Source organism: Parerythrobacter aurantius, assembly GCF_045291475.1.
Taxonomy (GTDB): Bacteria; Pseudomonadota; Alphaproteobacteria; order Sphingomonadales; family Sphingomonadaceae; genus Parerythrobacter; species Parerythrobacter aurantius.
The window spans coordinates 2,738,482-2,796,152 of sequence record NZ_CP147985.1; the positions used below are offsets into that span (position 1 = coordinate 2,738,482).

47 protein-coding genes and 1 tRNA gene (2 of these 48 only partly in view) are annotated in these 57,671 nt (G+C 61.5%); 11 read left to right on the forward strand and 37 right to left on the reverse strand.

Annotated elements, in window-relative coordinates; genetic code table 11:
• The 3 genes in view from WAB17_RS13610 to WAB17_RS13620 are tightly spaced (at most 33 nt apart) and all read right to left on the reverse strand, a layout consistent with a single transcriptional unit that may run on beyond the window.
• Positions 1-907, reverse strand: partial view of a TolC family protein gene (locus tag WAB17_RS13610; RefSeq protein WP_435417882.1) — the 5' portion only. 494 nt of this gene lie to the left of the window's left edge; the window shows 907 of its 1,401 coding nt (coding positions 1-907); its start codon is at positions 905-907; its stop codon lies off the left edge, out of view.
• Positions 908-925: 18 nt separating this feature from the next.
• Positions 926-1,645: an OmpA family protein gene (locus tag WAB17_RS13615; protein WP_435417883.1), complete on the reverse strand. Its 720-nt coding sequence runs from the start codon at positions 1,643-1,645 to the stop codon at positions 926-928.
• 33 nt (positions 1,646-1,678) lie between these two features.
• The gene (locus WAB17_RS13620; RefSeq protein WP_435417884.1) at positions 1,679-12,622 is read right to left on the reverse strand and encodes a DUF5801 repeats-in-toxin domain-containing protein; all 10,944 of its coding nucleotides are present in this window, start codon (positions 12,620-12,622) and stop codon (positions 1,679-1,681) included.
• A 475-nt stretch (positions 12,623-13,097) separates the two neighbouring features.
• Between WAB17_RS13620 and WAB17_RS13625 the strand changes: the two genes are divergently transcribed.
• Entirely contained in the window at positions 13,098-13,691 is a 594-nt protein-coding gene (locus WAB17_RS13625; protein ID WP_435417885.1) for a hypothetical protein, read from the forward strand.
• A 15-nt stretch (positions 13,692-13,706) separates the two neighbouring features.
• Here the strand turns inward: WAB17_RS13625 and WAB17_RS13630 are convergent, their stop codons facing one another.
• The 15 genes from WAB17_RS13630 to WAB17_RS13700 form a co-directional block, all read right to left on the reverse strand.
• Positions 13,707-14,126, reverse strand: coding sequence for a prepilin peptidase (locus WAB17_RS13630; RefSeq protein WP_435417886.1), 420 nt, complete (start codon positions 14,124-14,126; stop codon positions 13,707-13,709).
• A 37-nt stretch (positions 14,127-14,163) separates the two neighbouring features.
• Positions 14,164-14,868 carry a tetratricopeptide repeat protein gene (locus tag WAB17_RS13635; protein ID WP_435417887.1) on the reverse strand — a complete coding sequence of 235 codons (705 nt, stop codon included), beginning with the start codon at positions 14,866-14,868 and terminating at the stop codon, positions 14,164-14,166.
• Between the two features lie 2 nt (positions 14,869-14,870).
• Positions 14,871-15,845, reverse strand: a complete 975-nt coding sequence (locus WAB17_RS13640) for a type II secretion system F family protein (RefSeq protein ID WP_435417888.1) — start codon at positions 15,843-15,845, stop codon at positions 14,871-14,873.
• Positions 15,846-15,847: 2 nt separating this feature from the next.
• The gene (locus tag WAB17_RS13645) at positions 15,848-16,849 is read right to left on the reverse strand and encodes a type II secretion system F family protein (RefSeq protein WP_435417889.1); all 1,002 of its coding nucleotides are present in this window, start codon (positions 16,847-16,849) and stop codon (positions 15,848-15,850) included.
• Positions 16,846-18,081 carry a CpaF family protein gene (locus WAB17_RS13650; protein WP_435419395.1) on the reverse strand — a complete coding sequence of 412 codons (1,236 nt, stop codon included), beginning with the start codon at positions 18,079-18,081 and terminating at the stop codon, positions 16,846-16,848. The genes WAB17_RS13645 and WAB17_RS13650 overlap by 4 nt, the downstream gene beginning before the upstream one ends.
• Before the next feature lie 134 nt (positions 18,082-18,215).
• On the reverse strand, positions 18,216-19,430 hold the full coding sequence (locus WAB17_RS13655; protein WP_435417890.1) for an AAA family ATPase: 1,215 nt from the start codon (positions 19,428-19,430) through the stop codon (positions 18,216-18,218).
• A 22-nt stretch (positions 19,431-19,452) separates the two neighbouring features.
• Complete coding sequence (locus WAB17_RS13660; protein ID WP_435417891.1) at positions 19,453-20,103, reverse strand: TadE/TadG family type IV pilus assembly protein; 651 nt, start codon at positions 20,101-20,103, stop codon at positions 19,453-19,455.
• On the reverse strand, positions 20,103-20,633 hold the full coding sequence (locus WAB17_RS13665) for a TadE/TadG family type IV pilus assembly protein (RefSeq protein WP_435417892.1): 531 nt from the start codon (positions 20,631-20,633) through the stop codon (positions 20,103-20,105). The genes WAB17_RS13660 and WAB17_RS13665 overlap by 1 nt, the downstream gene beginning before the upstream one ends.
• Complete coding sequence (locus tag WAB17_RS13670) at positions 20,630-22,243, reverse strand: pilus assembly protein TadG-related protein (protein WP_435417893.1); 1,614 nt, start codon at positions 22,241-22,243, stop codon at positions 20,630-20,632. The genes WAB17_RS13665 and WAB17_RS13670 overlap by 4 nt, the downstream gene beginning before the upstream one ends.
• A 14-nt stretch (positions 22,244-22,257) precedes the next feature.
• Entirely contained in the window at positions 22,258-22,551 is a 294-nt protein-coding gene (locus WAB17_RS13675) for a hypothetical protein (protein ID WP_435417894.1), read from the reverse strand.
• On the reverse strand, positions 22,541-23,965 hold the full coding sequence (locus WAB17_RS13680; protein WP_435417895.1) for a type II and III secretion system protein family protein: 1,425 nt from the start codon (positions 23,963-23,965) through the stop codon (positions 22,541-22,543). Before WAB17_RS13680 ends, WAB17_RS13675 begins: the two co-directional genes overlap by 11 nt.
• Positions 23,949-24,866, reverse strand: a complete 918-nt coding sequence (gene cpaB, locus WAB17_RS13685) for a Flp pilus assembly protein CpaB (protein WP_435417896.1) — start codon at positions 24,864-24,866, stop codon at positions 23,949-23,951. Before cpaB ends, WAB17_RS13680 begins: the two co-directional genes overlap by 17 nt.
• Before the next feature lie 71 nt (positions 24,867-24,937).
• Positions 24,938-25,108, reverse strand: coding sequence for a Flp family type IVb pilin (locus WAB17_RS13690; protein WP_435417897.1), 171 nt, complete (start codon positions 25,106-25,108; stop codon positions 24,938-24,940).
• Between the two features lie 69 nt (positions 25,109-25,177).
• Positions 25,178-25,348, reverse strand: coding sequence for a Flp family type IVb pilin (locus WAB17_RS13695; protein ID WP_435417898.1), 171 nt, complete (start codon positions 25,346-25,348; stop codon positions 25,178-25,180).
• A gap of 462 nt (positions 25,349-25,810) precedes the next feature.
• Positions 25,811-26,452 (reverse strand): M23 family metallopeptidase, encoded by a 642-nt coding sequence (locus WAB17_RS13700; protein WP_435417899.1) that lies wholly within the window; start codon positions 26,450-26,452, stop codon positions 25,811-25,813.
• Between the two features lie 484 nt (positions 26,453-26,936).
• On the opposite strand from WAB17_RS13700, the gene WAB17_RS13705 reads away from it, so the two are divergent.
• The gene (locus WAB17_RS13705; protein ID WP_435417900.1) at positions 26,937-27,542 is read left to right on the forward strand and encodes a tyrosine-type recombinase/integrase; all 606 of its coding nucleotides are present in this window, start codon (positions 26,937-26,939) and stop codon (positions 27,540-27,542) included.
• Positions 27,543-27,663: 121 nt separating this feature from the next.
• On the opposite strand, the gene WAB17_RS13710 is transcribed toward WAB17_RS13705, so the two are convergent.
• Positions 27,664-28,224, reverse strand: coding sequence for a hypothetical protein (locus WAB17_RS13710; protein WP_435417901.1), 561 nt, complete (start codon positions 28,222-28,224; stop codon positions 27,664-27,666).
• A gap of 233 nt (positions 28,225-28,457) precedes the next feature.
• Here WAB17_RS13710 and WAB17_RS13715 point away from each other — a divergent pair, with 233 nt between their 5' ends.
• Positions 28,458-29,357 (forward strand): sterol desaturase family protein, encoded by a 900-nt coding sequence (locus WAB17_RS13715; protein WP_435417902.1) that lies wholly within the window; start codon positions 28,458-28,460, stop codon positions 29,355-29,357.
• A gap of 82 nt (positions 29,358-29,439) precedes the next feature.
• Here WAB17_RS13715 and WAB17_RS13720 read toward each other — a convergent pair whose 3' ends face one another.
• From WAB17_RS13720 to WAB17_RS13730, 3 genes are all read right to left on the reverse strand, one after another.
• A complete protein-coding gene (locus WAB17_RS13720) occupies positions 29,440-29,787 on the reverse strand; it encodes a VOC family protein (RefSeq protein ID WP_435417903.1) in 348 nt (115 codons plus the stop codon).
• 602 nt (positions 29,788-30,389) lie between these two features.
• Positions 30,390-31,778: a sensor histidine kinase gene (locus WAB17_RS13725; RefSeq protein ID WP_435417904.1), complete on the reverse strand. Its 1,389-nt coding sequence runs from the start codon at positions 31,776-31,778 to the stop codon at positions 30,390-30,392.
• Positions 31,775-32,479 carry a response regulator transcription factor gene (locus WAB17_RS13730; protein ID WP_435417905.1) on the reverse strand — a complete coding sequence of 235 codons (705 nt, stop codon included), beginning with the start codon at positions 32,477-32,479 and terminating at the stop codon, positions 31,775-31,777. The genes WAB17_RS13725 and WAB17_RS13730 overlap by 4 nt, the downstream gene beginning before the upstream one ends.
• On the opposite strand from WAB17_RS13730, the gene WAB17_RS13735 reads away from it, so the two are divergent.
• From WAB17_RS13735 to WAB17_RS13745, 3 genes are all read left to right on the forward strand, one after another.
• Entirely contained in the window at positions 32,478-32,618 is a 141-nt protein-coding gene (locus tag WAB17_RS13735) for a hypothetical protein (RefSeq protein WP_435417906.1), read from the forward strand. The genes WAB17_RS13730 and WAB17_RS13735 overlap by 2 nt on opposite strands.
• A 582-nt stretch (positions 32,619-33,200) precedes the next feature.
• Positions 33,201-33,911: a hypothetical protein gene (locus WAB17_RS13740; protein WP_435417907.1), complete on the forward strand. Its 711-nt coding sequence runs from the start codon at positions 33,201-33,203 to the stop codon at positions 33,909-33,911.
• A 37-nt stretch (positions 33,912-33,948) separates the two neighbouring features.
• Positions 33,949-35,403 (forward strand): hypothetical protein, encoded by a 1,455-nt coding sequence (locus WAB17_RS13745; RefSeq protein WP_435417908.1) that lies wholly within the window; start codon positions 33,949-33,951, stop codon positions 35,401-35,403.
• Between the two features lie 82 nt (positions 35,404-35,485).
• Here the strand turns inward: WAB17_RS13745 and WAB17_RS13750 are convergent, their stop codons facing one another.
• From WAB17_RS13750 to WAB17_RS13760, 3 genes are read right to left on the reverse strand one after another with little or no spacing between them, the layout of a single operon-like run.
• Positions 35,486-36,439, reverse strand: a complete 954-nt coding sequence (locus WAB17_RS13750) for an alpha/beta fold hydrolase (RefSeq protein WP_435417909.1) — start codon at positions 36,437-36,439, stop codon at positions 35,486-35,488.
• Between the two features lie 2 nt (positions 36,440-36,441).
• A complete protein-coding gene (locus WAB17_RS13755) occupies positions 36,442-37,266 on the reverse strand; it encodes a DUF6544 family protein (protein ID WP_435417910.1) in 825 nt (274 codons plus the stop codon).
• Positions 37,267-37,294: 28 nt separating this feature from the next.
• Positions 37,295-38,491, reverse strand: coding sequence for an Acg family FMN-binding oxidoreductase (locus WAB17_RS13760; RefSeq protein WP_435417911.1), 1,197 nt, complete (start codon positions 38,489-38,491; stop codon positions 37,295-37,297).
• A gap of 486 nt (positions 38,492-38,977) precedes the next feature.
• Here WAB17_RS13760 and WAB17_RS13765 point away from each other — a divergent pair, with 486 nt between their 5' ends.
• From WAB17_RS13765 to WAB17_RS13775, 3 genes are all read left to right on the forward strand, one after another.
• Positions 38,978-40,747, forward strand: coding sequence for a hypothetical protein (locus tag WAB17_RS13765; RefSeq protein ID WP_435417912.1), 1,770 nt, complete (start codon positions 38,978-38,980; stop codon positions 40,745-40,747).
• 12 nt (positions 40,748-40,759) lie between these two features.
• Positions 40,760-41,260: a hypothetical protein gene (locus tag WAB17_RS13770; protein ID WP_435417913.1), complete on the forward strand. Its 501-nt coding sequence runs from the start codon at positions 40,760-40,762 to the stop codon at positions 41,258-41,260.
• Between the two features lie 114 nt (positions 41,261-41,374).
• A complete protein-coding gene (locus tag WAB17_RS13775; RefSeq protein ID WP_435417914.1) occupies positions 41,375-41,806 on the forward strand; it encodes a hypothetical protein in 432 nt (143 codons plus the stop codon).
• Positions 41,807-41,851: 45 nt separating this feature from the next.
• Here the strand turns inward: WAB17_RS13775 and WAB17_RS13780 are convergent, their stop codons facing one another.
• The 6 genes from WAB17_RS13780 to WAB17_RS13805 all read right to left on the reverse strand — a co-directional run bounded on the left by WAB17_RS13780 (position 41,852) and on the right by WAB17_RS13805 (position 50,523).
• Positions 41,852-44,317: a TonB-dependent receptor gene (locus WAB17_RS13780; RefSeq protein WP_435417915.1), complete on the reverse strand. Its 2,466-nt coding sequence runs from the start codon at positions 44,315-44,317 to the stop codon at positions 41,852-41,854.
• Positions 44,318-44,473: 156 nt separating this feature from the next.
• Entirely contained in the window at positions 44,474-45,412 is a 939-nt protein-coding gene (locus WAB17_RS13785; protein WP_435417916.1) for a fumarylacetoacetate hydrolase family protein, read from the reverse strand.
• Positions 45,413-45,422: 10 nt separating this feature from the next.
• On the reverse strand, positions 45,423-46,559 hold the full coding sequence (locus WAB17_RS13790; RefSeq protein ID WP_435417917.1) for a VOC family protein: 1,137 nt from the start codon (positions 46,557-46,559) through the stop codon (positions 45,423-45,425).
• A gap of 3 nt (positions 46,560-46,562) precedes the next feature.
• The gene (locus WAB17_RS13795; protein WP_435417918.1) at positions 46,563-48,146 is read right to left on the reverse strand and encodes a sulfatase-like hydrolase/transferase; all 1,584 of its coding nucleotides are present in this window, start codon (positions 48,144-48,146) and stop codon (positions 46,563-46,565) included.
• Between the two features lie 125 nt (positions 48,147-48,271).
• Positions 48,272-49,822 carry a zinc-binding dehydrogenase gene (locus tag WAB17_RS13800; RefSeq protein WP_435417919.1) on the reverse strand — a complete coding sequence of 517 codons (1,551 nt, stop codon included), beginning with the start codon at positions 49,820-49,822 and terminating at the stop codon, positions 48,272-48,274.
• Positions 49,823-49,914: 92 nt separating this feature from the next.
• The gene (locus WAB17_RS13805; RefSeq protein ID WP_435417920.1) at positions 49,915-50,523 is read right to left on the reverse strand and encodes a TetR/AcrR family transcriptional regulator; all 609 of its coding nucleotides are present in this window, start codon (positions 50,521-50,523) and stop codon (positions 49,915-49,917) included.
• A gap of 74 nt (positions 50,524-50,597) precedes the next feature.
• Between WAB17_RS13805 and WAB17_RS13810 the strand changes: the two genes are divergently transcribed.
• Positions 50,598-51,509 (forward strand): haloalkane dehalogenase, encoded by a 912-nt coding sequence (locus WAB17_RS13810; RefSeq protein WP_435417921.1) that lies wholly within the window; start codon positions 50,598-50,600, stop codon positions 51,507-51,509.
• Between the two features lie 486 nt (positions 51,510-51,995).
• Here the strand turns inward: WAB17_RS13810 and WAB17_RS13815 are convergent.
• The 6 genes from WAB17_RS13815 to aspS form a co-directional block, all read right to left on the reverse strand.
• Positions 51,996-52,072, reverse strand: a tRNA-Met gene (locus WAB17_RS13815).
• A gap of 79 nt (positions 52,073-52,151) precedes the next feature.
• Positions 52,152-52,688, reverse strand: a complete 537-nt coding sequence (locus WAB17_RS13820) for a 2'-5' RNA ligase family protein (protein ID WP_435417922.1) — start codon at positions 52,686-52,688, stop codon at positions 52,152-52,154.
• On the reverse strand, positions 52,685-53,647 hold the full coding sequence (mltG, locus tag WAB17_RS13825; RefSeq protein WP_435417923.1) for an endolytic transglycosylase MltG: 963 nt from the start codon (positions 53,645-53,647) through the stop codon (positions 52,685-52,687). The genes WAB17_RS13820 and mltG overlap by 4 nt, the downstream gene beginning before the upstream one ends.
• Positions 53,648-53,652: 5 nt before the next feature.
• Positions 53,653-54,912: a beta-ketoacyl-ACP synthase II gene (gene fabF, locus WAB17_RS13830; RefSeq protein WP_435417924.1), complete on the reverse strand. Its 1,260-nt coding sequence runs from the start codon at positions 54,910-54,912 to the stop codon at positions 53,653-53,655.
• A gap of 108 nt (positions 54,913-55,020) precedes the next feature.
• Positions 55,021-55,257 carry an acyl carrier protein gene (locus WAB17_RS13835; RefSeq protein ID WP_120717626.1) on the reverse strand — a complete coding sequence of 79 codons (237 nt, stop codon included), beginning with the start codon at positions 55,255-55,257 and terminating at the stop codon, positions 55,021-55,023.
• A gap of 93 nt (positions 55,258-55,350) precedes the next feature.
• Positions 55,351-57,138 carry an aspartate--tRNA ligase gene (gene aspS, locus WAB17_RS13840; protein ID WP_435417925.1) on the reverse strand — a complete coding sequence of 596 codons (1,788 nt, stop codon included), beginning with the start codon at positions 57,136-57,138 and terminating at the stop codon, positions 55,351-55,353.
• 186 nt (positions 57,139-57,324) lie between these two features.
• Between aspS and rnd the strand changes: the two genes are divergently transcribed.
• Positions 57,325-57,671: the beginning of a ribonuclease D gene (gene rnd, locus WAB17_RS13845; protein WP_435417926.1), read on the forward strand. It continues 850 nt past the right edge of the window; 347 of the gene's 1,197 nt are visible here — the first part of the coding sequence; the start codon lies at positions 57,325-57,327; its stop codon lies beyond the right edge, outside the window.

The following is a 57,671-nucleotide window of genomic DNA, read 5'->3' on the forward strand; positions in this document are numbered from 1 at the left end:
CGTTGGTTTCGCCCGCGAAGCCATCGATATCCTCACCCACGCGGCCGCGTAGTTCCAGCCCGACAGTCGGGTAGAGGTCGCCGGTCGCCTTCTTCACCAGCGCATTGGCCGCATCGACGTCGGCCTGGGCCTCGCGCACCAGCGGATTGCGCAAACGGGCCATGCCGATCGCCTGGTCGAGGCTAGGCGGGACGGCCACAGCGAGGTCAGGCGGCAGGACGACACCGTCGATATCGAGCCCGGTCAGGCTGCGCAGGCTGATGCGTGCATCTTCTAGCGCCTTGCGCGCTTCTTCCTCGCGCACGCGCGATGCCTGCAGCCGTTCTTCGGCCTGCTGCCGGTCGGCTACGCTGATCGAGCCTTCGTCGACGCCCTTGCCGAGGTCGCTGACGAGCAGCTCGTGGAATCGGCGATTGTCCTCTGCAGCAGCGACGATACGCTGTTGCAGCAGCAGGTCGAGATATTGCCGCGAAACCTGCAGGGCGACAAATTCGGACCGTTCGACGATGCGGAGCGAGGCCCCGTCGACGCGGGCCGCCTGCCGCAGCAGTTCGCCCTTGCGCCGCCCGAAATCGAGCATGGTCCATTCGGCGGAGACACCAGCCTCGATGGGATAGAGTTCGTTATCGGCAATGCCGAGATTGCGGCGGGTCGTGTTTTCGAGCCGACGGATACCTGCCGAAGCCTCGATATCGAGCCGCGGTGCATAGAGGCCCTGGGCCTGCCGTCGTTCGAACTCTATGCCTTCCTTGTTGTATTGGGCCTGCAGGATTTCCGGGTTGGTCCGGACTGCGACATCGATCGCTTCCTGCATGGTGACGGTATCAGTGGCTTCCTGAGCCATTGCCATCGGCGATACCCCGGCGAGAAGCACTGCCGCAGCGACGGGAAGAATGAAATTGCGCATGGGAACTCCTCTCGATCCTTACTGCGAAACCGTGATTTCGACCCGGCGGTTTTGCGGATTGCGAACCCCGTCCTCGGTCGGAACCCGGGGGTTTGCTTCACCCTGAGAGCTGACATCGAGGCGGCTGCGATCGATGCCGAGGCTTGCCATCAGGGATGCAACCGCATCGGCACGGCGGCGGGAAAGGCCGTCGTTATAGGCATCGCTGCCCGACTTGTCGGTGTGTCCCACGACCTTGAACGAACGCCAGCCGCAAGGTTCGGCATTGGCTGCGACGATGCGGATAGTCTGGGCCGCATCGGCGCCCGGCACATCGGAATCGAATTCGAAGAAGATGATGCCGGGCGCAGGGTTGTCGCACAGGGCCGGCCGCTCGATCGGCTGGACCGGCTGCGGCACAGGGCGAGCGGGCGCCATGCGGCGGCGGTTCATCTGGTCGTAGGCGTAACCACACTTGGAAATGCTGACTTCGTCGCGGGTATTGGACTTTAGATATCCGAGCGCAATTGCGCACTGGACCTTGGCTTCGGAAGCCCAGGTATAGCGGGCATCGTTGGCGGAGATGACCTGGTCATCGAGCGTTGCCGCGAGCGCGGCGTCATACCGCATCTGGAGCGCATTACGCAGGGTGTCCCGGTCAGTCGAGGCGAGATCGGACGCCGATTCCTGCGCCGAAACCCCAACTGGCACGGCCGCCAAAATGGCGGCCGATGCGATGAGCATGTACCTTTTCTTCATGTCCTACCCCCTTCGGAAGATCTGCTCCGGCAATTACGATTGGCTGGCCGCAACGGCAGCGGCATCGAGGTGATCGAGATCGAGCGGCCCCGCTGCGAAACGCGGACTTTCGTTGACGAGCTGCTGATCGAGCAGGCCGGCGTGAAGCGGCTCGCCGCCGATGACCCATTCGCCATTGCCGACCGGCTGGATCATTTTGTCGAGGACCGCGTCGAGCGCGGCCTCGGCAGCGATTTCGGCCAGCACACTGACGGCGGGTTCCGCTGCCAGCATGGACGGCGCGCCATCGGGTGTCCCGCCGAGCGCCAACAGGGCGTCCATGGCCTGGTCGACCGCCAAGGTGTTGCCCTGGCCGAACGAGAATGCCGATACATCGCCCGGCCCTGCCCCCAACTCTGCCATCGCTTCGTAGGTGTCCGGCTGCACGTCGAGCAGCTGCTGGATGCCGGTGCTGCGTCCGTCGTCGCCTTCGCCGCTCCTGGTCGTTGTGGACATGGCATTGCCGTCGAACCGGTAATCATTGCCAAGCCCAAGCGTAGGCAGCTCGAATGCCGATGTGTCGGTAAGTGTCCATCCCGCTTCGGCCTGCGCCGCGAAAGTGCCGGGCAGGTCGGCAAGGTCCGCCACCGGTGCGAGGGGCTGGTTCCAGCCCTGTGCCGCCAAGGGTGCATCGAACAGCAAGGCGCCCGACATTGCCGCGATCGTACCGGTTCCACCGACGCGCATGCCAGCCCGCATTTCCTGCTGGGAAAGACTTGCCGCGAAGGCACCCGATCCGGGCGCGCTTCCGTTGTCGTTAGCCGAGGCTACGCTGAGCGATCCTTCTTCGAGCAGCGCCAAGGTGCTGGCAATGGCCTGAGTGCCCAGCGCCGCAGCCCCAGCGACAGGTGCATTAAGCACGATGTCGATATCCTCGGAAGCGATCAGGTCGCCGTCATTGTCGACAATCGAAATCGGCACGCTGAACGGCACGGGATCGTCAGTGATCGTGGTCGTTCCGAAACCGGTCAGCGCAAAATCGTCGCCGCTCAGGTGCTGGATTTCCAGCGCCTGGTAATTGGTCGTCGCAAAAGTCGCGATCTTGACGTTGACATCGTAGATGCCGAGCACCGTCGCATAGCGCCCGCCGCCCGAGTTGATGAAGTTGACCGTGTAGCTCCTGTCCGCGAGCCCGCCCGGGTTACCGACGGTCACCGTGATCGGATAGGTCTGCAGGGGGTCGAAAATGACTTCCTGCTTCTCGCCATCGTACTCGATGACGATCTTGTTCACGATCGCCAGCGTGCCGGTTCCCAGCACCGGATCGGCCACCGGCCCGTCGTCCGGCGCGTCGGTTACGACGAACGCCTTGAAGCTGGCGAGCGTGTTCGACTGGCCATCGCCGAAGCGGACGACCGCGCCGTTCACATCGTAGTGCTCCACGAAGCTATGGTCGCGCTGCGTCAGATCACCGTCATAGTCGGCTCCGCCACCTCCAGCCTTGGCAGGGTCGTTTTCGAGGTCGAGGACGAAATCGAGGCGGATGCCCTCGTTCTCTCCCACGTTCTGCCCGCCCCCACCGCCGGTAACACCTGCGGAGTTGGCATTGCCGTTGATCGCATCGCCACGGCCATTGGGACTGAACGGCGTGAGCAAGAGATCCTGGCTCAAGTCATCGACATAGGTGCCACCGCCAGGACCGAAGGGATTCTGCCCGTTGGGCACGAAGCCGGCCCACGGCGTGTTGCCGCCAAGGAACTGGTAGGTGCCATCGTTGAAGTTGATGTTCGAAGTCGCATCGAGCGGCAGCGAAACTTGCAGCACATAGTTGTCCTGCGAGCTGGCCGGATCAAGGGTCAGGCGGAACACCTCGGTGGTGGTACCCTGCTTGACGGCGACCAGCGTCGTGCCGTTGTCGATAATCTGGTAGCTCAGCGGCGAAAGCCCCGAAGTCAGGTTCTGCGCCACCAGCGCATCGATCGACGCCTGGGTAAAGATCACCCGGCCGCCGTCGCCGCCGAAGTTGTTGTCGACATCGTTGTCGGTGTCGAGCGACGCGGTGTAGGTCCCTGCGCCGTTGGTCGCGGTCATGTCCGCAGCGGAGACAGCAACCGGTCTGTCATCCTCAATCGTAAGGGCGATGCCGGCAGGAACCAGCGTCGTGGCGCTACCGTCAGACACCGTGATCGGAATGTTGAAGGACAGGATATCCTCGGCCGATGTGTTCGAATGGTCGATGGGCCGGACGAGGTCCACCGTCCAGTTGCCGCCATCGTCGATGGCGACAAGGAGCACCGTCCCCGCGGTGGTGCTGCCCACCAGCGTCTTGCCGTCAGGGCTGGCCTGCCAGGTGACGGGAAGCCCGCCCGAGGTGAGGCCGGGCGTCGTCGGGGCAACCAGCTTCACGACGAAAGTCGTATTGTCGACGTCGGTGATGGTGATTTTGCCCGAAGCTTCGAAGCTGTCGGTCGTGTCGGTCGGCGTCCCGACATTGTCAGGGAGACCGCCGGTCAGCCCCTCGTCGGATACGGCGGTGATGCTGCCGGTCACCATAGGCGCATCGTTCGCGCCGAAGATGCTGATCTTCAGAGTCGAACCGTTCGAGGCCAAGCCATCCGAAGCGGTATAATTGAACGTGTCGACCAGCGGCGTGCTGCTGGCATTGAGAGCCTGCACAGCGTTGTACGCCGTCGGGTTCTGCGCCTGCGTGTAGAGGCTGTAGCTATATGTTCCATTGCTGTTCAGCGTCAGGATACCGTAGGTGCCGTTGAAGGTGCCAACCGTGGTGACGCTCAGCGGCTCCACATCGACGTCGGTATCGGCCACGTCGGCAAAGGTGCCGCTCGGCGCGCCCGGATGCAGGACGTTGGCGAGCACATTGCCGGTAATCGGCGCGCCCGCATCCTCGATGGTCCAGTTCGTGTCGGGATTGGCCACAGGCGCATCGTTCACGCCGTCGATGCGGATAATGAGCGTCGTGCTGACTGCGTCGCCATCCTTGTCTTCGATCGTGTATGTGAAGGTATCGGTCCGGCTTTCGCCCGTATCGAGGACCTGCAGGGCGGCGTTGTTCGGCGTGTAGGTGTAGGAGCCGTCACTGTTCATGACGAGCGTGCCCCATTCCCCGGTGGTGTTACCGCCCAGCGTGCCCGCTGCACCGCCGAAACCGGTGATGGCCTTGACCACCGGGCTCGCAAGCCCGTCGGCACCACCCTCGTCCTTTCCGGCAAGACCGGAGTCCGTGCCGGTCCCTTCGACGACGTTGCCTATCGTGTTGACCGCGTCTTCGGTCAGCGAGTCGGTGTCCGGATTGGCGCGAGGGGTGTCATCGTCGATGCGGATGATGAAGCCCTTGGTGTTGTGGATCGTGTCGCCATCGACGTCGGTGGCCGTGATCAGCGGGCCGAAATTGATGTCGATGTCGGTGACGTTCTCGCTATCGTTCGCATCGGCGTGATCGACCGGGCCTTGCAGCGTGAAGATGAACTGCCCGGTGGTCGCATTGAGCGTGACCGTGAAGATCGGCTTCGTGCCCGCAGTCGCGACGATCGAATTCGCGGTCACGACATAGGATACGGCAACCCCGCCCGAAGTCAGGGCAGGCAGCAGGTTCGCAAGCGCCGTATCGAAGGCGTAGGTGAGCGGATCGTCGGCCCCGGCTAGGAAATCACCCGTTACCGAAGTGGTGACGCCAAGAGCTTCTCCCGTAGCGTCGTTCGTTCCGTTATTGGCGATACCTCCGGAAAGACCGTCTTCATCGACTGTCAGGATGCGGCTCACCTGTCCGCCGCTTATCGCTGGCGTGTCGTCGTCGACCACGATGGTCAGCGAAGTGGTGGCCGTATCGTTGTCGCCATCCGTCAGCGTCGCGCCGAGCGTGAAGGTGACCTCGTTTTCGTTGTCCAGCCCGTTGTCGATATGCCAGACATTGTTCTGCTGGCTGACGGTGTAGGCTCCGGTCGCACCGTTGAGCGTTACGGTGACGACAGTGACCCAGTTGCCCGCGCCCTGCTCCTGCTGGATCAGGACACCGTCGCTTGCCGGATCGTCGGCCAGGCGGAAGCCGGCGGGCAGAGTGCTGCCGAGGTCGAAGGCGACCGTACCGCCGTCGTTGCCGAAGCCTTCAGCCGGATCAACGAGCGTGCCGGTCAGGTTCAGCGTATCCGGCGACTGGTCTCCCGGCCCGTTCGCATTTCCGCCGAGCGCATCGTCGTCGAGATAGACAACGAGCGTCGGCTCGGATGTCGGGACATCGTCGGCGAACAGAAGGTCGCTACCGATATTCAGCGTGGCGCTGTCGGTATCGCCGTCGCGGTCGGTGATCGTTGCGGTCAGGCGGACAAGGTTGTCTGCCGACAGCGTCGCATTGGCGCCGTCGAGCGTCGAGGCCGAATGATCGACGGCCCGCAACTGGTCGAGCTTGACGTTGCCGCTGCCATCGACCGAGACGGTGAAGACCTTCTCCCCCGTCGCCGCAGCGCCAGCATCGGCGCCTTCGCGCCCTACGACCACGCCCGCTTCGAGGAACAGGAAGACCGCATTGCCGGTCAGCGTGTCGACGATGCCTGACGGCTGGCCGCCGGTCACGGCCAGCGCGTAGCTCGTCCCGGCCGAACCGTCATTGCCTCCGGCAAAGGTGAATGCGCCGGCGAACGACAGGGTTGCATCAGTCGCCAGGGCGGCATCGGATACCTGCAGGTCGGGATTCGTCCCGCTCAGCACCACGGATGGACCGTCGTCGTAGAATACCAGCGCGCCGCCGATCTGCACGGATGCGCTGTCGGTATCGTTATCCCCGTCCTTGATCGTCACGTTGGCGCTGATCTTGCCGGCAAGGTTGAGCGTGTCGTCATGCGCCGGGCCTTCGGGGCCGTCGACCAGATGCTCCAGCGCCACGTTCTGCGTCAGCGTGACCGTGCCGTCGCCATTGATGACCACGGTGAAGGCAGTCTTGGTGCCCGTACCGTCGTTATAGGTACCGGTAATGGTGGTGGCATTGGTCTGGACGAGCGTGATGGGGAAATCGCCCGCCGCTGTCGCGAGACCACTCGCCGCATTGGTCACCGACAAGGCGAACGTCGTCCCGTTGTTGCCATCGGCACCGAAGTTCGCCGTGTAGGAAATCACCGGAGCCAGAGACGTGTCGCTTGTCGGGAAGCCATTGCTTTCGTCGACATCGACGCCCGTGCCGAGCGCCACGTTGCTGAGCGCCGGGCCATCGTCGAGGAAGGTCATGCTGCCGGCGATGTTGGCGATGGCGGTCGCCGTGTCGCCGTCGCTGTCGGTGACTGTTGCCGACAGCGTGATGAGGTTGGCGGCAGCGAACCCGACCGGCTCGTTATCGTTTGCCGTGTCGGCGTGCTTCACGGCGCGCTGCTGGTCGAGGGTGACCGATCCGGCTGCATCGACGGTCACCGTGAAGACGAGCAGGTTGCTGCCCGCGGTCCGACCTTCGATGACGGCGCCGTTCTTCACCAGCACCACCGCCTGGCCGCTCGCGGTGTCGACCAGGCCGGTCGCACCGGCATTGATGCCGAGGCTGTAACCGCCGATGGTGCCGGGATTGTCGGCGTTGTAATCCGGCGTGAACAGGCCGGAGAAATCAGCGACTGCGTCAGTTGCGAAATCGCTCTCGTCAACCGTCAGGGCGCCTGCGACCGGCGTGCCGGCCGTAACGGTCGGAAGGTCGTCGGAAACCGAGATGCTGACCGTCGAGCGAGCCTCGTCCCCGTCGATGTCGGTGGCGACAACATCCACATCGCCGAGGTCGACCAGGTCGTCGACATCGATGGTCGGATGGCTGTCGTAATTGTCGTTGAGGGTAGCAGTCACGGTCGCCGTGTTGCCGACCAGCGTCAGGTTGAGCGTGACTACCAGCCTGCCGCCGTCCGAACCTGTAATCTGGCTGTCGCTGACACGCACCCAGGTAAGGCCGCCGCCCAAGCCGGCGGTGCCGCCGAAAACGATCGACGCGATGGCATCCGAACCGGGGGTAAAGACAATCGTATCGCTATCGCCATCGGGCGCAGCAGGCGACGAACCGTCGGCAAGGTTCTGGTCGTCGAGAGCCAGCGCGATATCGGGCCCGGCGGACGGGTCGCGTCCATCGGTGATGAAAATCGGCTGAGCCGCAGTGTCGAAATCGCCGTCCCCGTCGGTCAGCGTGTAGGTGAAGCCGGCTGAAATATTGCCGCCACTCTGGTTCTGGTTGGGATTGGGATCGAAGGTCCAGTTCCCGTCCCGATCGATGGTATAGGTGCCCTTGGCCGTCACCACGGTGGCCGTGCTGCCGTTCTGCGGCACCGCGGTTGTGACGCCGTCGATGGTGATCGCCGTGACGCTGGCGCCGTCGGCGCCCTCGGTGTCATCGACGCCGTCGAGCATGACATTGCCGCCGATCGTGCCGACCGCATCCTCCGCCACGACCACAGCCGCCTGGTCGGTGGCATTGGGAATGTCATCGACGATGTTGACGGCAATGCTGCCGGACCCGATCAGGTTGCCGAGCGTATCGCGCACCTCGTAGGCGAAGCTCTCGGCCCCGTTGACGACATTGGCCCCGTTTTCGTTGACTGCATCGGTGAAGGGCGTGTCGAGAGTATAGGTGTAGGCCCCCGTCGCGCTATCGAGCACAAGCGTGCCATAGGTTCCGTTTGCAGGGCTCAGGAGCGTGTACACCAGGGTCCCGGATGCACCGGCGACAGTGATCTGGCCGTCGGCATCCACCTCGCTGCTCGAGCTTGCATCGCTGCCTGAAGGAAGCCCGGCCTCGTTCACCAGAACGTCGTTGTCGCTCACTTGGCCAGCGACATTGTTGATGTCGATGGTCAGGGTCGCCGTCGAGGTATCTCCGTCGCCGTCGATGATTGTGTAGGTAAAGATGTCCTGCGCATCGGTGTTCGTCGAATTGGGATTCGATTCGTAGCTGTAAACACCGGTGGCGGGATCCACCGTCAGGGTGCCGAACTGGCCGGCGAGAACAAGCTTGCCCGAGGCATCGACAGTATCTTGCGTCGTGCCTTGGTTGGAGCTGGCGACGGCAATGACAGCCCCGCCGAGCCCGTAACCATCCGCACCAGGGACATCGATGCCGGCACCGTCGTCATCCGACAGCAGGTTGCCGCCTATCGAGCCACCTTCCGTGACGGTATTGCTGTTGTCCGTCGCCGTCGGCGCATCGTCGACGATCCGGATATCGAGCGATGCAGTGTCGGTCGAGCCGTCGGTGTCGGTTGCGACAACGGCGAAGCTGTCGACGAAGGATCCGTTGTTGCCGCCTGTGTGAAGCAGCGAATTATCGTCGAGGACATAACGATAGCTGACCGTGGCAGCCACGACGTCGCCATTGGCATCAGTCGTGGAGGTCACGCCGGTAATGGTGAGGATGCCATAGACAGGATCCGCAACGGTAACCGGATAGGTCGTGGTCGCGCTTGCCGAAAACACTACGACACCGCCGACCGTGAGTGTGGCAAGGCCATCCTGGCTGGTGATCGTGAACGAACCCGTCTGGACCAGCGCCGCCGCATCGGGCGACGAGCCATCGGCCAGGTCGTTTTCGAACAGGGTCTCTTCCGCGCCCTCGCCGTCCAGACCGGTGATGACGACCGGATCGTCCGTCCCGTTGATGGTGACGGTCACGGTGGTGGTGGTGGTGTCGCCGTCGCCGTCGGTGACGGTATAGCTGAAGACATCCGTCAGCGTCTCGGTTCCGTCCAGCCCCTGCACCAGCGCGTTCGCATTATCGAGCACATAGCTGTAGTCGCCATTCGAACCGATGGTAAGCGAACCGTAGTCGCCGGCGACGCCAGCACCTACGGATCCGGCCACCGGGCCTGCCGGAGTGCCGGCCGCAACGCCGGTGACAGAGGCACCGTCCGCTCCGAGAACATCGCCTGCTCCGTCCGTGGCATTTGCATCGGCACCGCCGCTACCGGTCAGGACGTTCCCGTCCGCAACCAGCGGGCCATCCTCGGTGACGGAATCGACATCGGCAGCCGCCGAAGGCCGATCGTCGACGATCGCGATCCTGAGCGTATCCTGGCTGAAATCGCCATCCTTGTCCGTCACGCGGACGACGAAGGCGTCCTGCGTGGCATCGCCGCTGGTGTTGTCCTGCAGCTCGTAGATGTAGCTGATGGATCCGGCCGCAATCGCGGTAACCGTCAACGTACCATGCGCGCCAACAAACGTCTGGCCGACCGCCGTGACGGCGACGCCGCCGATCGTGACCGTTGCAGGCCCGTCAGGCGCCGTGAAGGTGAACACGCCGCTGGTGAACTCGCTGTCCGACGCCGCGTCCGAGCCTGCCGGCGGACCGGCAAGCCCGGCCTCTGCAACCTGTGTACCAGCTTCGCCAAGGGCGGGCAGATCAAGCGATGTGCCCGAGTTCGCGATAGCGATCACGAGCAATGCAGATGCGGTATCGCCATCGCCGTCCGTGATGGTGTAGCCGAAGCTGTCGCTGACCCCGCCGGGTGTGCCGGGATTGCGCGTGTAGCTGTAGCTGCCATCGGCGGCGATCGTCAGGAAGCCATAGAGGCCCTGCACCACATCGCCCGGACCTCCGCTCCCGCCGGCACCGCTATAGCTCGTGACCTTGGCGGAATCCGCCCCTTGCGTATCATTTGCGAGAACATTGCCCCCGACCGGACCGTACAGCCCTGCGGCGATGGCGTTGGCATCGTCCGCAGCATCGGGAACATCGTCGACGATGGCAATCACCAGCGAGGTCGACGCCGTGTCGCCGTCGCTGTCCGTCACAACAAGCGTGAAGGTGTCGCTGTCAGGGTCGACCAGCGTATTGTCGGTCAGGGTGTAGGAATAGCCGTAGCTTCCATTCGCGAAAGTCACGGTCAGGACGCCCTTGGCTGTCGTCACCGTGCCGCCGCCGGTCACGTTGACGCCGTTGATGACGAGCGATGCTACGGCATCATTGCCAGTCCCGATGCCAATCGCGCCAACCGCTGTTTCGCTGGCACTGGCTGCATCCGACCCCGCCGCTTCGCTGCCGCGCGCAGGAAGGCCGGCCTCGGCCACATCGTCGTCGCCCTCGACAGCGATCTCGGGCAAGGAATCCTCGAGCAGGCTGATCGTCACTGTGGCCGTGGCTACATCGCCATCGCCGTCAGTGATCGAATAGTCGAAGGTGACGGTACCTTCCTCGCCAGGTCCGGGCGTGTAGGTGAAGGTGCCGTTGCCGTTGTAAACCAGCGTACCCGTGCCGCTGAGGCTGCCCGCAACAGGTGCTATCGCAGAGAGCGCCACATTGTCGGCGCCGGGCGTGTCGTTGGCGAAAACATTGACCGTGACAGGCGCATTCTCGGCGGCCTGCGTCGCAGCATCGTCCACCGCAGTTGGCGTGTCGTCGACGACATTGATCGTCACGGTGTCAGTAGCGGAATCGCCGTCGAGGTCGACAACGCGGATCGTGAAATCGAACTTGGTGCTGTCGCCTGCGGTATTGTCGCCCAGCGTGAACACGTAACCGATGGTGCCGTTACCGGTGACCGGATCGTACGAATAGCTGGTGATGACAAGCGTGCCGCCGGTGGTCTGCACGATCGTTTGCGGCAGTGCACCGGGCGTGATGGTCACGCCGTTGATCGAAACGCTGGCGACACCGTCCGGGCTGTTGAAGGTGATCGTCGAGCCCGTCGTCTCGGTCTTGTCCGAATTGTTGTTGGCATCATTGTCGGCAATTTCGCCGGTGCCGGCGGTTTCACCGGGCCGCGTACCCAGGCCGCCTTCATCGACTACAGTTCCGTCGCCCGTTTCCGGAACGAAAGTGATCGCGTTTTGCGCATCCGCAATGCGGATGACGAGCGTTGCGGTCGACCGGCTGCCGTCCTGGTCGACAATCGTATAGGTGAAGCTTTCCTCGACCCCGCCCGGCGTGTTGAGTCCGCGGGTGTAAGTGTAGGACCCGTCCGCCTTGATCGTCAGGATGCCATATTGCCCCTGAACCGACCCACCGGCAGCGACCGAGACTTCGCTCCGGCCAAAGGTGACGACACCGCCCGTGGCAGGGAAGTTGTCAGCGCCCGAGACGTCATTGACCAGCACATTCCCGGCGATGGGCGCGTGCGAACCGGCCGGCACGATGCCGATGTCATTGGCCGCAATCGGACCGTCGTCGACGATGTTGATTGTCAGCGAAGCCGACGCCTGGTCACCATCGGTATCGATCACGGTAACCTGGAAGAATCCGTCGCGGTCCTGGCCGATGGTGTTGTCGAGCAGGGTGTAGGTAAAGCCGATTTCGCCAGTCGCGAGGTTGATGCTCGTGATGGTCAGACGTCCTACCGGCGAGGTGAAGTTTTGCCCCACCTGCGTGATCGCTACCCCGTTGATGAGGATTGCCGACAGGCCATCGGGTGAATTGAAGACAATCGTTCCGCTGGCGGTCTCGCCGTTACCTGCCTCGTTGGTACCCTTGGGTTCACGCGGAGCCCCACGTTCCGGCAAGCCCTCTTCGTCGACCGTGGCAATGGCCGAGGTGACGCCTGCCGGGTTGTCGGGCGTCTCGATAACGACTTCGGGATCGCGATCGATGAAGGCGGGAATGATTTCCTCTTCCCTATCTTGGGGAAAACCGAAATCGGTGAACGGGAGCAGGTCGCCGAGGTCAAAGGCATCCTGGATTGCCCCCTCGTCGTCGGCGAAGTTTCCGCCCGAGCTTTGCGGGCGCCCTGCCGCCGGCTCCGGCTCGTTGCCGGTCAGCAACTGGGCAACGTTCTGCGGCGGCACGACGACGCCGCCGACGATGATCTGAGGCACGAAGACAGCGCCATCGGGAACGACGACGCGGGTTCCGTCGGTCAGGACGATGATCAGGTCACGCCCGTCAACCTCGAGCGCCTCGATGGCACTTCCCGCAGGCAACGTGACCGTATTGCCCGCCGCGGACAGAACCGCATCGTTCGTCCCCGGAGTGCCAAGCGCTTCCTGCGCCTGCACGAGGTTGGCTTCATCTTCGCTGCGTTCGTGAAAATCCATCTTCCCGGTCCATCTTGCAAACCAATGGCGTGCCCGCTTCCGGGCTGACCATGGCGACGAGACGAAGCCGGGTTTTCGAGCAGGCCAAGTCCGTCAGTTTACGCAAGCGACCCTGGGTTAACGGCTCTATCCCCGCATCGTGCGGACTGGCCGAGCAACGGTTCTGTAGGCTTTTCCTTATGGTTTCAAGCGAATTAACCATCACGCCCGTCAGCCGCAGTTATCTAATAGATTCAGACGAATAACGGGGTTCCCGGCAGCACACCGGTGCAAATTTGTCCCATATTGGCAAGCACAGACCCACTACGGACCAAAGACTCGGTCGAAGAGAGGTTGAAGTAGTGGCTGGACCGCACCGCCTCAGCGATGCTAATCACGAAGCAGCGAAACGGAGGGGGCAATCATTCGTAGCGGCGACAGTCTTCCAGGACGGCATAACTGGCAGGAGCTGTGGAACCTTGTTACCGGCAGCTACTTGGCGGTTGTCGTGCTGTTCATCGTGGCAATATCGATTGCCGACGGCATTAAGCGCCTTTCTTCCAAAACCTACATTTCCGATCTGTCCCATCCTCCCAAAGGGCAGGTTCTAACAGACAAGGATACTTCATCGAGGGTCCTTGGCGAGCAGCAGGGCGCGTCGCTCGCAACAGCGGTTGAAGGCGAAACAGAACCCGCCGCGCCCACAGTGTCACGCACGATCGATGGCCAGTCTCGGCTGGCTGAACGGGCCGACAATTCGTCCTTCATTCCGCTTAATTTCTCGCTGCCGCAGACCAGCGGCTCTTCCGCGGCGCTGGCGGCGGCCACCGATGGCTCGATACGTGTGCGCAAGGTAGTCCAGTCTGGCACAAGGGAAATCGGTGCCGTCGATATCGTCATCGACAGGACATCGCTCTTGCTGATGGACATTGCCGATGCACGCAAGCTCGTGGACGGAAACGACCAGAAGGCAGCCAAGCTGGCGGGCTTCCCGCCGAGCGGACTCGTTACCTTCAAGGCTCTGCGGGAAAAAGGGATCGATCTTCGCTACGACCCCAACCGCGACATCATCGTTCTCGGCGGCGGATGAGTCGGTCCGCCGGGCCTAGAAGGTGACGATCCCCACCAGGCCCACGAAAATGGCGACACCGAAGGGCACGGATAACGAACCTTCCAGCTTCTTCCGGCGCCGCGCGACGATGGGCCCGAGCAGCAGGAACAGGAGCAGCACGCCACCGACGGTCGTCCACCATATCAGCGACAAGGCACCAGACCATGGAACGCTGGTCGCGATCGCCGAATAGAACTTCGCGTCGCCTGCTCCGATCACCTTCCAGTGAAACAGTAAGGCACCCACGAGAAGCGTCACCAGACCGTGTGTGGCTGCAAGCGCGAACCCGGCCCACCCGAGCGTGAGCACGCCGTAGACAGCCGAAAGCCCCAGCATGACGGCCACCAGCCAGTTCGGAAGCTTACGATGCAGAATGTCGTGAATGGCCAGGGCCGCGCCGACGAAAATCATCATCAGCGCGACGAGGACCGCCGGTTCGGGTAAAGTCAAATCAGAACGCCACTTCCAGGGGTTTCGCCTCGCGGCGGGTCAATTGCTTCGGCTGCGCGGGCTTGTCCGTTACCTGGTCCTTGCTCGCAGAGGCGGCGGCATCCGGTGCCGGCTTCTTCACTTCGCGCGCAGCGACCTCGATTGCCGGAGCCGGAGCAGAGCCTGCACCGGTGACGATACGGTACTCTGCCCGACGCTCGCGTTTCGCGACCTTGACCGGCACTGCTGAAACAGGCGGCAGCTCGGCCGCAGCCGCAACCAACGCAGCAGGCGCGGCCGCAGCCAACGCCGGAGCCGGCTCCATGGCAACGCCTCTCGCCAGCATCACATCGCGTTGCAGGCGAAGCAGGTTGGCCGCAAACCTGTCGTCGGACGGACGCAACGCCAGTGCTTCGCGGAAATAGCGGTCGGCAAGGTCGAGCCTCCCGAGTTTCGCAAAGGCCACGCCCAGGCCGTTCTTGGCATCGGCTGCCGTATCTGGATCGATCTGGGCGATCTTGAAGGACGCAACGGCTGCGGAAATCTGGCCGTCGCGGAGGAAAGCCCTTCCTTCCTCAAGCGCCACGACACTGTCGGCTCCGCGGACGAAGCCGGCTTGCGCCGGTGTCTTCTTGACGAGTCCGAGGCTTTGCAGGAACGGCGACTGGCACCCGCCGAGGGCTGAAGCCGCCACCATCAGAGTGACCGGACCGAGAAGCTTTTTCATCGTCATCCTCCTGTTCCAAGGGCCGGGATGAGTTCCCGGATCACCCGAACGACACCGGGCATCATCAACACCCCGATCATCACCGGCAGCATGTTCACAACCAGCGGGATCGAGATCAATACCGGCAGGCGATAGGCCTTTTCCTCGGCCCGAAGCCTGCGTTTCTCGCGCATTTCATTGGCATAGACGCGCAGCGTATCGGCCACGCTGGTGCCGAGCTTGTCCGACTGGATGAGCAGGGTCGCGAAACTGCGGATTTCGTCGACACCGCTCTGGTCGCCCATGCGACGCAGCGCATCCTCGCGGTTGGCGCCGGCGCGCAATTGCAGGGTTGCCTCCGACAGCAGCCGCGCGACAAGCGGGTGCGACGTCACCATTTCGCGGCCGACACGGTCCATCGCCGATTCGAGGCCGAGCCCGGCCTCGACGCACACGAGCGTCAGGTCGAGGCAATCGGGAAACCCGTTGGTGATTTCCTCGCGGCGCCTGTCGGCCTTGGCGGTGATGTAAAGATTGGGCAGGATCAGGCCCGCCAGCGCCATCATGCCGCCCACGCCATGAAGGCGGAACGTCGACATCGGCTCCGGGTCGGACGCCTGGATAAGGATGTAGGCGAGCGGGATGGCAAAAACGAGAACCAGCTTCACCATTGTGAAGACGCGCGGCGCGGACGGCGACACATAGCCGGCAGCCCGCAGTTTCTTGCGCAGCTTGTCGGGATTGGTGTCGGCAAGGTTGAGGCCCACCCGCTCGACCGCATCGGCCATCTTGGACCACGCATCGTCGCGGCGCTCCTGAAGCGAAATACGCTCCCCGCGTACCGAATGGGTTTCGGCAATCGTCTTCAGTTCCGACCGAACGACCGCACGCCGGTTATAGGTCCGGCTGACCATGTAGATGCCGATGGTCACCACTGCGAACAGCAGCATCAGGAAGGAAATGCGTGCCAGATCGTTTGCTGCGAGAAAATCGATCATGCTCAAACTTTCAGGTCGATCATGCGCCTGATCACGTAGACGCCGATGAAGTACCACACGATGAGCGCCGGAAAGCCGATGTAGAAGATCGGGTCCATCGCGACCTCCAGGTAGAAGGCGGGATTCATCGTGAAGAGCGAGACGAAGGTGAAGATCGGCAGGCCGGTAAGCAGCCAGCCGGTCATCCGACCTTCCGAACTGAGTGCACGTACCTTGAGGTAGAGCGTCGCGCGCTCGCGGATAACGTGGGACAGGTTTTCGAGGATCTCGGCCAAATTACCGCCGGTCTCGTTCTGGACCGACAGCGAAACCACGAACATGCGGATATCCTCGAGATCCCACCGTTCCGCGAGGTCTTCGAGCGCATCCGTTAGCTCCGCGCCGTAGGAAACCTCATCCGAAATCAGCCCGAATTCCGAACCGATCGGATCCTCCATTTCCTGCGTCAGCAAGTCGATCGCGGACGCAATAGGATGGCCCGAGCGCAGCGCGCGGACGAAAATGTCGAGCGCGATCGGAAACTGCTCCTGCATCCGCTTCCGTCGCCGCTGGGCGAGGAAGGAGACGACCAGGATCGGCACGCCAACCGCCAAGGCGGCGCAGAACGCGATCACGATCTGCACGATGCCCGACGTGAACGAGAAATTGCTGAAGAAGATGGCAGTCGACACACCCGCCATCAAAACGACGAACAGCAAAGCCATGCCGAACACGAACTGTGTCGCGGTAAACGGCACTGCGGCCATCATCAGCTTGGCCTGGAACCCATTCAGCCAGTTCTGGTAGATGGCCGGCCCTGAACCTGAATAGTGCGGGTGGTTGCGCCGGAGTATGGCGACGACGCCTTCGCGGTCGGTGCCCTTGCCGATCAGCCGCAAACGCTTGTTGACGGCACCGGCATAGGCCCTGTTCTCCCACATGGCCCGCATGACCAGCTGCCCGATCAGGAGGACGGAGACGAAAACGCCCAGCAGCGTCAGGAAACGGACGACTTCGCTGTTCATGACGGATGCGATCCCATCTTGAGCGAAGGGCGGAACAGGTCTGCGGGAATGTTGATCCCCATATCCTGCGCTATCTGCAGGAACTTGGGCCTGATCCCGGTCGCCTCGAAATAGCCGAGCACGCTGCCGTCTTCGCCGCGTCCGGTCATCTTGAAGTGGAAGATTTCCTGCATGGTGACCGTCGGGCCTTCCATGCCGACGACTTCCGAAAGGCTGAGAAGGCGCCGCCGACCGTCCGCCTGGCGGCCGATCTGGACGACGATATTGATCGCTGAGGCGATCTGGGCGCGAGCAGAGGTAGGCGAAATGTCGATCCCGCTCATGCCAATCATCTGTTCGATACGCGACAATGCATCGCGCGGCGAGTTTGCGTGCACCGTCGTCATGGAACCATCATGGCCGGTGTTCATGGCCTGCAGCATGTCGAACGCTTCGCCGGAGCGAACCTCGCCGAGGATAATCCGGTCGGGCCGCATACGAAGCGCGTTTTTCACGAGATCGCGCTGGGTAATTTCGCCCGTACCCTCGATGTTGGCGGGGCGCGTTTCCAGCCGGGCGACATGTTCCTGCTGAAGCTGGAGTTCCGCCGAATCTTCGATGGTGACGATGCGCTCCTTCGCGTCGATGAAGGCCGACAGCGCATTGAGCAAGGTGGTCTTGCCGGAGCCTGTGCCCCCCGAAATCAGGACGTTACGCCTCGACATGACGACCGCCTCGAGGATCTGGGCAACCTCGGCAGGTATACTGCCAAGGTCGACCAGCTTGGCCATGTCGATTTTCTTCTTCGCGAATTTGCGAATGGAGAGAAGAGACCCGTCGAGCGCCAGTGGCGGGACGATCGCGTTTACGCGCGAACCGTCGGCAAGGCGTGCATCGACGAAGGGAGAGGATTCGTCCACGCGCCGACCGACAGCGCTGACGATCTTCTGGATGATGCGCAGCAAGTGGCGCTCGTCCTGGAAACGCGTCGATACCCGCTCGAGCAGACCGGCGCGCTCCACGAACACATCGCGATGGCCGTTCACGAGAATGTCGGTAATCGTCTCGTCGGCAAGAAGCGGCTCGAGCGGCCCGAGGCCCAGCAGTTCATCCAGAACCTCGTCAACCAAGCGATCGCGTTCGCTGGCATTGAGCGCGGCATCTTCCTCGATAAGGATCGACAGGACGATATCGCCGACCTCTTCCTCGACCTGCGCCCGGGATAGCTTCTCCAGATTGGCAAGAGTAATCATGTCGAGCAACTTGCGATGGACGCGGGTTTTGAGATCGAGGAACCGGTCGATTTCGTCCTCGGTCAGCTGGGTGTCGTTGTCGACGCGAATTTCGGTGCCGGGGTTGCTCGTCCCGATCTTGCCGATATCCCATTTCATGCGGCTTGCTCCTGCGACGTAGCTGTCCGCACTGTCTCGGCAAGCTTGCGGATATCCAGCCAGAAGGTCGACTTGGCCCGCCATTCATGCGCCAGGAGGCCCTGTTCCTGCGCAACCGGCACCGTCTTGGCCTCGTCACGGATCGCAATGTCCACCGAACGATGGAGCGCGTCTTCGACATCGTTCACACTGATACTGCCGAAAATGCTTTTCTCGGCCCGGTTGAGGACGAGCGTGACCAGCCTGAGATCGAAGCCCAGGTTGCGGAACAGGTCGAGCCTGCGCTTCGCCTGGCGGATGGCGGCCACCTTCGGCTCCAGCACCATCAGGACGCGGTCTGCGCTGGACACGACCGAAAGTCCCCAATTGGTCAAGTCGCTGGGCATATCGATGATGACGTGGTCGAATTCGCGCCGCGCGGTCCGCAGGATCGCGCTCAATACCTCGACATCGAGCGCTTCGATCGGCCCGATCTCGGCAGGTGCGGCCACTACGGCAAAGCCGGCCGCATGCGGGACGGCCACCGAACGCAGGAACGCGCTGTCGAGCCGATTGCCGGCAGAGGCCAGATCTTCGAACGTCCGCTTGGGCGTGATCCCGAGGCTTTCGGCAATGCGGCCGTACTGCAGGTCCAGATCGATCAGGCACACATTGGGTGACGCTGCGTCTGGATCGGCCAGCGCGGCCGCCAGATGGGTTGCCACAGTGGTGGCGCCGCAACCGCCCATTGCCCGGCACACTACGGTCACCGGGGCGAGCGTCACCGGACCGGTCACATGCTCGGCGCGGACTTCGATGATGGCAAGGACGGTCTGGAGAATTTCTTCCGCATTCAGCGGCAGCGAGACGACATCGTCGACGCCGGACTTGATGAGCGCCCGTACCGTCGCCAGGTCGCCGCTGGGCATCGCCACGATCAAGGGAAGCTGGCGGTCGTACAGCTTCACCTGCTTGATGCGCGAGAGGCTGTCCGGCTCCGCCGGATCTACTTCGACGATGGCAACGTCACATGCAGAGAGTGCGTTGACATCGACCGGCTGTCCGGCCTCCAGTGGAGCGTAATGCGCATTGCCCAGCCATTCGCTGGCCGGCTGGCTGCGCAGAGAATCGATGTGCGCGGGCGACGCGACGATCGCAATCCGCGCGCTGCCCAGCGCCATCCGGTCAAAGCCGACGGTCTGCAAGTTCAGTTCGCCTCCCATCGATTTCATTCCATTTCCATTGCGGAGACCATCAGCAGATCTCCTCGTAACAGGCGCCCTGCCCGTCTTCCTGGGTGATGGAATAGGGGGAAGGCGGAAGATTCCAGTTAAGGCCGAACACACTTGTCAGGATCGGCCTGAACTGCATGCCGCTGAGCTGCACCCGGATGACCGGCGAAATATCCGGTCCACTGGGATCGCCGGCGAAGCCGAGGCCCGAATTGAGATAGCTGACCGTGACGTTGGACGGAGCCAGGTTGGGCATGAACACCTTCATCCGCGCCAGGACCGTCGCGAAGCGGGCAGCACTGGGGTTCAGCGTAATATTCGAACTGGTGTTAGACAGCGTCACGCCCGGGATCGCGATCCATGTGCAAGCGGGCGCGGCGCCCGCCGTCGTCCCTACGCAACGAATGCCGGTGAAATGATTGGTCGGGACCGGCGCCCCTTGGGGAACGCCGTTCGAAACCGAGAATGAATGATTGATCAGTCCATCGGGAATCATCGCGGTGGTAGCTGCGGCGCGAGCGCCGGCCTGCGTCGCCTTTTCCGCCTGGTTCACCTGCCACATGTAGCGCCCGGCATCGATAATGCCGAACAGGAACGCCATCGCGAGCGGCAGCACGAGGGCGAACTCGGCCGCAGACCCGCGCTCGTCGTCGAGGAAGCGCCGCCCGAACATCAGAACCCCGTCACCGGACTTTGGGCAAAGGCACGGATGTTTCGGCCGTTCAGATAGCCGAGGTTCCCGAACAGCGACGGATACGGCAAGCTGACGGAAATCATCACATTCCGCGCGGAGTCGATCGTCGAGGCCGCGGCGCCCGACTGGTCGGAGTAGATGCCGCCATTCGTGAAGTCCTGCCCCGTCTTGCAGTTGACCGAAATCGTTATGCCGTCGTTGGCCGCCGTCCAGGTACGGACTACGGGATTGCCGGTACCGTCGACCGTGCCTGTCCGGACGAAGTTACGCACGGCCGCGTCCTTCGCGCCGACCGTGCTCGCTCCGCAGACGAAGTTGGAAAAATCCTGCCGTGCGGCAAACCGGGTGCCGTTCCGCACCGATTTGATGACCTGGTGTTCGCTCCAGAAATAGCCGCCCATTTCCATGCCGCCGAACATTATGATCGTCAGCAACGGCAGCATGAGCGCCATCTCGGCGGCTGCCGCACCTTCGGTGCCGAGCACGAATTTGCGGATGGCGCGGATCATCGGATCAGATAAGGCACGTCCCTGCGGACCACCTTCCCTACATTGCCGTCGTCGCCGACATCGACCGCGCGGATCACCTCGACATAGACCTGGTTGTCGTCTGTCAGCTTTTTGCTGCTCTTGTCTTCGCGGTAGACCGAAGGTTCGACCAGGAATACCTCGACCCAGTAATCGACCTTGGCCGTTGCACGGCCCGCAACGCCTTCGGCCTTGCAGTTGATCACCGCAGCGGTCATCACCCGGCGCTGCGGTGATCCCTTGGTGCGGCAAACGGGGACCGCGCTGGAAAACTTGCCTCCGTTATCGGTCTGCTCAGCTTCGGAGTTACTGAGACCCGGACTCGCATCGCGCGCGGTCTCCCACAGGTACACCTGATAGCGCGTCGCCGAGGCGGTCAGGCCGGTATTGGTTTTCCAGGTTCCCGAATCCCACCCGTAGTTGGTCTGGAAGAAGGCGTCGCGATCCCAGTCCCCTGTCCCGATCAGGCCGTACCGGTCCAGCAGGGGATCGATGGTGTTGCAATTGCCGGCTTCCGACCAGGCATGGCACAGGTCGCGCGGATAGCCGATGATCTTGACGTCGGCTCGCTCGGCGGCGGTGAGCACGCGGGCCGAAGGCGGTACGTACCGCCCAGCGACGGATGCCTGCTGCCAGCTGTTACCTGTGCCGTTCTTGGAATAGCCGCAGCTGTTCCCGCCCCCTTTGACGAGATCCTTGCGCGAGATCGGCGGCGCGGTGCAATTGGCGTCACCATCGGGACAGCTGTTGGCGCCGTTGATATCCAAGTCGAAGCGCGTGTTGATGGCGTTGAACACAACATCCTTCTGGCCGGGCTCGGTCAGTACTTGCCCGCCCGGCTGGCAGTTGCCCGGCACTTGGTCGTGACCAAGATTGGCCGCGAGCTGTGATGCGCCAGTACCCAGCCCATTGGCAAGGAACCCGAAGTTGCCGGGCACGCCCGCGCCGTTATCGGTCAGGAGTTTCAGACCCTTACCGACGTAGTTGGCGGGATTGAACCGCTTGCCGTCGTCCTCCAGCGGATTGCACAGCATCACCGGCGGGGTGTTGCAGATGGCGGAGCCGAGCGAGGCGGTGGCTTGGGCCCGGATGCTGGAGGAGCGGAAGACACCGACGACAGGAGTAAGCGAATACACCGCCTGGCGCGGAGTGATCGTGACGGTGACGACACGAGCAGCAGCGTCCGTGGTCGCCACAGTTCCGAAACTGTCGCTGGCCTGATTGTAGCCGTTGTAGAAGACAAGGCCGTTGGTCGCGGCAATGGTGATTGCCGTGCCGGGCCCGTCATTGCCCATCAGGGTCTTGTTCTCGACGAGGTTGCTGGCGGCATTGGTGGCCCGGGCGATGGCGTTGGCGTTACCGTCGAGCTGCGTGGCAGCGGCCAGCGCGGCCTGGTCGGCCGCATTCTGCAGCTCGGTGTCGAGCGCGGTCATGCGGGTCCAGTCCCAGGCAACACCGGCCATGCCCACGATCACGAACATGGCAAGCGCATAGGTCGAGGCGACCGCGGCCGACTCGTCGCGGCAGAACCGGCGCCGGAGTGTATCTGGACGAACCGGGCCAACCGAGCGCATGGTGCTGTGATCCGACATCGCCGACACCCTCCCTACTGCGGTCCGCTGCCGGTCTGGCTAGTGCCTTCGGTCGTGCGGATGCCTTCCGGCTGCTTGACCTTGTCCTGCCGATAGCGCTCGACCGCCGCCGCGGCCTTTTCGCCGCTCGACGTGGCATCGGTTTCGTACACCGGATCGGGATCGATCACCTGCGCCATCATGGTCTGGCGGTTGGCCTCGCCGAAGGCAGCATCGCCGGGGCGATCGTACATCGAATTTTCCGCGCAACCGGCGGTGGCAAGGCCCACCAGGCCGAGCGCAAAGAGTGCCCTGCGATCAATAATCATAGTCACCTCCCGCGGCAGCATCGCCCTGCGGCTTTGCGAGTTGTTCGGCCGGTACCGGATCATAGGGCTCGCCCATCAGCACCGTGCCCAGCGAGGTCGGATCGGCGACCCGGTCGGTCGGCAGCTTGACCTGGTCCGGCCGGATCGGCCTGACGAGGCGCGGCGTGACGATGATCAGCAGTTCCGTCTCGCCCTTCTGGAACTGGGTCGAACGAAACAGCGCGCCAAGGATCGGGATATTGCCCAGCAAGGGCACCTGGTTGATCGTGGTCTGGAAATCCTGCTGCAGCAGGCCTGCAATGGCGAAGCTTTCGCCGTCGCGCAGTTCCAGCGTGGTCGAGGCGCGGCGGGTCTGCAGCCCGGGGATGGAGATCCCGTTGAGCTGGATCGAGGCCGCAGGGTCGATCGCGCTGACTTCGGGTTCCACCACCAGGTTGATCGTCTTGTCACCCAACACCGTCGGGGTGAAGGCGAGACTGACGCCGAAGGGCTTGAACTCGACCGTGACGGCGCCGCTGTTGCCGTCGTCGCCACCCCTGCCGGACTGGACCACCGGAACTGGGAACTCGCCGCCGGCGAGGAAGCTGGCCTTCTCGCCCGACAGGGCAATCAGCGTCGGCTCGGCAAGGGTCTTGGCAAAGCCCTTGTTTTCCAGTGCGTTGAGATAGGCTTCGATATCGAGCCCGAGCAAGCGGAAGGTGTCGCCGAACACGCCGAAGCTGTTGGTGATCGATCCGACTTCGAGCACGCCCGTACCGTCCGGCCCCGGCCTCAGCCCCGCGCCCGGTCCGAGCGCGGCGAAGGGTCCGCCGACATCGTTGGCGAAGCCGCGCACGCCAATATCCTGGCCGACTTCGCGCTTCACCTCGGCAAAGCGCACTTCCACCATCACCTGCTGGCTGCTGCCCATGGAGATGAGGTTGACGACATTGCCGCCGGCATAGGTACGGGCGATCTGCACGGCCCGGTCGACCATGGCGCCATCCGAAGCGAGGCCCGTCAGCACCATGGATTCGCCCGAGATATGCGCGTCGATGTCGCTTCCCGGCAGAAGGCGGTCGATCTGGGTGCGGAACGTCTCGACGTCCGGGCCGACCGATACGTCCATTACCGAAAGGACCCGCCCGTTCTGGTCGTACAGGGTCAGGCTGGTCGTCCCCATGGTCTTGCCGAGAACGTAGATCGACCGGTCGCTGAGCGGCACGATATCGGCGATATCGGGATTGCCGATCATGGCCCGGGCAATAGGACGATCCGCCGTCACTACCTGGCTCTTGTTTTTCGGTACTTCCAGCGATCCGGTGTGGATGCCATCGTCCGAATAGGTCTGCGCCGTGGCAGGCGAGACGGCGGCGAGCGCAAGCGGCAAGGCCGCAACGGCGATCAGCCGGCGCATATCAGAAACTGCTGCCATGACGGCGTACCTCCTCGGTCGTGCTTTCGGTGCCGCGAACCACAGTCATGCTCGGGCCGCTGGGCCGCATGGGCGCCTTGGCCAATTCGCGCGGGGTCCCGTCAGGGGCCGCCCGGATGATCGTCGTCGGAACCGATGGCGCCGGCGCGGAGCCGCGCGAACGGTCCGCCATGTAGATGCCGCGACCGCCGAGGTCGCGCGTGGTGATGACGGGTTCAGGCCCGATCAACTGGTCCTCGACATTGCGCAGGGCCATGGTCAGCGTGCCGACCTGCTCTGCCAGCGCCAGTTTCTGGGCGCTGCGCTGGTCGACGAGAACCGTGGCGGTCTTGCCGACTTCGGGATTGGTTTCGGTCTCGCTGGCTTTCTGGTCGACCGCCAGGACCTGGATGTTCTCGAGCAGCACGGTCGTCATCTTGTCGTTCGACTCTGCACCGTCACCCGGAATAGGGCGGGTCAGGAACACATCGACCACGTCGCCGGGAAAGACAAAGCCGCCGACGCCGGTGGTTGCACCGATCGGCACGGTGATGGCGCGCATATTCTGCGGGATATTCGCCGACAGGATGGCGCGGTCGGAAATTCGGGAGATCAGGATGGGCTCGCCGCGCGCAATGGGGCGGATGGCCACGTTGGTTCCTGTGGTAAGGCGCTGGAGATCGGTGATGGCGCCTTCAGGAACGGAATCGGCCGGCCAGTTGGCGAGACGAACCGTATCACTGCTGATGGGCGCTCCGAAGGTGAGATCCTGGTTGGCGACGACGACACGGACTAGCCGCTGCTTTTCGGCCACTTGCGCCTGCCGCTGCTCAACCCCGGAAAACCAGGAATTGGCCAGGTAAACGGCCACCGCGCCGACCAGGATGGCCACCGCGAGAATGATGATATTGCGCCGATCCATGCGCTGCCCCCCCCAACTGCTTTCAAAGTGGAATGGGTCCGCTCCTTTGCAGCAGCGGACCCATCGCGCATTCAGGTCACGGAATTGAGCTTGGTGGACGTGCGGTCCATGGCACCGGCGATGGCCCCCGAAAGACCCTGAGCGGCAGCGACGATAGCGAGGCCGACGACGACGAGGATCAGGGCGTATTCGGCAGCCGAAGCGCCAGATTCATCCTGCATGAAGCTTTTCACGAATTGCATGACTGCTCTCCTTGAAGGAACCGCGGATGGAAGCCCCGAGCCAGCCGTGACCGGCTCGGGAAAATCCGATCAGGTAGCGGTATTGATCTTGGTAGCGGTACGGGTCATGGCGCCCGAGATGGCACCCGACAGGCCCTGCGCCGCAGCGACGATGGCCAAGCCGACGACAACCAGGATCAGAGCGTATTCGGCAGCCGAGGCGCCGGATTCGTCACGAGCAAAGGTCTTGATGAAAGTCATTTCGATATTCCCCTCTTTCCCCGCCCGGCTGCCCGGAAACGGGGGGTCGCACAAAGTGGGCTGCGGACGAAATGCCCGCTATACCCTTGTTCGTGGGGAATATTTCAGGAACCGGCGCGACCTTCGTTTTAGTTATCCCGGCTTTGCGCCGGCAACTGAAGGCTGGTTCCCTCACGAAACAAATGCATTTTTTCCTTCAGGCCCCCAATCGTCAACGACTAAAAGTTCACTAACTTTTAACCCCGAGATTCAGCGCCTTATAGGGTAGGAAAGTTTCACATATTGGTTAACCTGTCAAGGATAAGCGAATAACTCGCCATATCCCAGCTTTGCAAACGACGTCAGCCAAGCCCCCGAATAACCGCATGATTCGTATGCAACAGGCATGGCTCGAGTGACAATTTGACGGTTAACGACAACCGTTCTGTCGGCGCGTCGCAGTTAACGAGGGGCTGGTTACCGCTACTGGCCGAGGCTGCGTTCAGGGTCCAGCGCCTGCTGCCTGTCACGAATTTCGTAATGGAGGTGCGGCCCGGTCGAACGACCCGTCGAACCGACATAGCCGATAATCTCGCCCTTGCTCACCTTGGTGCCTGTTCGCACCGCCAGCGCCGACAGATGCGCATAGCGGGTTTCCACCCCTGCGCCGTGGCGGATGACCACCAGGATGCCGTAGCTTCCCATCCAGCCCGCCTGCACCACGATGCCATCGCCGGTCGCACTGACCGGCGTGCCATAGGGCGCTGCTAGGTCGATGCCCCGATGGTTGCCCCACATGCCGGTGACCGGGTTCATACGCCGCCCGAACCGGCTCGTGACCGATGCGAAGGCCAGCGGCATGCCGCTGGGTCGACCGAGCACAACCGGATCGTCGTCCGCCCCACCAATGGCCGGCAAGCGCGGCCGTGACGACTGGATCGTGACCAGGGGGCCCCCGCCGCGACCGATATCGGCAGCGCGGGACGTAGAGATGACGACACGCGGGGTAACGACGGCCTCGTCCTCGATAGGGTCGTCGAGGAATTCATCCTGCGCCGCAGCAGGGACGGCGATCAGCAAACCCGACAGAAGCGCCGCGAAGGCACGCAGATGCGGTCTGATCACGATTGCCCTCCCCTTCTCCGATCCGGCATCATGATGACGCAAAAGGCCTTTGCGCACAAAGACGAATTTTCAAGGTGTGCCGCAGGCGTCCACTTCGCCCTGCCGCCCAGATCCTTTTTCAAGCCGAAGCCCACGGGAGCTGTCGGGCCACAAACCGGCTCGGCAGCCGAGCCGACAAAGCATCGGGTTTTCATTGGGATTGGTAGCGGAGGAGGAACATTTGGTGATCCATTATCGACTTGTTTCTGCTGATTTATTTCAGCTTGAGTCCCAAAAATACCCCCACCAGTACCCCCAGAAGCCGGACTTTGCGCCAAATCGTTGCAATAGCGCGATTGACCGATCCAAAGCGTTTTGAACGGCCTCTTAGCCGCGCTCTGAATGGCAGACACAGGGTCAGATTTTCACCTTCTCCGGTTGCTCTTCCCTCGGCCAATGACGGCCCAGGGGAAAGACAATGGGATACTCACGATTTGACGCTGCCATGCAGAGACGCGTGGCCTGGAACGTTTGCAAGAATGTCGGAACCAAGCGCCCGCTAACGCAAAAACAGATATGGGCGATCCGCTTTCACCTTGATCGCGAAGGACGGCTAAGAAACAAGGCGCTCTTCGACCTCGCCATCGACAGCAACCTGCATGGCTGCGATTTGGTGAAGATCAAGATTGGCGACGTGGTCGCCGGTGCTGACATCCGCAATCGTGCGATCGTCATCCAGCAGAAGACCAACCGACCAGTCGAGTTCGAACTCACCGCCGACGTGCGAGCGACGTTACTAGCGTGGCTGGAACGACGGGGCGGTTCAGCGTGCGATTTCCTTTTTCCAAGCAGGATTGATCATGCCGGACACATGAGTACGCGCCAGTATGCCCGCCTCGTCGATGAATGGGTAACCGCGATTGGGCTTCAGAAGTCTGAATACGGAACGCATTCCCTTCGGCGGACCAAAGCCGCTATGATCTATCGAGCGACCGACAACATTCGTGCTATCCAGATTTTGCTGGGTCATACCAAGATCGAAAATACGGTTCGCTATCTCGGCGTCGATGTCGAAGACGCCTTGCTCCTAGCAGAGCGAACTGAAATTTGATTGGTCCAAGCGGTCGGCTGTCAGCTTCGGCCGACCGCTTTTGGACACCAGTCGCTGCGAAATGGGTTGCGGAAATTGGGTGGTTAGCGGACATTTGAAGGAAGGCGGCAACTCCAGCCAGCTATTGCCTTGAACGGTCAGTTTGCTCGATCGATACGCCAAACTCGCCGTCCGTAACCTTTTCATCACCAGATAAAGCCTTACGCAAGCTGGACCTGAGCAATCGCGGTTCGAGAAACCGCCCCACCAGATAGATCAGCGCAAAAATCGCCGCGAGGCCGAAGGATTTGGTGGGCGAGTGGTCTTCATCCTTTTCGTTGTCATCCCTGTCCGGCTTTTCGGGAGCAGGCGCGCCGAGCATCTCATCGACCCAGTGCAAGTCGCCCGGTTCTTCCTCCTCGTCGTCCTTGCCATCGGATTGCTCCGCGCTCATCGCTTCGTTGAGCATTCCAATTCCAACGATAGCTTGTCCAAGGGCGAGGAAGAGCAAAGGCGCAAGGAACGTCAGAAACAGGGCTGGGCTGCGGACTTCGTAATCCACTTCGGTCTGACCGCCGCGCCGGTCGATGCGCAGCGAGCCACTGCTGAAGGTTGCGAGCTTATGCTGTGCCCCGGGGTTGGTTTTGCGCGACGGCTTTCCTGCTAATGGACCATCATGTCCGCCTGGTCCGGCTGGGCGCACCCTTCTTTGCCGCCATCACGGTGGCTTTGGCCGCAAGCCTCGCGTTTCCCGAATGGGCGATGCAACCACTCTAGTGGACTGAGCCCATCTCCAAACCATAGGCGCGAGCTAAACGGCCTGCGCTCGGTTGCTGACCACCTGATCATGTGAACACCATCAGAGCTCAACGCTCCATCGCGGACCGGCATTTGCGCAGACATTGAGTTGCTCGATCTTGGTGATAGTCTTGGCTCATGGAGAACCTGAGCGACGCACTTGAGTTCATCGGCGGTCCAGCAGCGATCTGGATCCTGGCGGCGGTCTATTTTGGCAGCGTGATCGGCGAACGCATCTGGGCGATCCGAGGCAATCCCGACTACAACAACAAGGACGCATTGTGCTCGATCGGGCTCAATCTTCTAAGCAGCGTGATCAACCTTGTGATCGGCATTCTGGTCCCGCTCGCGATCTATGTGCTTGTCTATGACAACCTTCGCCTCTTTGATGCACTGCCGCTGCTGGTCGCGATCCCGATTGCCTTCGTCGTTCACGAGTTGGCCTATTACTGGGATCACAGGCTGGGGCATCGCGTCGGACTGCTGTGGGCCTTCCATTCGATCCACCACTCATCGAACGAATTCAATCATTCGACGGCGGCACGCGGGTTTTTCCTCGACGGTATTCCCCGTCCGTTCTTCGAAAGTGTCGGCGCACTGCTGGGAGTTCCGCCGGTTATCTATATCGCGGTAACGGTCTTCAAGAACGCCTATGGGATATGGAACCATGCCAGCTGGGTCGGGCGCCTGGGGTGGCTCGATCGCTGGCTCGCCACGCCGATGATCCACAAGGTCCACCATGCCAACCAGCCGCAATACATCGACAGGAACTACTCGCAAGTCATGATCGTCTGGGATCGGCTGTTCGGAACCTATGCAGCGGTCGAAGAGGAGCCAAACCCCGGCCTCGTCAAGCCGACCTATGACTACAACCCGCTCTCCGCGCAGTTTGTGGGGTTGAAGCAACTCAAGGACCGCATGGACACTGCCGACCGTTGGCAGGACAAGCTCGCGTACCTTTGGCGACCGCCGGAATGGTCGCATGACGGAGTTTGCCGTTCGGATTGCCCGAAATACGCGCACCTCAATCCAGCATAGTTCGGATCTTGCAGCTAAGCATCAGTTCCCTGCCCAGAAGCGCAAAGCACTGAACAGTTTCACCGCGCGTCGAAGCGCGCATTCAGGAGTCTACGACGTTGATGAGATTTCCTGCCGGATCACGAAAATAGAACCGGCTGAGTCCCCATGCTTCCTTGACTGGACCATATACGATCTCGGCGCCTGCAGCTCGAACCGCTGCTTCACACGACTCCAGATCATCAACTCCAATCGAAATGACCGGCAGATCGGTTCCATTACCTCCTTGAGACGCCGCGTGCATTTCCACCTTCTGTTGGCCGCCGGCCTCCAGAAATGCGATCCAGGCCATGTCCAACGTCAGATCCAACCCGAAGACTTGCTGATAAAACTCAGCGAGCCGGCCTGGTTCATCCGCCCGAAGGTTGGCGACGATGCGTGTGACAGCCATGAAGTCCCCTCCGATCAAGGGCGATTGATCCGCGCGAATCGGAGTTCCGATTTTGTCCGATTTCGTCCCCAAGAACCAGACAATGCGCTTCACGAGCAATCTCAGGCGATAGAGACGTAACATTCGTCTCCTGAAAGCGGTCTTTCGGCTTTCGGGATATTGGAAGCCGAGCACGAATGACCGATTTTGGGGCGCACAGCTGTCTTTGGCGCGAATGTCTGCAATGGGATCGGTAGCGGAATGGCGGCTTTTGTTGTTATGGCACCCGCAAGCAGACTGACAGGTCTCGGCCCAATTCAGGACGTTTCGTCCTCGTTCGCTTGAACGTCAGGAAGTGGGCCGTTTGGGGAATGTCTGATTTCGGTAGGGGAAGCGATGAAAGCGGACTTTCAGATGGACCTTACATGCTGTCGGTGACCTTAAGTCAGACAAACCGGTTTATTGGTGGCCGATCTAAAGACGCGACACGTAGTTGCCTTATTAGGAATTTGTCGGGACGGCAGGCTGGCGATGGCGCGGGGACGAATTATCGAAGAGCGTGGCACAGCTTGAGACCGTAGCGCCCTTCATCACGTGCTTTAGGGATCTCGAGGAAGCGATCATCAGTTATGTGCGGATGGGCTAGCCACCCCGATGTAGTTCTGTCTTACAAAGAGACTAACCCGGGCTCCGCCATCGGCCCTGTTCGCTATCGCCAGTCTCCCGCCCATAAGCTCGATGGATCGCTTGACTATGGCGAGGCCCAACCCGGTTCCGGAAATATCGAGTGTGCGTGCCGCATCACCGCGGGTGAACGGCGCGACTAGCTGATCCATGCTGGTGTTTCCAAACGGGAAACCCGGTCCATCGTCGAGCACGTCCACCCTGACTTCGTCCGAACCGGCGGACAATTCGATACGCCCTCCGCCTCCATGCTTGGCGGCATTGGCAATCAGATTTTCCAACGCGCGCTCGAACAAATGCGGATCGATGACCGCGGCCAGACCGCTCCGCTCGGAGCCGTCGACGGGGATCCCGCTTCGTTCGGCGATGTCACGGACCAAGGGCCCGATCTCCACTGTCATCGGATGGACCGGCTGCGAGCCGAGCTGCGCGAACTCGAGAGCGGATTCGCTCAGGGCCCGCATCGATTCCAGATCGGCCACCATCCTTTCCCTTTGCTCGCTATCGGCAAGCGTCTCCGCTCGCAGTCGCAGCCGAGTGAGATAGGTCCGCAGGTCATGGGCGAGAGCAGCAAGCATCGTCAGGCGATCGGCAAGCAGATTGGCCAGCTCCTGTTGCATCGCTTCGACCTCGGCCGCGATTTCGCGCACTTCGGCAGGACCGTTGCGTGGTATCGATCGTGGCTGCTGGTCCTGCGCAAAGGCACGGATACGCACCGCGATTGCTGGCAGCGGGGACAGGCTTTGCCACAGCAAGAGCAATGAAAGCAAAGCCACGGTTACGCCGAAAACTCCTGCCCACAAGCCTGGTGGAAAACCGAACATCGTGCGGGCGAGGTCACCGCGGGTTTCCGCCACCAGCCACCGTCCGTCAGCCAGCGAAACCGCCATTCTGAGCGGGTGCCGACTGTAAAGCCGCGTCGTCTCCAGGCGCGGGACCACTGCGCGCTCGCCCGGTTCGACGGCAATCCAGGAATAGACCTCGCGATCGCCCAGTCGCTCGACATAGCGCTCTATCACCTGTGCGACACCCGGCATGCTGCGACCGTTGTCCAAATCAGTCATGATGGCTTCACGCGGCTCTACGCTGATTCTAAGCCGATCGTCGGAAACCGCTGCAAGCAAGGCCGGAAGCTGCTCTTGCGAGCTATTGTCTACAGCTTCGACAATCGCGACCAACCGCTCCGGCACGGGAAACGCAAAGCCGCGGTCGGCGTTGCGCGTGGCTTGCCAGAACGCGGCCATGGCCAGCCCGAGTTGGATCAATGCAAGGAAGGACAGCGCAACAAGAATGACCCTCACGCGCGGCAGCCGCAGTCTTTTCATCATGGACACCGGTCGCGCAGGACGTAGCCCAGATTGCGCACCCCTTCGATGATCGTAACCTCTCCCGGCCGATCCACTTTCTTGCGCAGCCGGCTAGCCAGGACGTCAATCGCGCGATCGAACGGCATTGCTTCGCGGCCATGGATGCGATCGAGCAGAAAGTCGCGCGAAAGGACCCGACCGCTGGCTTCCGCAAGCGCAACCAGAAGCTCGTATTCCGCACCAGACAAAGCGATCTCAGTCCCATCGTCGCCGGTGACGCTGCGTTGGGCGCGGTCGATCGATAGACCTGCAACGCGAAGCACTGCCGCGGGCTCATTCCTCGCCAGGCGTATGCGCCGTAACAAGGCCCGCACCCGGGCTACCAGTTCACGCGGATTGAACGGTTTGCCCAGATAATCGTCCGCGCCAATCTCCAGCCCTATGATGCGATCAATCTCCTCTCCACGGGCGGTGAGCATGATGATGGCAGGCGGTGAGCGTAACGCAGCAAGTCTTCGAGCTATGCTGAGACCATCCTCGCCGGGTAGATTGATGTCGAGAATGGCGACGTCGGGCATTGCGTTCGCGACCAGCGAGTCGAACGCGCTGCCATCTGGCACACCTGTGCAATCCCAATTTTCGCGCGTCAGCAGATCCACAACCATTGTACGGATTTCGCTGTCATCTTCGACGATCGCAATTCTGGGCCGCTCGCTATTCATGGCCATTCTTGTTTCAGCCAAACGTGGTTTCGGCAACGCCCTGCAACACTTCGTTACAAAAATGCCACTCGGCGCAATTCTGGGCTTACACGAAGCTGCAAAGAAGGTTCCGTCAGCAAGACAAGGAACCATACCATGAAGACCAAGACTTTGACCCTGATCATAGCTGGCGCTGCAACTGCGCTTACAGCGATTCCTGCAACTGCGCAGCAGCGCAGCCGCAATTCTGACACGACCGTGACGACTGCGCGCGGAACTTCGACCGTTGATCGCCAGATCGACCGAGCCCACGGAAGCGTAACCCGCAGCGCAACTGCTACGGGTCCACGTGGGAACACGACGGTGCGGCAAGGCTCGAGCAACTACGACAGAGACACGGGCTTCGAGCGTCAGGGCACTACAACAGGCCCCAATGGCCGCGCCATAACGAGCCAGGGCAGTGCTTCGTGCGAAAATCGCACATGCACGCGTTCAACTTCGACCATCGGACCTGCAGGGCGCACCCGAGGCGTTGAGGGGTCCTCATCACAGGTCGCCCCCGGCGAATTCCAGGGGCAGCGTTCGGTCACCACACCCCGCGGCAAGACGCGCGGCTCGCAGCGCTGGGTTCGCATTCAGCGCCCGCGCTGACGCAGGAAGGGCTCCGCGCTGGTTAGAGACCTGCCGCGGAGCCTCCCCCTTCGTTCCTAGGAAGATTTTAGCAAGCATGGAGGAACGGGAGATGCCAGGTATCCAAGCTCGGATTCTATGCCAGACAGCCGTACTCGCGCTCATCACTGCTTCGCTTGCCGATGCCGGCCAAGCGCGGGCAGCGCCGGCTGTTCAGAACCGCATCGTATCGGCCAGCGGTGCCGTGACGGTTTTGGAGCGAGCCCCGGCCTCGGTTGAGCTCTTCGCTCTCGAGAGCGATACCGAGCTTTTCGTCTTCGCCGAAAAACAGGGTCACGTTCTCAGTCGCGATCTTGTGGTCGATCTATCCGAGCCCGGCGAATATTTTCCCGAAGAAACGCCCGACAACGCACGCACGTGGGAAAATCTCAACCCCGGCGTGATCCGGCGAGGCACACGTGTCAGCAGCTATTACTTCCACTTCGACAACAAGACCTACAACGACAGTTTCAGCGTGCGCGACTATCTCGGCTGCAAAGGCCAGTATCGAGTGTCAGGGTCGATCACCTTCGACCGGCCAATCCTGGGCATTGTCATGCGCGCGGGCCTCGGCCGCAATGCCCATCTTAAGCAGGCGGACGAGCAGGTCGGGTTGCCAGGGGTCGAATACGACACGCACTATCTGCGCCATTTTCCGGGCGTGAACATCGCCGATGGATGCAATTCGGACCGCTTCGTCCTCAGCAACGACCGCCGGACACTGACAGTGACCAACTTCACCGATGTGCATCACGACAACTACAGGGTCATCTTGGCCGATTGATCGCCAAATTTTCAAGGCAAGAGCTATGAAATCACCTATGAAATCGGCAGTTCTGGCCTCGTCCCTCATGCTTGGGGGGGCTGCAATCGCGGCTGCAGGGGATGACTCCCCTGTGAACCCAGCGCTCGCCGATTCCAGCTGGCCGATATTCCATCGCAATACCTATGCGCAGGCTGCCGGCAGCCTCCCCGCGCCCCGCCCCAACGACCGCCTGGTCGCCCAGAGGCAAGATAGCGCACCGGGCGGCACTTCCCCGTGGACGGTGTTAGGCACGACTTACGACGATGGCAGTCAGCCGGTGTGGGGGTCTACGCGCAAGGGCGTGGTCAAACATCTGTTGCGCGCAGAAAAATTCGAGCAAATCGGATTTGTAGACCTCTCGCGCGGGTGGTTCGAATTCGACTGGAATCTGGCCGTGCTGGCGGACGGCAACGTGTTGACCACGAACCGCCGCCGTAACAGCTATGTGCTGGTCGGTGACGCACGTCCCGAGTGTCCTGAATGCGATCCGGTTGCCAAACGGCAGATCGCAATCCCGAAAGACATCGGTGAAATCACCGTGCATTTCACCGTTGCTTACGACGGCACACTAATCGGGCTCCTTGAAAAAAGCAGGCTGGTGGCTGTCGATCTCGCCACCGGTAAGGTAAAGGCGACGTTCGACATGGGCCTCGCGGCCAGCGATGTATCGTTTCACAACGCTTTCCCGATCGACGAGACCGGCCGCCTGATCCTTGCCAGTCAGGAAGCGGTGACGGCAGTCGACTGGACTGGACAGACTTTCCGGCGGGCATGGACCGCGTCCTATGATTTTCGCGGCCCCGGCTGTACCGCGCCGAAGAGAGCCTCGAAGTTGCGTGAAGTCCTGAAAGTCGCGCGCGGAGAAACCTGCACCGGCAGTGGAACTACCCCGACATTGCTTGGAGATCCGCAGTCCGGTGTGATGATCACGGTCGACGGGCACGCTCCGCAGAACAACCTCGTAGCCTTCTGGCGCGGCGACATTCCAGCTGACTGGAAAGGCCTGCCTGGCCTCGACCGCCGGGTGGCGGGTCTGATTGCCCTGCCCCGGTCTTCTCCGGAGGGCAAAGGTTTCACGGCAGAGAATTCTCCTGCTGTGCTCGGCAATTCTGTCTTCGTGGCACAATGGGCGGGCTTCAAGCCAGGTTGCGACGCCCCGCGCGGTGTCCAACGCGTCGATTGGGACAAGAATGCGCGCCGCTTTCGTCTGGTGTGGGTCAATGAAAAAGCACACTTCAACGGCGTGCCCACTGCCTCTTTGTCGTCTGGGTTGGTATTTGGAGTGGGTCGCGGAGACGACTGCCGGTATCATTACCGCGGTTTGGACATCGTCTCGGGTGCGATCAGTCTCGACCTGCCCTTGAGCGATGGTGCCGAGTACAATGACCAAGGCAACCAGCACACTGTCGCGGCCGACAGGTCCATTCTGTTCGCATCTGAAAAGGGTCTTGTCCGTATCCGGCCGGATTGATCTCACGTGACTGTATTTGTCGGGTGCCGGTATCAGACCCTAACTGACGCAAATAATTCACCTACAGATGACAATGTACGCGCTAGCCTTGAGTGCTCGTAAATTCCTCGACCAAGGCTCGCAGCTGCGCATGATGCCCAAGTAACAAGTGACCACCCCGCTCGAACGCGACAAGGCGGGCCACGGGGATACGCCGCGCTATTTCCTCGGCGATCGCGAAAGGATTAAGGCTGTCGTCTTTCGCGTGCACGACCAGTGTTGGTGCGCTGATCGCTTCGAGTCTGTAGGTTGCATCCGGATCGACCGCAGCGCCTTCGTTGCCAACGCCGACAAGCCGATCCGAGGCTGGCAGAAAGGTGTCAACAAGGCGATCGACGAACTGCACCTCTTCAACTGGGAGACCTTCGAGCAATTCCGGGCGCGCATCGAAGGCGCTGCGCAACTGGCCGGACGCGATTGTCGTCAAGGCCCAGTAGATCGCGTCATTGCCTAGCAAAGTCGAATAGGCCCAGGTCGGGATCGGCCGTTCCTCGACCTCCGGGCTGAAAGGCGTGAACGGGGCGGAGGACAACAGCACCAGCCGGTCCGTTCGATCGGGAAACATCTCTGCGAACTTAAGCGCGGGAGGTACCCCGCCGGACATGGCAAGAATGCTCGCCCGTTCGATTCGGAGCCGGTCGAGCAGGTCCAGCATCGCCTCTGCCTGCGCCGCAGTGGACGGATTGGAGGGCATGACGCTACCGAGGTAACCGAAGCGCGAGACCGCGATGAACCGGTGGCGATTGCCGCCCACAGCCTCTGCCAGCAGTCGGCCCTGATCGAACCCGCCGCCTGCGCCGTGGATCACCAGCACCGGCGGGCCTTCACCCCAGCTGACGTACTCGATCGGCCCGTGACGGGTTGCCGCCAGCGAGCGCTCAGCCGCGAGTTCGGACCTGCGCTTGTCGGCTGCGCGGTTGCCTAGGATGGAGACGCTCGCGCCTAGCACCGCCAGACTGCCGATAATCGCCAATCCGATCCTCCAACGCCGCTTCATGGCTAGCGCGCCTCGTAATGCGTCAGAAGCATGTGGCCATAGGTGAACGGTCCCTCGGGCAAATGCCAGATTGCGTCACCTTCGCTGGCGAGCCGCCAGCCGCCGAAGTCGCGATAATTGCCCAGCGGTGTGGTCCAGCGGGCAATCGTCAGGCTGCCGTCCTTTTCCAACATCCCGCGGTCTTCGGATACGAAATCGACCAGCTCTCCCGCTTCATTGAAGATCAGCTCGGCTGAAACTGTATTGGGTCCCAGAGTGAAGTCGACCCTAGCGTGGGTGTCGTCGATCGCGGTCCATTCGAGCCGTGGGTCAGTCAGGCGCGAGGGCGCAAAGAACGCAATGTCATTGAGGATGGTAACGGTCTCGGTCCGTGTCAGCTCCGGCCCGCCGATGTTGACGACATTGGCCAGCCCCGCGAGCCGCACGCGCATGGTCGCCTGATCGCGGTTGAAATCATGGAGCACGGCGACAGGAAGCCCCTTCATCTTCGTGCTCATGAAGAACAGACGGTGAGGCGCGTCGAAACGCTCGTACTGGACCACTGGCCCGGTCATGCCGGGCTTGCCCGGCGCGTCGTACATTGCCGCATCGAAGTGCATGACGATCTCGGTGACGACGGGTCGTCCAAGCGAGCCAGTGAGCGCAATGTAGCGTCGGACCGGTTCGGGGAGCGGCGCGATATCCGCTTCGGTCAGAACGGGCATTTCCGCCATCGGTTCTGCCGCTGCTTCGGCCCGGCGAGCATCGAAAGCGCGCGAAAGACCGGTCGACCAGGCATAGAGACCTCCGCCAATGGCGATCACCGCGCCGGCTGCGACGAACCACATGATCGTTCTCCTCTTCATTGGGGGCGCCTCACACCAGCACCTCACTTACGGGTCGCCGCAAAGACATCGGCAATGCGCGCGCCTTGCCAAAGCGGATCACGAGGTCGGGTCGCTTGCCTGGAATGCCAAGCCAGTTCGCGAACTCGGGGCGAATTTCGGCCACTTCGATCGGCATATTGAGATGCGCGTGGCGCACGCCCAGCACGGTTGCTTGCAGCGCGAAGCGCTGAAAGCTGCGCCCGACATTGATCCAGCCTTCCTCGTCGTCCCGCTCGGCGACAAAGACCACGACCCCGGCCGAAGAATTCATATGCCCGGCGTATTTCTCGTTCTCTGAGTCCTTGGAAAAGAACTGGTCGAACATCAGGCTGCCCAGCCAGCTTGGCGATGTCGGATTGTCCGAGCAGGCGGTAAACAGACCATCATGGGTTTCGAGCGCTGCGTCGGGATTGAACCTGATCCAGTCCTTGAGTTCCTGCACGAACGCCGGATCATCGCACTGGACGCTGTTTCCCTCGATCACATAGTCGAGCACCCCGTCCATTCTTGCGCGGTCGGTGAGGAACAGCGTCTCTACCCCCGGCATGGATGCCGCCTGTTCGAGCAGCCGCAATTCATGCAGCGAGAGCGGTTGTCCGTCGTAACTCGACCGCGTCGACTGTCGCCGCGCAATGGCATCGAGCAGCTCACGGTCGCTGGCCGCGCCTTGCCTCAGCGCCACGTTGATCGAGGTGGTCTTGCCGTCGAGATTGATATTGGCTTCCCCGGGACGACCGCGCGCCCGTCCAGCAATCAGTAAGTTCTCCGCGGCACAGCCAAGCGTCACGAAAACATGGTGATCGTCCGGATCGACGACCGGGCAGTTGCGGGACAGATCGGGGAGAATATCGACCGCATCAGACCCGAGCCGGAATTTCCAGGGCTGAGTGTTGTGCGAATTGGGTGCGAGCGTTGCGTATCGCACCAGATCCATCAGCTGCGGCTCAACCGGCAAAGGGGCGCGAAGGGCACTTACCGCCGCATCATATTCGCTCATACCGCGGCCGCTGCATCCGCCAACCAGCGCCAGTGACGATGCCGCCCCGCCCGCGGCCAAAAACTCACGCCTCGAAAATTTCATGTGACGCCTCCCATTAAATGGGATCGACTCAGTCGGACGATCAGCAGTTCTGAAAGATGTCCGATTTATACCAAGGCTGTCAGTTTCTTCGTTGATCGAAATCAAACATCAAACAGCAGGGACAGGTTCACGCCCTTTCCCAGCCTTCTGGCGATACGTTCATTTGCAGGTGCTCGGCGGTTTCCGCAGCATGTTCAACTCCACCACTCGCGTCATTCCGATCATTCTTCGATCCGACATGGGTTCCCTTCTGCGACATTTCGTTACACTGATCGACTTGCGTCCTTGGACTAGCCGTGTTTGTGAGATGTTTCTCACAAAAGGAATTCGGGACGTAATTGGATGCTGCCGTCTTACCGTACAGATCTTGCCGCTGCGGCGGCACTGGTGCTTCTTTCTAGTTGTGGCGGGAGCGATTCGTCATCGCCCTCTCCTACCTCGACCCCTCCGTCAACTTCGGTCGATCCGCTGATTGTGGCAGCACGCGCTTTGCCTGCCATGCCAAAAGACTCGGCCGGCCTGCTCGCTTCGGGACTCTCGCGTACTTCGACGTTTGCGTCGGGGACTCCTTACAACGATCTCGAATATACCTTGTTCGACACCGACTATGTCGAAGGAGAGACGGCGGGCTACGATACCTTTCTGCCGGTTGATCCGTCAGTCTCGGCGCCGGGATCGGATCGCGTCAACATTATCAATGCGGTCAACAACATCGATCTGCTGGAAGCCTACGATGCGCCTGCTGGAGACCGGATAATCCTTGGCACCGCTGAATCTCCTTTGCCATTTTATACACGGGGGGCGGACGGGCAGGATAACGACTTCGCGGTCGTGACGAATTTCGACTATCGCAACGGTCACATCCAATTGCGGGGAAGTGCAGCCGATTACGGGCTGATCCGTTGCACTACCGCCGACGGGTGCGACACCGACGGGTTTTACCTGTTCCATACCGCAACCGGCACCCCGGACCTGGTTGCCTTCATTTTTCCGTGCGACGACATTGCCCTCCCGATCAGCGGTAATCCTCCGGCTAATCCGCGCGCTCTGTGCAACAGCGACAGCCGCCTCAGTCTTACAAATTCCGCGCAATTCCGGTTTGCCACTCCCCTTCCTGTCACTCCGTCGCTCGCCTCGGTCGCGGCCCAGATCGGGACTTCCGGCAAGGAAATCATCGGCGGGACGACGGTCGATGCAGCGGGCAATCATTATCTTCTTGGCGCGACGGATGGCAGTTTCGCTTCGACTGCGGTCGGCGGGCATCGGATCGTCGTGAGGCAACTGCGACCTGATCGGTCGCCGGGGTGGGTGTTTGAATTACCGCTTTCTGATGGCAGCCTCTTGTTCGACGCGGCCTCGGACGGGACCCACCTCTACGTGGTCGGCCGAACCCTGAGTGCCCTTCCCGGCTTCACCAACCGGGGTCGCTGGGATGCGATAATCCTGAAACTGCGGATTTCCGATGGCGCGCTTGTCGCAAGCACGCAGTTTGGGAACGAAGGTCTCGACGGCTTTGGCAATGTCGTGCTCGACGATGCCGGCAACCTGTTTGTTTCGGGCAGCGGAAGCCCTGCCGGTGCAACCGGAACAGACGACAGCCACTTGGTGGCAAAATATCGCACCGCAGATCTTGCGCGGGTCTGGAACCAGATCGTGCCGCCAGCGGCATCGGGGCGGATTTTCGTTTCGGAGGCCTGGGGCGGCCTGAGCTATGTTCCCGGCGCCTCGCCAGGCAATGGCAGATTGATCGCGGGAGGATGGTTCATGACCGCAGGTGGATCAGATGGCTTTCTCGAAGTGTGGGACAATCTTTCTGCAGCCAACCCGGCGCGAACCGCGAATGCGGTCATATCGAGCGGCGGCACTCAGGCCGACTGGATCCTCGACAACGCAGTTGACGCCGCGGGCAATATCTACGCGGTCGGCTTTACTACTGGGCAGCTCGGTTCGCAGCGCGGCGGACAGGGCGACGCCTTTGTCGCTCGCTTCGATCCGCAATTACAGAACCCCGTTTACCTGCAGCTGGGCACGACACGGTCGGATCAGCTGCGCAAGCTCGACATCGCATCCGACGGGACCCTGTTCGCGCTTGGTTATACTTACGGCGATTTCAACGGCAGCACAAATGCGGACCGAACTTTCGCGACTGGTGACGTGCTTCTGGCCAAGATCGATCGCAACCTGAGCCTGGTCTCGTCGATCACTTTCGGAACGTCCGGAGAAGAGCGGGGTTATCTCGCCTTGGCAGGATCGAGCCTGTTCGTAGGGGGAATGACCGAAGGTTCGTTGGCCACCGGCTCGCGCGGCTCCTTCGACTTCTTCGCTACCACTGCCAGCACGTCCAGCCTCGCATTACGATAAGGGGAAGGTGATATGCCCAAGTCCTTAGGATGGATCGCCGCGCTCAGCGTTGCCACCGCGCTACCGCACCCGGCGCTTGCACAGGACCACGCGGGTCACGACCATGGCGGTCAGCCAACTGAAAACCGACATCGGCTGCCGCCAATATATGACGCGCAAATTCGTCAAGCGGGCGAGACCATCAAGGCCAAATTCGGAACCCCGGACCTGGCGCTTGCCGCAGGTTACCGCCAACCTCGGTCTGGCACCCCGACAATGGGTGAACATTGGGTCAATCCCTCCTTGGTTCGCCGTCCGGACATCGATCGCAATTGGCCGGAAATACTGATGTTCGCCGAGATCGGCGGCGTCAAAACCCTCGTCGGCGCAGCCTGGATCCGCCGCGAGGAAGCCGGAGCAGCGGAACCCGCGCTGTTCGACGGTGTGTCGGGCATCTGGCACCGTCACGAGGCGAGCGATCCCCTGATACAGGCGATGCTTGCAAACCGGACTGGAAGTGAAGGACGGTTGTAAGGCGGCGTTCGCACTCCCCCGGAACGCTCAGCGCTAAGGTACCGGAGACAGCGCGACGGTACGGGGCGGGGAATGCGAGTCCAGCGTAGCGCGTTCTCATCGTTCGGAATTACTATGTCCCATCTCTGGTTCATTCCGAACCCGTCTGGTCCGTTTGCCGGTCATAACCACTGGCTGCCGTTTATCGCCGTAGGGCTGCCGACGCCTTCGCCAGACAAGTCGCGCGAGGTGGGACCTGCAGTGCTTGCGGTCGCTGAAGCCCTTCCCGCAAGCTTACTGGTTGAACGCGGATACACTGTGCTTTCCAGCGAAGGGAAATTGAAAGTCGATGGCTTGAGGCAAGACATCGCTGCGTTGGCAGTGACCTATCGCTCCGCGTTGGATGGCGGCAATGCATCGGTGGCGCAAAACGCACTAGCAGAGATTGCTCAACGCTGGCGTTCAATCCGGTCGGTACACTCGCGCTATCTGCCGGAGCGCCAGAGTGCTCTGCTAGACATAGCCTACGCCAACATCATTTCCGGCGAGGCTCACCATGCCCGGTAACGGCGTTGACCCCACTTTTTGCGACATTCCAATGCCCACCCGAAGTCAGAAGCTGAAGCTGGCGGAAACGCCGTAGGTCCGTGGATCTCCGCGGAAGCACCGCACTGCTGTGCTGCCCGTTCCAGTTACTCCTGGTGCCACGAGACCGCTCTGACCCGTAAAAACCTGATTGTTCAGGCCGAGTTGTGCGCCGAGCGGTTGGTAAAGCGTCGCCTGGCAATAGGCTGCGTCGGTCAGGTTCGTCCCGAACACGGACAGCGACCAACGACCCTCGTCGTCCTCGATCGTCGCGCGACCTCCGAGCAGCGCGTAGCCGTCCTGAATGGTCTGGGGATTCCCGTCGTTCGTGCCGCCGGTGAAATGATCGCCTGTAAACGACAGGTTGCCATTCAGACGCCACCGCAAACCGGAGTTACCGAGATCGCCCTGCCAGTCGGCCGAAAACGAACCGCTCAACTCCGGCGAATAGGCGTTGGGCAGCCCATTGAGGTTTTGGACCGCAGCCGGATTGGCAACGCCGCCGACCGTCACCGGGAAGCCCGGGAGACCCGAGCCGTTCCGATAGTCCGTGAAAGCGGAGTCGAGATAGGCGAGCGAGCCGCGAATGGTGAAATCGGGTATCGGTCTGATGACCGTATCGAATTCGAACCCCTGCTGGCGCAGATTGCCGGCATTGCGGAAGGAGAATGTCACGCCATCGAAAGCGCGATCCTGGAAGCCCTCGATATCCATGCGGTAGAAGGTGAGGTTGGCGATCAGGGCACCATCGAGCCAGCTCGTCTTTGCACCGATCTCGTAGTTCTTGACCGTCTCACGATCAAAAACGCGAGTCGTAACGATGTTGCCACTGGAATCGAGGATCGGAACGCCAGCCGCATCGACCCGGGTCTGCGCTGGCGAGCCGCCGCCGGAGTTGTATCCCGCAGACTTGTATCCGGTGGTGTAGGTGGCAAACAACAGGATGTCGTCGGACGGCTCCCACGTGAGGCCAACACGATATGTGAAACGCCCCTCTCCGATATTCGGAAGCTCCAGCACCTCCGGTGACCGGAATGGTGCCGCAAATGGCGTCGCGATGGTCTGGTCGAACCTCGCCGATTTGTCATCATGCGTATAGCGCATGCCGCCTGTGAGCGCGAGCCTGTCCACGATCCGAAAGGTCCCTTGCGCGTAGGCCGCAAGGCTTTCGACGCTCTGGCCGAAGATCAAGTTGGTCGCATTCGGACCACCCCCTCCGGCGAGAAACGCATTACAGGCATTTCGCTGTGCGACGACCGGCGGCGCGGAAGCCGCGAACAGTACGTTGCAAAACTGCGCCTCGATGTTGAGACGCTCGGTCAGGCGATAGTCCTCCTGGAAATAATAAAGCCCGGCCACGAGATCGAAGCGACCAGCCAACCACTCCCCGGTAGGGGAGAGAAACTGCAATTCGTGGTTGTGGCTTTTCGATCCATAGTCCGACTGGCGGGAGGTAAACGCAACCGGCAGAAACAGGATGTCGCCATCGAGCTGGCTGTTGTCCCAATCGCGAAAACTGTTGACCAGACGCAAGGTGCCAAGAGCGCCAAAATCATAGCTGAAGTCGCTAGAAACGCCCCAATGGCTATCTTCCAGGTCGAGATTGAGGACCTGGTTTGCCCGGCGATCCTCGAAGTTTGTATCGGGAAGTCGGCCGCCGAGACGAGCCTGAAGGGCGGCCAACTGGGCAGGGGTGACCGAAGTAGCCACGAAATCGACATTCCCGACACCGTCGCCGGTCGATCGGGCATAGTCCCCGCGTATAATCCAATCGACCGGCCCGGACTCAAGTCTCGCGCTCAGACGCAGCGCCAGATCGTTCGAACCGCCGAACCGCTGGCCATCCAGTTCATTCGTCCAATAGCCGTCAAAGGCTTGATAAAGGCCCGCGAGCCGAAAGGAGAGAGTTTCGCTCGCGGGCAGGTTGATGTAGCCATCAACCTTGTAGCGGTCGCCATTTCCGGCTTCGGCTGAAACACGGCCGGAAAATTCGGGTTCTGGTGTAGCCGTGCGCAACGACAGCGCACCAACGCTTGCATTGCGACCGAACAAGGTTCCTTGAGGACCGCGGAGGACCTCGACACTCGCAATGTCCAGCATATTGCCGACCAAGGTTCCAGGACGGGGAACATAGACTCCGTCGACATAGGACGCGACACTGGGCTCAACCGCGTTATTTGCGAAAGCTCCGACGCCGCGCACGTTGAGGCGGAAATTCGCAACCTGCGGCCCGCGCTTTGCGGTAAAATTCGGCGCAACGGTCTCGAGATCTTCGATCTGCGAAACGTTGGCTTGCTGTAATTGATCGGAACCCAGCGCGACAATCGAGATCGGAACGTCCTGAACATTCTCAGCCCGCTTCTGCGCGGTGACGATGATGACGTTCTCGTCATTTACGACTTCGCTCGGTGGGGTAGTCTCGGCGGACTGTGCCAAGGCGACACCGCTGGCCTGAGTCAGAAGCAGGGCACCTAGCGCGATTTTTCCAGTCATATCCCTCTCCCTTACTCAATCGGGTCTTCGCCCAAGGCTTTTCTGAGAGGTCTCTCATTGAAGGGGATTTGTCAAGCCTGGGGGAGCCGGACGTGCACTGCTTCCTTCAAGTTCTCATTGCGCTGAGTACGAAAGTCGAGTTTCGCAACGCTGCTTTCAAACCACCCGGTTGGTTTGAATTCCGAGATCGATACCGAGGGTGGGATCATAAATCCGGCTCTCGATCACGTCCCCGTCCTTGAGATACTCTGCTCGTTTGAGCTGCCCCTTCATGAACGCGGAAAACCGTCGTTTTGGAGACAGGAATCCGCCCAGCGCCTGAACGAAAGCGCCGGGCGGATGCAGCGCAACGCCGCCGGGCGTGCCGGTGGCGATCAGATCGCCCGCATCGAGATCCATGATCGTCCCGATTTCGCTCAGCGTTGCCGCGGGATCGAAAATCATCTCAGACGCGGCCGAGCTCTGCCGGACTTCGCCATTCACCTTCAGCTCGAGGCGAAGGCTGCCAATGGCATCCCATTCCTCGGCGGTCGGCAAAACCAGCCATGGCCCGACCGGTGCGAACGTGCGGTAGCTTTTCGCCTTGTGGAATTGGCCATGGCTTATCTGGACATCGCGCGCGCTGATGTCGTTGACGATTACAAGTCCCCCCAGCCATTCGCCGAGCCCGCCGCTTCGCACCTCAATTGGCCCGTCGATCCGCTTCCGTAAAACAAGACCAAGTTCGATCTCGTAATCGAGCAGGCGTACGTGCGCGGGTCGCACTATTTCGGTATCGGGCGGTGAGATGGAGGAAGATGCTTTCGTAAACAGCACGTTGTTGACGATGTCGGCCGGATTTCCCCCAACTTCGCGAACATGATCGGCATAGTTGGTCGCCTGGCAGACGAAGCGCGCGTCCCGGGTCACGGGACTGAGAAAACTGCCGGACACGGGACCGCCTATGTTGCCCTCGGCAATCGCCTGCGGCCCGCCGTGTTCGAAAAAGGCACGGGTGGTAGGGAATTCACCCACAATAAGACGGCATTCGCCGACCTTCTCGACCACCCATGTCGCCACGCCATTCACGTTCAGTCTCGCGACCCGTCCAGCCATACCAAATCCCCTATTTCAGCCAGGGCCGCGGCCGCGCCTTGAGCGAGGCCATGACCGATTTGAGCCGCGCCAACGAAATGCGCCCCGCAACCAGATTTCGCAGGGCAAGAAGAAGCAATCCTGGCGAGACTCCTTCGAAATCGGTTGGCTGATCCTGGCCCCACATCCAGGTGCTGCCGCGGGAAAACCGCGAATACCTCGTCGGGACTGCGGCATCGAACATGTCGCCGTCAGCATAGTGCTCCATCAGATCGCCCCAGGGATCGCGCCAGTAATCGAAAATCTGACTACCATAGTAATGTCGACCCATGCCCCAGCCATGCCGCCACCCCCCTGCCTTGAGCACTTGCTGTCCCTGGCCCACAGCCTCGATATCTCTCACCTCGTAGGCGCTGTGCATATAGACCGCCCCAACCCCACCTGCGATCGCCACAGTATGATGGTCGCTCGGCTCATTCCCCAGATCGAGGCGGCAAAACGCTAGGTTCACGCTGCCATCTGGCAAAACCTGCGCATCGCTGGGGATCAGGCCGAGATGGCGCATCCACCAGTCGATTGTCGCGTCGAAATCGCAGCATTGTAACACGACATGGCCCAGCTTCATGATCTGTACCGGCTCCAGTGGTGGACGTACCGACAGGTTGGGTCGTCCCACAGCGTGAGTGCTGTTGGGGACGCTTGCGGGTGCACGTAAAGTCACCGGGATAGTTGGTGTCTGCCCGTGAATGAGCTCGACCTCGAACCCGTTCGGATCGGTCAGAATTACCTTCTGCCCCCCGCCCGGCCCTGCTTCCGCAAGGATCGCGCTGGCACCGGCGGCTCGAGAAGCGCGCTCGAAATCGTCATGGCTTTCGACGACGAAGCCCACACCGACAAAACGCGACTTCGGACCCTTGCGGGCGTGATAAACGAATGGGTCTACTCCGCATCCCCGCATGTAAAGATCTGAATCGGATTGCCGCGCAATCGACATTCCGAAATCTTCGAGGAACCGCAGCTGTCGGGCGAGGTCGGGTTTCTCGAACCGGATGTAGGCGAGGCGGGCGGCGCGCAAAAGCGGCTCAGGACGTTCGATCGCTTTCACCTGCGACGGATCAAGATCCTCGAAGAGGGCTGCGATCGGATCGGTGGCGTTTGCCGTGCGCACGCATCAAGCCCGCATGTAAAAGGGCAGAAAGCTTGCATCGTCGTCGCCGATTTCTCTCGCGACGAGATCGTTGAGCCGCTGGTTCAGGGATGCAATCTGGCCCTCGAAAGCGGGGTCCCTGGCCAAGTTCCGGATTTCCGCAGGATCTGCAGCTGTGTCGAACAGCTCAAGATCGTAATTCGCGAAGAGGTCGGTGGGATTTCGAGCCGGGTCCATGACGATCGGCGACCCATAACGCGCAAATTTCCAGCGTCCGTCATAGATCGCCCTCATCTGTCCGCGAGCGGTCAGGTTTTCCTTGACCAGTTCACGCATTGCGAAAAGTCGGCCCGGCATCGACTGCTTGCGGACGGCGTCAAACTTGCGCACGCTCTGGTGGCGCTGGAATGCGATCGAGGACCAGAGCAGCAAGACACCCGTATCGGCGCGTGGCGACGGTGCGCCAGGCTCGAACACGAGCCGCGAAAAGTCGCGCCCGACGATCATCGGCATCTGTTCCCTGAGGACCGGTCCGGGAACACCTGCCAAACCGAGCAGCGTCGGGACCCAGTCGATATGGGAAAGGGGATACGAGATCTCGGCCCCTTTGGCCCCGTCCGGATGGACGATGATCGCTGGCACATGGTTCTGCTCGCGGAAAACGCCGGTACCCTTGCCCCTGATGCCATGGCTGCCGAGTATCTCGCCGTGATCGGACGTGAAGACGACGATCGTGTCGTCCATCATTCCCGACGTTTCCAGCGCGTCGAGCAAGCGCTTGAGATGCCGGTCGCTGTCGCGCGTGCAATTCCAGTAGTAATTCTGCATCTCGCGACCGGCGTCACGATCTTCGTAATCGAAATGACCCATCGCCTCGGAAAAGGTCAGGTGGTATTCCTGTACCCCGGAAGCGCGTCCTTCATAGGTTGAAGGCCCGAAATTTTCCGTAAGCTCGTATCCCAGATCCTCCGCGTAAAGCGGATCCTCGAACGGGGGTCTGGCGCTTGCATCGGGAAATTGCGACACCCGCGTAGCGGTCATTTCGGGCCCGCTCGTGTAATACATGATGTCGTGCGGATTGAGCAGGTTCACCGAAAGGAACCACGGCCGCTCGTCACTCTGTCGCCGACGGATGAACCCGATCGCCCGCTCCACCGTTCGATCGTCATGCTGCCAACCGGTCAGCGGGCCATCCGTTTCCTCGCCATTGTCGGTCTCGTCGAAACCGTAGCTCTTGATTGTACGATTGATTTGCCTGCGTTGCTCGGGTGTGGAACCAGTCTCATCCTCGAAATGTGACAAGTGCCACTTGCCCGCGTACCCGGTCGTATAGCCTGCATCCTGGAACAGCGTTCCAACGGTTGGCCGATCGGTTCGCAGGGGCGTTGAATAGATGATGGGCGCGTTATCCCACATCCCGTTCACCGGAGATTGCGCACCTGAGGCGATGATCCCGCGCGCAGGCGAGCACAGCGCGTTGGGCGTCTGAAAATCGGTAAAGTGGACGCCGTTTTCTCGCAGCCATTGCCGCGCTGGCGCATGCTTTTCGATAAATCCGGAGGGATATTGCGACCAGCCGCGCTCCTGGTCGGAAAGGACGAACAGCACGTTGAAACGTTTGCCCTTGGGACGATCGAAATGGCCCCTTGGCGCGGGGCCGGGCTGCATAGCCCACCAGGTTGCGGCGCCCGCTGCTCCTACTGCCGACGCAGCGATGAGCGCGCCTCTGCGAGTCACTCCCATCGCGCAATCTCCTGTTTTTCGCCGATCTTGAGGATGACCTTGCCATTGGCCTTGCCGCTTTCCAGCCGTTCTTGCGCCTCCGCAGCTCGATCAAGCGGCCAGACGCTGTCGACAGGTACTACGAGCTCGCCGCCATGAATCATCCGGCCCAAAGCGGCCAGCGCATCGGGCTGCGCCTTGAACAACACCCAATGAGCGCTTTGCCCAGCTGTCTTGAGCCTACGGTTGAGCTGGCGAAGCTGTCGTTTTGCAGCCAACATTCCGCGGATGATGCCGTGGTCGTCAACCAGCGAAAGAGTCGGATGGATCACTGTGACATAACGGGCCTCGGAGGAGGTTTTGAGCAAGGCGATCAACTGCGCCTGCTCCGCTGCATTGGCTGTGCATATGACGAGATCGAATTGGCCCGCCCGATCCGAAAGGTCAGTAGTGGCGTAGTCGATCGCTTCGTCTGCGCCCATCGAGAGCACGGCATCGATCTGATCGGCCGCACAGCTTGCGATTACATGGGCCCCGAGCGACTTCCCAATCTGAACGGCCATGGCGCCGACGCCGCCCCCGCCGCCCTGCACAAAGAGTTTTTTGCCGCTTCGCGGGCTCAACCCTCCTTCGTTCACCACTGCATTCCAGGCCGTAATGAAAACATAAGGAGCGCCCGCGACCACGGCGGGATCCATTGTCGTAGGAAACGGAACCAGCAAATCGGCACGTGCCACCACGTAGTCGGCAAAACTGCCGGAGCTCGATGGCGGCTTGACCCCGAGAACCAGAACACCGGAAGCAAAGCGCTCGGCACCTGCTCCGACTTCGGTCACCACACCGCAAACGTCATTACCCAGCGTAACGGGTCTGTTGAGCGCGCCGCGCAGCGACATGATCCTCTGTCCGTAACCCTGCCGCCTGAGGCAGTCGATGTGATTGACTGAGCTTGCGAGCTGCCGCACCAGAACCTCGCCTTTTCCGGGGCTGGGACGGGCCGCTGCGCTTTCTATTACCGTTACATCCCTGGCGGGACCGAACTCGCGGAATTGCACGGCGCGCATGATGTCGCGCGGAGGCTTTTCAAGCACACGCTTAAGATTGGTCAGGCCACGCTTTAGCCGCGGCCCCACCACTCGTGGAAATACGCGGCGGCCAAACCAGGCAAATAAGCCCTCTCCGCGTGAGCCGGCTTGCCACTCGAAGACGCATTTATTCTCTCCTGCGGCTACGACCCGATAATCGAACCGCGGCAAAACCGGCACCAAGTCGGCTTCGATCGCAAGATGCATGTCCGCTTCGTTGGCCACCACGACTTCCACGGAGATTTCTTCGACACCGCCACCGGGCAATTCTGCGAGTTCCGAATATCGTTTGCCAACAACGCCAATGGGTTTGTCGTCCAGCGATCGCATCCGCAGTATGCCTGGGAACCACCGTGGATAATTTTCCATGTCCCGAATGAACGACCAGGCTTCCGCAGCGGGAACAGAAAGTGCGACGCGACCGGCGAGCAACGTACCGCTCTCACGCAATTTCTCTTGAAGAATGGTCCCGCTCATACCTGCGCTAACATAATGAGATATCTCTCATTGACTAGGTGGCAGATGGGTGAGATGTCAAGTGCGGGGCTGTTTGGTGCTTCGGAACGCGTTCAATCGGAAGGAAAGAGAAGATGGGCACGCATGTCGGCGAGACGATCCACTGCCGCTTGCCGGGACATTATCGCGCGGTTCGCCAGCCACCATTGTACAACTTCTGTGGTCATTCCGAAGTCGGCAAGCGCCGCAAGATCCGCATCGAGATCCGGGCGAAACCGGCCTTCGCGGATACCGCTCGCAATTTCTTCGCTGCGTTGACGGTGCAACACGGCCTGGAAAGCATTGTGCGCTTCGGAGTATCCGCCGCGTTCATCCGCCACCAGGCGGAACAGATCCTCGCATTCTTCCGCGAACTCGAAGATCACCCCAACCTCCAATCGGTCACGTGCCTTGGGCGTCAGGTCGCCTGTAGACCCCTCGCGCAGTCGGCGACCAAGCTCCATCGCAGCCTTCGTCAGCAACGCGCGATAGAGATCCTCGGTCGAGCGAAAATGAAGGTAGAAGGTACCGTTCGCAAGTCTTGCACGGCGGCAGATCGAGGCAATGCTGGCCGCCCTGAGGCCCTTTTCGCCAAACTCGGCCAGACCCGCTTCAAGGATCCGATCACGCGTGTCCAAACCTTCCATCGCATCAGGCGCGGCGCGGGCGGGCGTTCTGCTCATGCAAACCACCTTGCGCAATCGCGCGCGGGAATTCCAGCTTTATGACGACAACTACATGATGAGAGGAAACAACTGTGCAAATTCTTCGCACTCCCGACGACCGTTTCAGGAATCTTCCAGGATACGCCTTCGTCGCCAATTTTTGCGAGCTTCCGGGCGATCCTGGATTGCGCATGCACTATCTCGACGAAGGGCGGTCGGAAACCGGGGCGCCAATATTTCTTTGCCTGCACGGCCAGCCAAGTTGGTCGTATCTTTATCGCAAGATGATACCAATCCTCGCTGAGGCCGGACGGGTCATCGCGCCCGATCTCATTGGTTTCGGGAAGTCGGACAAGCCCGATGACGACAGCTTCTACACGTTCTCTATGCATCGCAACAGCTTGCTCGCCTTCATTGACACTATGAACCTGACCGACATTACACTGGTGTGTCAGGATTGGGGTGGCTTGCTCGGGCTTACTTTACCGATGGACCGGGCAGACCGTTTCTCTCGGCTGATTGTCATGAACACGGCGCTCGCGACCGGCGACCGGGATCTCGGTCCCGGTTTCGAAGCCTGGCGCGCATTCAACCGTTCGCAGCCCGATCTCGACGTCGCGGCACTCATGCAGCGCGCGACCCCGATCCTTAGCGAGGCAGAAGCTGCGGCTTATGGCGCCCCCTTCCCCGATGCGAGCTACAAGGCAGGAGTGCGGCGCTTTCCCGATCTCGTGCCCGCAGGACCCGATGTCGACGGCGCTGCGATTTCGCGCAGAGCACGCAAGTGGTGGAGCGATGAGTGGGCTGGACAGAGCTTCATGGCGATAGGTGCGCAGGATCAGGTTATAACGCCTGTTGCAATGGAAGCGTTGCGCCAGACGATCAGAGGATGCCCTGAACCGCTCATAATCGAGGAGGCGGGCCATTTCGTGCAGGAATGGGGCTCAGCAGTCGCCAACGCTGCCCTGAGGTCCTTTTCGCAGCGCAATGCTGCTGGCGCTTAGGATTACGACTGTTCTCGCTGGTCCTACTTTTGGGACAACGGACCTTCTGTTTGGCCAATCGCAACTAGGCACACTCGCGACAAAAGCTCGTTTCGCTCGACTGGCAAAGCTGTAATTCCGGACGAGAAACAGATGCCCTGCCCGCTGCCGCCCGCTTGTGCTTAGATCTCAGCAGAAACTCGAGCTCCGGATAGAAATCGGGACCATTCGAGGAGCCCCTTTTTGAAATAGCTTCGACACGCCGTTGTACTTGGGAGAGAATCTTCTGTTCGTTCGACGGTCGCAGTTGGGGGTATCGCCCGATTCCATGAGAACCGACAAGACCCCAACCGATACCCCCACAAAGCCCCGGCTTCAAGCGAACACATGCGGACGCATACGGCCCCAGGCGAACTAGCGTAGTAGCACATCTGCTATTGAAATCAGGGATTTGGGCCGAAAATCCGGACGCATGCGGAAGCAAGCGAACCCATGCGGATTCGAGATTGGTAGCGGAGGAGGGACTCGAACCCCCGACACGCGGATTATGATTCCGCTGCTCTAACCACCTGAGCTACTCCGCCCCGAAAGGCACCTGCAGGGCGCGTCAGCCCTCGGCAGGCGGCGCATTTAGGGCGGGGAGTTGCCCCGGTCAACCGCCAATCAGGCCTTTTCACGGCCCCGGAATGCGAAGTCGCGATTATGCTGCCACGGGCCACCGATGTAACGGTAGAGGCCGAAGCCGCGAAAGGCGAACCGGCGCAGTTCGATGGTGCCCTCCAGCGCAGACTGCAGCGCTTTTGCCTCTGCCGGCGACACCTTGTTCTGGATGGTGACGTGCAGCCTTGGCCGGTTCTGATCCTGCGCCGTCAACAGCCCGCGCAAGTGGTCCGCGATGCCGTCGCGCAGCCTCAGGATCCCGGGGCTCTCGAGCTTGAGTGCGGTACCCCGGCCCAGCGACATGAGGCCGAGCAAGTGCGCGTCGACGGGGGCGAACTCCGCTGCGAACCGCTTGAGCACTCCCTCCAGCTCAGCCTCGCAATCCGCGGGGACAGCGTGAAACAGCGTTACATGCGCTTCGAGGTAGTTGCGCTCCGGCGGGAAGTGCCGCGTCCGCAAGGCGGTGGCCCAGGCGTGAAGATCGCCGGGCAACAACGCGGTGACGATCAGCGGAGCAGCGTGCCCCGCTACGCCGTTCACATCTCGCCCCGCTGCCGGCGCAGTTCATACCACTCGGCGACATTCGCATTGTGCTCGTCCAGCGTGTCGGCGAACTTGTGCCCGCCTGTGCCGTCGGCCACCATGAAGAGCGCACTGGTGCTGGCCGGATCGAGAACCGCCGCGATCGATTCCCGGCCCGGGTTCGTAATGGGGCCCTTGGGCAGGCCCAGCATCGAATAGGTGTTGTAATCGTTGATCGCGCGCAGCTCCGACTGGCGGATGCGGCGGCCAAGCGGCTTGCCCTTGGTAATCGGGTAGATCACGGTCGGATCGGCCTGCAGCAACATGCCGGTCTTGACCCGGTTGGAATAAAGCCCTGCCACCATGCGCCGTTCCGATGGCTTGCCGGTTTCCTTCTCGACGATCGAGGCCAGCGTCACCGCTTCCTCGATACTGTCGACCGCAATGCCCGGCTTGCGCTTGGGCCAGGCCTCGGCGAGGTAGTTGCGCATCGCCGCCTGCATGCGGGCAAGCACGGCCGTCCGCGCTTCCCCGCGTTCGAAGCTGTAGGTATCGGGCAGCACCGAGCCTTCTTCGGGCACGGGTATGTCGCCCGTCAGCAGATCCTCCGCCATCAGCTTTTCATAGACGAGGATGGACGGCATACCTTCGGGGATGGTCACGAAGCGGTTGATGGTTTCGCCGCTCTGGAACATCGACAGGATCGACGCGGGGCTGGCGCCGGCCGGCAGCGCGAATTCGCCGGCCTGGATCGCATCGCCGCCGCCGAGTATCTTCGCGCGCAGGAGGAACGCTTCGGCCGAGGCGACGATGCCTTCATCCTCCAGCTTGCGCGCGACCGATGTCAGGCTGGAACCCGACGGGATGATGAAGTTCGTATCTTTCTGCAGCGCGCTCGCACCATACCAGCCGTAGGCGAACCAGCCCCCGGCAAGGACGGCTACCAGCGCTGCGACGGCGAAAAGCCGGCGGATCATGCCCATCAGTCGAGCTTCTGCATCACCAGCGAGGCATTGGTCCCGCCGAAGCCGAAGCTGTTGTTGAGCACTGCCCGGACTTCGCGGCTCTTGGCCTTGAGCGGAACGAGGTCGACGCCCTCGGTGCCCTCGTCGGGATTGTGCAGGTTGAGCGTCGGCGGAACCACCTGGTCGCGCATTGCAAGCAGGCAGAAGATCGCCTCCACAGCGCCCGCGCCGCCCAGCAGGTGGCCGATGGCGGACTTCGTGCTGCTCATCGACGCGCCGCCAAGATCGTTGCCCAGAACGCGCTTCACGGCGGCCAGTTCGATAGTGTCGGCCATGGTCGAGGTGCCGTGGGCGTTGACGTAGTCGATGTCGCCCGGCTTCAGACCGGCCTTGCGCAAGGCCATCTCCATCGCGAGCTGCGCGCCCAGCCCGTCGGGATGCGGCGCAGTGACGTGATAGGCATCGCCCGACAGGCCATAGCCGGTCACTTCACCGTAGATCCTGGCGCCGCGCGCCTTGGCGCGTTCGAATTCTTCGAGCACGACCACACCCGCGCCCTCGCCCATGACGAAACCGTCGCGATCCTTGTCGTAGGGACGGCTCGCTTCGGTCGGGCGATCGTTCATGCTCATGTTGAGCGCGCGCGCCTGGGCGAAACCGGCAATTCCAAGAGGATTGACGGTGCTTTCCGCCCCGCCCGCCAGCATCACGTCGGCATCGTCCATGGCAATCATCCGCGCAGCATCGCCGATCGAGTGAGCACCGGTCGAACAGGCCGTCACGACCGCATGGTTGGGACCCATGAAGCCGTATTTGATGGTGACCTGGCCGGTGATCAGATTGATCAGGCGGCCATGGACGAAATGCGGCGAGACCCGGCCCGGGCCACGTTCGTGCAGGTTGACCGATTCGATCTCGATGCCCGGCAGGCCGCCGATGCCCGATCCGATCGAGGCGCCGGTGCGGCGTTTCTCTGCCTCGGACATGTCGGTCAGGCCGGCATCTTCGAGCGCCTGCCCCGCGGCATCGATGCCGTAGATGATGAAGGGATCGACCTGCCGCTGGATCTTGTGGTCGACGCGCTTGTCGGGGTCGAAGCCCCAGGGATGATCCTTGCCCTTGACCTCGCAGGCGATGGTGCATTTCTGCCCGACGGGATCGAAGCGGGTGATCGGCCCGGCACCGCTTTCGCCCGCGATGAGATTTTTCCAGGTCGTCTCGACATCACCGCCGAGCGGGGTGACGAGGCCAAGTCCGGTGACAACTACGCGGCGCATGCAATTCTCCGTCGATATGGAACAGGCCCGGCCCGCAGATGGGGTCGGGCCTGTCAGTCCCCGCCCGATCGGCGGGGTACAAAGCGCAAAACGGCTTAGCCCCTTGGCTTAGCCCTTGTGCTCTTCGATGTACTTGGTCGCGTCGCCGACGGTCGAGATCTTCTCGGCTGCATCATCGGGGATTTCGACGCCGAATTCTTCTTCGAAGGCCATCACGAGTTCGACGATGTCCAGGCTGTCGGCGCCAAGATCGTCGATGAAGCTGGCTTCCTGGGTGACCTTGTCGGCCTCGACGCCAAGATGCTCGACGACGATCTTCTGCACGCGTTCAGCGGTATCGCTCATTATTTGTCCCTCTGCTTGGTGGGGTTTGTATATTGGATTTCGCCCTAATGAACGCAAGGCCGCTGCGCAAGAGGCGAGCGCCGCTGCATGGGGTCAGATTTCCTTCTTCGGCGGCTCGACCACGCGCAGGTGCAGCTCGCGCAGCTGCTTCGGCTCGGGCAGGCTGGGCGCGCCCATCAACAGGTCTTCGGCCTTCTGGTTCATCGGGAACAGCGTGATTTCGCGCAGGTTCTGCGCCCCGCACAGCAACATCACGATGCGGTCCACGCCAGCGGCCATCCCACCATGCGGCGGCGCGCCATACTGGAAGGCGCGGTACATGCCTCCGAAGCGTTCGATCACATCGTCCTTGGAGAGGCCGACCAGTTCGAACGCCTTGACCATTGTTTCGGGCTTATGATTACGGATCGAGCCCGAGGCGAGCTCATACCCGTTGCAGACGAGGTCGTACTGGTACGCGTTGATCGTCAACGGATCCTGCCCCTCCAGCGCTTCCATCCCGCCCTGCGGCATGGAGAACGGGTTGTGGCTGAAGTCGACCTTCTTCTCGTCCTCGTTCCATTCGTAGAACGGGAAATCGACGATCCAGGCGAATTCGAAGCGGTTCTGGTCGATAAGGTCCAGCTGCTCGCCCACTCGGATGCGGGCAGCGCCCGCAAGCTTGGCCGCGTCGGCTTCCTTGCCCGCCGCGAAGAACAGGCCGTCGTTCTCGCCCAGCCCCAGCTCGGCGTAGAGCGCTTCCATGCCTTCGGTGCCGTGGTTCTTGGCGATCGGGCCGCCGAACTCGCCGCTCTTGCGGGTGACATAGCCGAGTCCGGCGAAACCTTCCTTGCGCGCCCAGTCGTTCATGTCGTCGAAGAACTTGCGGCTCTTTTCATGCGTGCCCGGCGCCGGGATAGCGCGGACGACACCGCCGCCGCCGACGATCTTCTCGAACAGGCCGAAGCCCGAGGTAGTGAAGTGCTGCGACACATCGGTGATCACCAGCGGGTTGCGCAGGTCGGGCTTGTCGGTGCCGTACTTCAGCATCGCTTCGGCATAGGGGATGCGCGGGAAGCTGCCTGCGGGCGTCACATGCTTGCCATCGGCAAAGGCTTCGAAGGTCCCGGCAATGACCGGTTCCATCGTGTCCCACACCTCTTCCTGGGTGACGAAGCTCATTTCGAGGTCGAGCTGGTAGAATTCGCCCGGCAGGCGGTCGGCGCGCGGGTCCTCGTCGCGGAAGCAGGGTGCGATCTGGAAATAGCGATCGAAGCCCGAGACCATCAGCAGCTGCTTGTAGATCTGCGGTGCCTGCGGCAACGCGTAGAACTTGCCGGCATGGATGCGGCTCGGCACGAGGAAGTCGCGCGCGCCTTCAGGGGACGAAGCCGTCAGGATCGGGGTCGAGAATTCGTTGAAGCCGACCTCGGCCATGCGGCGCCGCAGGTCCGCCACCACCGCCACGCGGGTCATGATGTTCCTGTGCAGCGTCTCGCGCCGCAGGTCGAGGAAGCGGTAGGTGAGGCGGATATCCTCAGGGTAAGGCTGCTCGTCGGCGACCGGCAGCGGCAGTTCCTCGGCCGCACTTTGGATCGTCACCGACTTGGCGAAGACTTCGATGGCGCCGGTCGGCAGGTTGGCGTTGACCGTCCCTTCGGCGCGCGCCTTCACGACACCATCGATGGTGACGACGCTTTCCGCGCGCAGTTTTTCCAGCACCGGCAGCGCCGCCGAGTCGCTGTCGGCCACGATCTGGGTCAGGCCGTAATGGTCGCGCAGGTCGATGAAGAGCACCCCGCCATGGTCGCGCTTGCGATGGATCCAGCCCGACAGGCGGACCGTTTCGCCGACTTCCGCCGTCGTCAGCGCTGCACAGTTGTGGGTACGATAGGCGTGCATCTAAAATCTTTCCATTTTCGGAGCTATGAGGCTAAGGGCGCGCGCGTTCGCGGGCACGGTGGGCCGAGAAGGCCCCTAGCCGGAATTCGCGCGCGCTAACAGGGGATGCACCGCAGTTTGTCAAGTGCGGCGCGTTCCCGGGAATACTCCCGAGTTGCGGTACTCCGCACACCTAAGAAATGACCTATGAAGATACATGACCTGATTACCGATACCGAAACGCTCCGCCAGCTGTGCGAGCGGCTCGCCAAATCCGACTTCGTCTGCGTGGACACCGAGTTCATGCGCGAGAACACCTACTGGCCCGAACTCTGCCTGATCCAGATCGGCAACAGCGAAGAAGCCGCAGCAGTCGACCCGCTGGCGCCCGGTATCGATCTCGCGTGCCTGTGGGACCTGATGTGCAACAACGAAGACGTGCTCAAGGTCTTCCATGCCGGCGGGCAGGACGTCGAGATCGTCTACAATTTCACCGGCAAGACCCCGCACCCGATCTTCGATACCCAGATCGCGATGATGGCGATCAGCCAGTC

Excerpts from the sequence above, each read along its gene's own strand:
- WAB17_RS13615 (WP_435417883.1), bottom strand. The coding sequence starts at position 1,645 with ATGAAGAAAAGGTACATGCTCATCGCATCGGCCGCCATTTTGGCGGCC.
- WAB17_RS13620 (WP_435417884.1), bottom strand. The coding sequence starts at position 12,622 with ATGGATTTTCACGAACGCAGCGAAGATGAAGCCAACCTCGTGCAGGCG.
- WAB17_RS13630 (WP_435417886.1), bottom strand. The coding sequence starts at position 14,126 with ATGATGATTTTCGTCGGCGCGGCCCTGGCCATTCACGACATTCTGCAT.
- WAB17_RS13635 (WP_435417887.1), bottom strand. The coding sequence starts at position 14,868 with ATGAAAAAGCTTCTCGGTCCGGTCACTCTGATGGTGGCGGCTTCAGCC.
- WAB17_RS13640 (WP_435417888.1), bottom strand. The coding sequence starts at position 15,845 with ATGATCGATTTTCTCGCAGCAAACGATCTGGCACGCATTTCCTTCCTG.
- WAB17_RS13645 (WP_435417889.1), bottom strand. The coding sequence starts at position 16,849 with ATGAACAGCGAAGTCGTCCGTTTCCTGACGCTGCTGGGCGTTTTCGTC.
- WAB17_RS13650 (WP_435419395.1), bottom strand. The coding sequence starts at position 18,081 with ATGATTACTCTTGCCAATCTGGAGAAGCTATCCCGGGCGCAGGTCGAG.
- WAB17_RS13655 (WP_435417890.1), bottom strand. The coding sequence starts at position 19,430 with ATGAAATCGATGGGAGGCGAACTGAACTTGCAGACCGTCGGCTTTGAC.
- WAB17_RS13660 (WP_435417891.1), bottom strand. The coding sequence starts at position 20,103 with ATGTTCGGGCGGCGCTTCCTCGACGACGAGCGCGGGTCTGCGGCCGAG.
- WAB17_RS13665 (WP_435417892.1), bottom strand. The coding sequence starts at position 20,633 with ATGATCCGCGCCATCCGCAAATTCGTGCTCGGCACCGAAGGTGCGGCA.
- WAB17_RS13670 (WP_435417893.1), bottom strand. The coding sequence starts at position 22,243 with ATGTCGGATCACAGCACCATGCGCTCGGTTGGCCCGGTTCGTCCAGAT.
- WAB17_RS13675 (WP_435417894.1), bottom strand. The coding sequence starts at position 22,551 with ATGATTATTGATCGCAGGGCACTCTTTGCGCTCGGCCTGGTGGGCCTT.
- WAB17_RS13680 (WP_435417895.1), bottom strand. The coding sequence starts at position 23,965 with ATGGCAGCAGTTTCTGATATGCGCCGGCTGATCGCCGTTGCGGCCTTG.
- cpaB (WP_435417896.1), bottom strand. The coding sequence starts at position 24,866 with ATGGATCGGCGCAATATCATCATTCTCGCGGTGGCCATCCTGGTCGGC.
- WAB17_RS13690 (WP_435417897.1), bottom strand. The coding sequence starts at position 25,108 with ATGCAATTCGTGAAAAGCTTCATGCAGGATGAATCTGGCGCTTCGGCT.
- WAB17_RS13695 (WP_435417898.1), bottom strand. The coding sequence starts at position 25,348 with ATGACTTTCATCAAGACCTTTGCTCGTGACGAATCCGGCGCCTCGGCT.
- WAB17_RS13705 (WP_435417900.1), top strand. The coding sequence starts at position 26,937 with ATGCAGAGACGCGTGGCCTGGAACGTTTGCAAGAATGTCGGAACCAAG.
- WAB17_RS13715 (WP_435417902.1), top strand. The coding sequence starts at position 28,458 with ATGGAGAACCTGAGCGACGCACTTGAGTTCATCGGCGGTCCAGCAGCG.
- WAB17_RS13720 (WP_435417903.1), bottom strand. The coding sequence starts at position 29,787 with ATGGCTGTCACACGCATCGTCGCCAACCTTCGGGCGGATGAACCAGGC.
- WAB17_RS13725 (WP_435417904.1), bottom strand. The coding sequence starts at position 31,778 with ATGATGAAAAGACTGCGGCTGCCGCGCGTGAGGGTCATTCTTGTTGCG.
- WAB17_RS13735 (WP_435417906.1), top strand. The coding sequence starts at position 32,478 with ATGGCCATTCTTGTTTCAGCCAAACGTGGTTTCGGCAACGCCCTGCAA.
- WAB17_RS13730 (WP_435417905.1), bottom strand. The coding sequence starts at position 32,479 with ATGAATAGCGAGCGGCCCAGAATTGCGATCGTCGAAGATGACAGCGAA.
- WAB17_RS13740 (WP_435417907.1), top strand. The coding sequence starts at position 33,201 with ATGCCAGGTATCCAAGCTCGGATTCTATGCCAGACAGCCGTACTCGCG.
- WAB17_RS13745 (WP_435417908.1), top strand. The coding sequence starts at position 33,949 with ATGAAATCGGCAGTTCTGGCCTCGTCCCTCATGCTTGGGGGGGCTGCA.
- WAB17_RS13750 (WP_435417909.1), bottom strand. The coding sequence starts at position 36,439 with ATGAAGCGGCGTTGGAGGATCGGATTGGCGATTATCGGCAGTCTGGCG.
- WAB17_RS13755 (WP_435417910.1), bottom strand. The coding sequence starts at position 37,266 with ATGTGGTTCGTCGCAGCCGGCGCGGTGATCGCCATTGGCGGAGGTCTC.
- WAB17_RS13770 (WP_435417913.1), top strand. The coding sequence starts at position 40,760 with ATGCCCAAGTCCTTAGGATGGATCGCCGCGCTCAGCGTTGCCACCGCG.
- WAB17_RS13775 (WP_435417914.1), top strand. The coding sequence starts at position 41,375 with ATGTCCCATCTCTGGTTCATTCCGAACCCGTCTGGTCCGTTTGCCGGT.
- WAB17_RS13780 (WP_435417915.1), bottom strand. The coding sequence starts at position 44,317 with ATGACTGGAAAAATCGCGCTAGGTGCCCTGCTTCTGACTCAGGCCAGC.
- WAB17_RS13785 (WP_435417916.1), bottom strand. The coding sequence starts at position 45,412 with ATGGCTGGACGGGTCGCGAGACTGAACGTGAATGGCGTGGCGACATGG.
- WAB17_RS13800 (WP_435417919.1), bottom strand. The coding sequence starts at position 49,822 with ATGAGCGGGACCATTCTTCAAGAGAAATTGCGTGAGAGCGGTACGTTG.
- WAB17_RS13805 (WP_435417920.1), bottom strand. The coding sequence starts at position 50,523 with ATGAGCAGAACGCCCGCCCGCGCCGCGCCTGATGCGATGGAAGGTTTG.
- mltG (WP_435417923.1), bottom strand. The coding sequence starts at position 53,647 with ATGATCCGCCGGCTTTTCGCCGTCGCAGCGCTGGTAGCCGTCCTTGCC.
- fabF (WP_435417924.1), bottom strand. The coding sequence starts at position 54,912 with ATGCGCCGCGTAGTTGTCACCGGACTTGGCCTCGTCACCCCGCTCGGC.
- WAB17_RS13835 (WP_120717626.1), bottom strand. The coding sequence starts at position 55,257 with ATGAGCGATACCGCTGAACGCGTGCAGAAGATCGTCGTCGAGCATCTT.
- aspS (WP_435417925.1), bottom strand. The coding sequence starts at position 57,138 with ATGCACGCCTATCGTACCCACAACTGTGCAGCGCTGACGACGGCGGAA.